The 57,671-nt window shown below is 52.4% G+C and carries 57 protein-coding genes (2 of these 57 cut by a window edge); all 57 read right to left on the reverse strand.

Features of this window, described 5'->3' with window-relative positions:
- Nucleotides 1-2,267, reverse strand: the 5' portion of a protein-coding gene (locus tag D3P09_RS01600; RefSeq protein WP_120106603.1) for a DNA translocase FtsK. It extends 427 nt beyond the left edge of the window; 2,267 of the gene's 2,694 nt are visible here — the first part of the coding sequence; the start codon lies at nt 2,265-2,267; the stop codon falls past the left edge of the window.
- An 81-nt stretch (nt 2,268-2,348) separates the two neighbouring features.
- Complete coding sequence (locus tag D3P09_RS01605; RefSeq protein WP_120106604.1) at nt 2,349-2,573, reverse strand: YlzJ-like family protein; 225 nt, start codon at nt 2,571-2,573, stop codon at nt 2,349-2,351.
- The gene (locus tag D3P09_RS01610; RefSeq protein ID WP_120106606.1) at nt 2,570-3,334 is read right to left on the reverse strand and encodes a ClpP family protease; all 765 of its coding nucleotides are present in this window, start codon (nt 3,332-3,334) and stop codon (nt 2,570-2,572) included. Before D3P09_RS01610 ends, D3P09_RS01605 begins: the two co-directional genes overlap by 4 nt.
- A 171-nt stretch (nt 3,335-3,505) precedes the next feature.
- On the reverse strand, nt 3,506-5,185 hold the full coding sequence (locus tag D3P09_RS01615; protein ID WP_120106607.1) for a ribonuclease J: 1,680 nt from the start codon (nt 5,183-5,185) through the stop codon (nt 3,506-3,508).
- A 272-nt stretch (nt 5,186-5,457) separates the two neighbouring features.
- Entirely contained in the window at nt 5,458-6,333 is an 876-nt protein-coding gene (gene dapA, locus D3P09_RS01620; protein ID WP_120106609.1) for a 4-hydroxy-tetrahydrodipicolinate synthase, read from the reverse strand.
- 161 nt (nt 6,334-6,494) lie between these two features.
- Nucleotides 6,495-7,709 (reverse strand): aspartate kinase, encoded by a 1,215-nt coding sequence (gene dapG / locus D3P09_RS01625; protein ID WP_120106611.1) that lies wholly within the window; start codon nt 7,707-7,709, stop codon nt 6,495-6,497.
- 304 nt (nt 7,710-8,013) lie between these two features.
- Complete coding sequence (locus D3P09_RS01630; RefSeq protein ID WP_120106613.1) at nt 8,014-8,604, reverse strand: dipicolinate synthase subunit B; 591 nt, start codon at nt 8,602-8,604, stop codon at nt 8,014-8,016.
- Nucleotides 8,601-9,500 carry a dipicolinate synthase subunit DpsA gene (gene dpsA, locus D3P09_RS01635; RefSeq protein WP_120106615.1) on the reverse strand — a complete coding sequence of 300 codons (900 nt, stop codon included), beginning with the start codon at nt 9,498-9,500 and terminating at the stop codon, nt 8,601-8,603. The genes D3P09_RS01630 and dpsA overlap by 4 nt, the downstream gene beginning before the upstream one ends.
- Nucleotides 9,501-9,623: 123 nt before the next feature.
- Nucleotides 9,624-10,070, reverse strand: a complete 447-nt coding sequence (gene dut, locus D3P09_RS01640) for a dUTP diphosphatase (RefSeq protein ID WP_120106617.1) — start codon at nt 10,068-10,070, stop codon at nt 9,624-9,626.
- Nucleotides 10,051-11,316 carry a M16 family metallopeptidase gene (locus D3P09_RS01645; RefSeq protein WP_120106619.1) on the reverse strand — a complete coding sequence of 422 codons (1,266 nt, stop codon included), beginning with the start codon at nt 11,314-11,316 and terminating at the stop codon, nt 10,051-10,053. Before D3P09_RS01645 ends, dut begins: the two co-directional genes overlap by 20 nt.
- A gap of 65 nt (nt 11,317-11,381) precedes the next feature.
- Nucleotides 11,382-12,386, reverse strand: a complete 1,005-nt coding sequence (locus tag D3P09_RS01650) for a polysaccharide deacetylase family protein (RefSeq protein ID WP_120108445.1) — start codon at nt 12,384-12,386, stop codon at nt 11,382-11,384.
- Between the two features lie 176 nt (nt 12,387-12,562).
- Nucleotides 12,563-14,665, reverse strand: a complete 2,103-nt coding sequence (pnp, locus tag D3P09_RS01655) for a polyribonucleotide nucleotidyltransferase (RefSeq protein WP_120106620.1) — start codon at nt 14,663-14,665, stop codon at nt 12,563-12,565.
- Between the two features lie 100 nt (nt 14,666-14,765).
- Nucleotides 14,766-15,035: a 30S ribosomal protein S15 gene (gene rpsO / locus D3P09_RS01660; RefSeq protein ID WP_120106622.1), complete on the reverse strand. Its 270-nt coding sequence runs from the start codon at nt 15,033-15,035 to the stop codon at nt 14,766-14,768.
- Between the two features lie 174 nt (nt 15,036-15,209).
- A complete protein-coding gene (locus tag D3P09_RS01665; protein WP_120106624.1) occupies nt 15,210-16,157 on the reverse strand; it encodes a bifunctional riboflavin kinase/FAD synthetase in 948 nt (315 codons plus the stop codon).
- Between the two features lie 114 nt (nt 16,158-16,271).
- Nucleotides 16,272-17,204 carry a tRNA pseudouridine(55) synthase TruB gene (truB, locus tag D3P09_RS01670; protein WP_120106626.1) on the reverse strand — a complete coding sequence of 311 codons (933 nt, stop codon included), beginning with the start codon at nt 17,202-17,204 and terminating at the stop codon, nt 16,272-16,274.
- A 3-nt stretch (nt 17,205-17,207) separates the two neighbouring features.
- Nucleotides 17,208-18,194 carry a DHH family phosphoesterase gene (locus D3P09_RS01675; protein ID WP_120106628.1) on the reverse strand — a complete coding sequence of 329 codons (987 nt, stop codon included), beginning with the start codon at nt 18,192-18,194 and terminating at the stop codon, nt 17,208-17,210.
- On the reverse strand, nt 18,194-18,550 hold the full coding sequence (rbfA, locus tag D3P09_RS01680; protein WP_120106630.1) for a 30S ribosome-binding factor RbfA: 357 nt from the start codon (nt 18,548-18,550) through the stop codon (nt 18,194-18,196). Before rbfA ends, D3P09_RS01675 begins: the two co-directional genes overlap by 1 nt.
- A gap of 7 nt (nt 18,551-18,557) precedes the next feature.
- Nucleotides 18,558-21,308, reverse strand: coding sequence for a translation initiation factor IF-2 (infB, locus tag D3P09_RS01685; RefSeq protein WP_120106631.1), 2,751 nt, complete (start codon nt 21,306-21,308; stop codon nt 18,558-18,560).
- Nucleotides 21,280-21,633 (reverse strand): L7Ae/L30e/S12e/Gadd45 family ribosomal protein, encoded by a 354-nt coding sequence (locus D3P09_RS01690; protein ID WP_120106633.1) that lies wholly within the window; start codon nt 21,631-21,633, stop codon nt 21,280-21,282. The genes infB and D3P09_RS01690 overlap by 29 nt, the downstream gene beginning before the upstream one ends.
- Nucleotides 21,617-21,934 (reverse strand): RNase P modulator RnpM, encoded by a 318-nt coding sequence (rnpM, locus tag D3P09_RS01695; RefSeq protein ID WP_120106635.1) that lies wholly within the window; start codon nt 21,932-21,934, stop codon nt 21,617-21,619. The genes D3P09_RS01690 and rnpM overlap by 17 nt, the downstream gene beginning before the upstream one ends.
- A 39-nt stretch (nt 21,935-21,973) precedes the next feature.
- Nucleotides 21,974-23,071 (reverse strand): transcription termination factor NusA, encoded by a 1,098-nt coding sequence (gene nusA / locus D3P09_RS01700; protein ID WP_120106636.1) that lies wholly within the window; start codon nt 23,069-23,071, stop codon nt 21,974-21,976.
- A gap of 35 nt (nt 23,072-23,106) precedes the next feature.
- The gene (gene rimP / locus D3P09_RS01705; protein ID WP_120106638.1) at nt 23,107-23,568 is read right to left on the reverse strand and encodes a ribosome maturation factor RimP; all 462 of its coding nucleotides are present in this window, start codon (nt 23,566-23,568) and stop codon (nt 23,107-23,109) included.
- A 194-nt stretch (nt 23,569-23,762) separates the two neighbouring features.
- On the reverse strand, nt 23,763-28,079 hold the full coding sequence (locus tag D3P09_RS01710; RefSeq protein ID WP_120106640.1) for a PolC-type DNA polymerase III: 4,317 nt from the start codon (nt 28,077-28,079) through the stop codon (nt 23,763-23,765).
- 45 nt (nt 28,080-28,124) lie between these two features.
- On the reverse strand, nt 28,125-29,573 hold the full coding sequence (gene proS / locus D3P09_RS01715; RefSeq protein WP_120106641.1) for a proline--tRNA ligase: 1,449 nt from the start codon (nt 29,571-29,573) through the stop codon (nt 28,125-28,127).
- A gap of 10 nt (nt 29,574-29,583) precedes the next feature.
- Nucleotides 29,584-30,858, reverse strand: coding sequence for an RIP metalloprotease RseP (gene rseP, locus D3P09_RS01720; RefSeq protein ID WP_120106643.1), 1,275 nt, complete (start codon nt 30,856-30,858; stop codon nt 29,584-29,586).
- 88 nt (nt 30,859-30,946) lie between these two features.
- The gene (locus D3P09_RS01725) at nt 30,947-32,086 is read right to left on the reverse strand and encodes a 1-deoxy-D-xylulose-5-phosphate reductoisomerase (protein WP_120106644.1); all 1,140 of its coding nucleotides are present in this window, start codon (nt 32,084-32,086) and stop codon (nt 30,947-30,949) included.
- 18 nt (nt 32,087-32,104) lie between these two features.
- Nucleotides 32,105-32,899, reverse strand: coding sequence for a phosphatidate cytidylyltransferase (locus D3P09_RS01730; RefSeq protein ID WP_120108447.1), 795 nt, complete (start codon nt 32,897-32,899; stop codon nt 32,105-32,107).
- A gap of 27 nt (nt 32,900-32,926) precedes the next feature.
- Nucleotides 32,927-33,691: an isoprenyl transferase gene (locus D3P09_RS01735; protein ID WP_120106646.1), complete on the reverse strand. Its 765-nt coding sequence runs from the start codon at nt 33,689-33,691 to the stop codon at nt 32,927-32,929.
- A 132-nt stretch (nt 33,692-33,823) separates the two neighbouring features.
- Nucleotides 33,824-34,378: a ribosome recycling factor gene (gene frr / locus D3P09_RS01740; protein ID WP_120106648.1), complete on the reverse strand. Its 555-nt coding sequence runs from the start codon at nt 34,376-34,378 to the stop codon at nt 33,824-33,826.
- A gap of 1 nt (nt 34,379) precedes the next feature.
- The gene (pyrH, locus tag D3P09_RS01745; protein WP_119801347.1) at nt 34,380-35,108 is read right to left on the reverse strand and encodes a UMP kinase; all 729 of its coding nucleotides are present in this window, start codon (nt 35,106-35,108) and stop codon (nt 34,380-34,382) included.
- Nucleotides 35,109-35,240: 132 nt separating this feature from the next.
- Entirely contained in the window at nt 35,241-35,891 is a 651-nt protein-coding gene (gene tsf / locus D3P09_RS01750) for a translation elongation factor Ts (RefSeq protein ID WP_120106650.1), read from the reverse strand.
- Between the two features lie 112 nt (nt 35,892-36,003).
- Nucleotides 36,004-36,702 carry a 30S ribosomal protein S2 gene (gene rpsB, locus D3P09_RS01755; RefSeq protein ID WP_120106652.1) on the reverse strand — a complete coding sequence of 233 codons (699 nt, stop codon included), beginning with the start codon at nt 36,700-36,702 and terminating at the stop codon, nt 36,004-36,006.
- A gap of 188 nt (nt 36,703-36,890) precedes the next feature.
- Nucleotides 36,891-37,457: a hypothetical protein gene (locus D3P09_RS01760; RefSeq protein WP_120106654.1), complete on the reverse strand. Its 567-nt coding sequence runs from the start codon at nt 37,455-37,457 to the stop codon at nt 36,891-36,893.
- Nucleotides 37,457-38,029: a DUF6115 domain-containing protein gene (locus tag D3P09_RS01765; protein WP_120106656.1), complete on the reverse strand. Its 573-nt coding sequence runs from the start codon at nt 38,027-38,029 to the stop codon at nt 37,457-37,459. Before D3P09_RS01765 ends, D3P09_RS01760 begins: the two co-directional genes overlap by 1 nt.
- Nucleotides 38,030-38,064: 35 nt before the next feature.
- The gene (locus D3P09_RS01770) at nt 38,065-38,391 is read right to left on the reverse strand and encodes a hypothetical protein (protein WP_120106658.1); all 327 of its coding nucleotides are present in this window, start codon (nt 38,389-38,391) and stop codon (nt 38,065-38,067) included.
- A gap of 39 nt (nt 38,392-38,430) precedes the next feature.
- Nucleotides 38,431-39,837: a DUF342 domain-containing protein gene (locus D3P09_RS01775; RefSeq protein WP_120106660.1), complete on the reverse strand. Its 1,407-nt coding sequence runs from the start codon at nt 39,835-39,837 to the stop codon at nt 38,431-38,433.
- Between the two features lie 15 nt (nt 39,838-39,852).
- Entirely contained in the window at nt 39,853-40,638 is a 786-nt protein-coding gene (locus D3P09_RS01780) for a FliA/WhiG family RNA polymerase sigma factor (protein WP_120106662.1), read from the reverse strand.
- 7 nt (nt 40,639-40,645) lie between these two features.
- Nucleotides 40,646-41,098 carry a hypothetical protein gene (locus D3P09_RS01785; RefSeq protein ID WP_120106664.1) on the reverse strand — a complete coding sequence of 151 codons (453 nt, stop codon included), beginning with the start codon at nt 41,096-41,098 and terminating at the stop codon, nt 40,646-40,648.
- A gap of 1 nt (nt 41,099) precedes the next feature.
- Complete coding sequence (locus D3P09_RS01790) at nt 41,100-41,591, reverse strand: chemotaxis protein CheD (RefSeq protein ID WP_120106666.1); 492 nt, start codon at nt 41,589-41,591, stop codon at nt 41,100-41,102.
- Nucleotides 41,588-42,175, reverse strand: coding sequence for a chemotaxis protein CheC (locus tag D3P09_RS01795; RefSeq protein ID WP_207892452.1), 588 nt, complete (start codon nt 42,173-42,175; stop codon nt 41,588-41,590). The genes D3P09_RS01790 and D3P09_RS01795 overlap by 4 nt, the downstream gene beginning before the upstream one ends.
- A 36-nt stretch (nt 42,176-42,211) precedes the next feature.
- Complete coding sequence (locus D3P09_RS01800) at nt 42,212-42,673, reverse strand: chemotaxis protein CheW (RefSeq protein ID WP_120106670.1); 462 nt, start codon at nt 42,671-42,673, stop codon at nt 42,212-42,214.
- 13 nt (nt 42,674-42,686) lie between these two features.
- Nucleotides 42,687-44,753, reverse strand: a complete 2,067-nt coding sequence (locus D3P09_RS01805) for a chemotaxis protein CheA (protein WP_120106671.1) — start codon at nt 44,751-44,753, stop codon at nt 42,687-42,689.
- A 43-nt stretch (nt 44,754-44,796) separates the two neighbouring features.
- Nucleotides 44,797-46,089, reverse strand: coding sequence for a protein-glutamate methylesterase/protein-glutamine glutaminase (locus tag D3P09_RS01810; protein ID WP_120106673.1), 1,293 nt, complete (start codon nt 46,087-46,089; stop codon nt 44,797-44,799).
- A 26-nt stretch (nt 46,090-46,115) separates the two neighbouring features.
- Entirely contained in the window at nt 46,116-46,985 is an 870-nt protein-coding gene (locus tag D3P09_RS01815) for a MinD/ParA family protein (protein WP_120106675.1), read from the reverse strand.
- Nucleotides 46,978-48,195 carry a flagellar biosynthesis GTPase FlhF gene (gene flhF, locus D3P09_RS01820; protein WP_120106677.1) on the reverse strand — a complete coding sequence of 406 codons (1,218 nt, stop codon included), beginning with the start codon at nt 48,193-48,195 and terminating at the stop codon, nt 46,978-46,980. The genes D3P09_RS01815 and flhF overlap by 8 nt, the downstream gene beginning before the upstream one ends.
- Nucleotides 48,192-50,222, reverse strand: a complete 2,031-nt coding sequence (gene flhA, locus D3P09_RS01825) for a flagellar biosynthesis protein FlhA (protein WP_243643870.1) — start codon at nt 50,220-50,222, stop codon at nt 48,192-48,194. Before flhA ends, flhF begins: the two co-directional genes overlap by 4 nt.
- Nucleotides 50,223-50,267: 45 nt before the next feature.
- The gene (gene flhB, locus D3P09_RS01830) at nt 50,268-51,353 is read right to left on the reverse strand and encodes a flagellar biosynthesis protein FlhB (protein WP_120106681.1); all 1,086 of its coding nucleotides are present in this window, start codon (nt 51,351-51,353) and stop codon (nt 50,268-50,270) included.
- 12 nt (nt 51,354-51,365) lie between these two features.
- A complete protein-coding gene (gene fliR / locus D3P09_RS01835) occupies nt 51,366-52,163 on the reverse strand; it encodes a flagellar biosynthetic protein FliR (protein WP_120106683.1) in 798 nt (265 codons plus the stop codon).
- A gap of 11 nt (nt 52,164-52,174) precedes the next feature.
- A complete protein-coding gene (gene fliQ, locus D3P09_RS01840; protein WP_120106685.1) occupies nt 52,175-52,444 on the reverse strand; it encodes a flagellar biosynthesis protein FliQ in 270 nt (89 codons plus the stop codon).
- A gap of 22 nt (nt 52,445-52,466) precedes the next feature.
- The gene (gene fliP, locus D3P09_RS01845) at nt 52,467-53,222 is read right to left on the reverse strand and encodes a flagellar type III secretion system pore protein FliP (protein WP_120106686.1); all 756 of its coding nucleotides are present in this window, start codon (nt 53,220-53,222) and stop codon (nt 52,467-52,469) included.
- On the reverse strand, nt 53,212-53,856 hold the full coding sequence (locus tag D3P09_RS01850; protein ID WP_120106688.1) for a flagellar biosynthetic protein FliO: 645 nt from the start codon (nt 53,854-53,856) through the stop codon (nt 53,212-53,214). The genes fliP and D3P09_RS01850 overlap by 11 nt, the downstream gene beginning before the upstream one ends.
- A gap of 11 nt (nt 53,857-53,867) precedes the next feature.
- Nucleotides 53,868-54,230, reverse strand: coding sequence for a response regulator (locus tag D3P09_RS01855; protein WP_087570964.1), 363 nt, complete (start codon nt 54,228-54,230; stop codon nt 53,868-53,870).
- 23 nt (nt 54,231-54,253) lie between these two features.
- The gene (gene fliY, locus D3P09_RS01860; RefSeq protein WP_120106689.1) at nt 54,254-55,483 is read right to left on the reverse strand and encodes a flagellar motor switch phosphatase FliY; all 1,230 of its coding nucleotides are present in this window, start codon (nt 55,481-55,483) and stop codon (nt 54,254-54,256) included.
- A complete protein-coding gene (gene fliM / locus D3P09_RS01865; protein WP_120106691.1) occupies nt 55,473-56,474 on the reverse strand; it encodes a flagellar motor switch protein FliM in 1,002 nt (333 codons plus the stop codon). The genes fliY and fliM overlap by 11 nt, the downstream gene beginning before the upstream one ends.
- Before the next feature lie 37 nt (nt 56,475-56,511).
- A complete protein-coding gene (locus tag D3P09_RS01870; protein WP_120106693.1) occupies nt 56,512-56,976 on the reverse strand; it encodes a flagellar basal body-associated FliL family protein in 465 nt (154 codons plus the stop codon).
- A 17-nt stretch (nt 56,977-56,993) separates the two neighbouring features.
- A complete protein-coding gene (locus D3P09_RS01875) occupies nt 56,994-57,200 on the reverse strand; it encodes a flagellar FlbD family protein (protein ID WP_116043501.1) in 207 nt (68 codons plus the stop codon).
- 60 nt (nt 57,201-57,260) lie between these two features.
- On the reverse strand, nt 57,261-57,671 hold the 3' portion of the coding sequence (gene flgG / locus D3P09_RS01880; protein ID WP_120106694.1) for a flagellar basal body rod protein FlgG. It continues 402 nt past the right edge of the window; the window shows 411 of its 813 coding nt (coding positions 403-813); its start codon lies off the right edge, out of view; the stop codon is at nt 57,261-57,263.

Here is a 57,671-nt window from a genome sequence, read left to right on the forward strand (position 1 = left end):
TCCAGGATGGTCCGCGAATCGACCTGAGAAGATACGCCGAATGCGATACGCGATGGAATGTTTGCTTTAATTACGCCGGTAATAACATCAACCGACGGCCGCTGTGTCGCGATAATCAGGTGGATGCCCGCCGCACGGGCCATTTGCGCCAGCCGCGCGATGGAATCCTCTACATCGTTCGCCGCGACCATCATCAAATCCGCAAGCTCGTCCACAATGACGACAATGTAAGGCAATACCGCAGCCGGGTTATCGGCCATTAGTGTATTATAGCCTTCAATATTGCGTGTAGAAGACTTCGAGAACAGCTCATAACGCTTCTCCATCTCTACTACGATCTTCTTCAGCGCTAACGATGCCCTGCGCGGGTCTGTAACAACCGGCGCCAGCAAATGCGGGATGCCGTTGTATACATTAAGCTCGACCATCTTGGGGTCGATCATGAGAAACTTGACTTCATCCGGATGAGCCTTGTACAGAATGCTCGTAATAATGCCGTTGATACATACCGATTTGCCTGAGCCCGTCGCTCCGGCTACAAGAAGATGGGGCATCTTCGCGAGATTGCCGACAATAGTCTGGCCGGATATATCTCTGCCGAATGCGATCGACAGCTTCGAAGCGGAGTTCTGGAACGCAGGCGTCTCCATGACTTCCCTCATCGTGACGACCGACACTTCCATATTCGGAACCTCGATGCCAATAGCCGACTTGCCCGGAATCGGAGCTTCCATGCGCACATCCTTGGCGGCAAGCGCCAGCGCGATATCATCAGTCAGTCCGACAATCCGGCTAACCTTCACCCCGGTTGCAGGCTGCACTTCGTATCGGGTAACCGCAGGACCGCGCACAACGTCAAGCACTTTCGCACGCACGCCAAAGCTCTCAAGCGTCGCTTCCAGCTTTCGTCTCGAATCGTACATATCCGTTGCGTCCGAGCCTTTTGCCAGTCCGCTTGGCTTGTGCAGCAGAGTGAACGGCGGAAGCTTATACGGCTTTGCCGCCGGAGCCTCCCCTTCTGCCGGGCTTCCCGGCACTGTGCCCTCTGCAACTTCGCCAGCGACCAAAGCCTCTGAATCAAGCAGCGGATTCGGCCCATCGTCCTGAACCGGGAAATCCTCGTCTTCGGCGTTCCACTCCGCATTCCCGGAGGAATCCTGCTGGGCTGCTGTAACGCCCTGCTCCTCTAGATCGGAACTGCCTCGCGGCCATACTTGCTGCTCTTCCCATGGAGGGGCATTGCTGCTGTCGTCTTCTTTCCATTCATTATGTATATCAGAGCCTTGTCCTTGATCACTGTCCGCCCACGGAGGTTCTTCTTCCCCTGGAACGGCTGCGGCAGCATTGGCCGAGCGCTCTCCCGAAGGCTCCCAGTCGCCTGCCAGCTCGCTCTCCCAGACCGGCTTCACGCCAGGCTCGTTCTCTTCATGCTGGGATAGCTGCCATTCATCATGCCCATCCTGCGCCTTGGACTCTTGCTGTTCTTCCTGCTTCCAGGCAAAAAACAGCGACTTGCGCTTCCTTGGCGGAGCGGGCTGGTAATTTTCATCATCGTCAATCGTACCATCGCTGCCGACATGCTGCACTTGTGACGCTGCAACGGCTACCTTCGCGGCTTTCCGCTTGCGCATTGCGCTTCGCTTGGCCATTAGCAGCTTGAACATACGGCCTGCCCGTTTGCGTATAACGCCGATCAGCTCTACATAGGATTTGCCGGTGATGAGCATGAGCGAGATGGCGAACATGACAATATTGATAATTAATGCGCCATAATAGCCGAACAGCATGAACAGCAGAGAATACTGTACGGCTCCGATATAGCCTCCGCTAATCGACTTGTCACGAATGGAGACATCATTCGCAGGCGATACCGATATCAGCTGATCTCTAAGATCAGAGCCAAGCGTGCTCATGATGACTCCGCCCGTCAGCGCGTCCCGTTCTACGCCTGCAAAGCGAAGATTGACTTCCGAAATGGAGCTGCTCAGCGTAAAGGCCAGCACAAGAATAAGCAAGCCCGTTCTTCTGCTGGACCAGCTTTTGGGCCAAGCCCGCTTCACCATGACGCTAAGACCGACATAGACTCCTACTAGAGCCAGCACAAAATAAAACTTGCCGAGCGCAAGCCCGAACAGCTTGGACAATGCGCGCCCGACAGCGGCTTCGCCGGATAAGGCGATGATTGATATCGTAATAAGCAATATGCCGTAAACTTCGTATTTTAGTTGAGCGCCAATGGATTTCTTTCGTCTCTTTTTCTTCGCCAATTCCGTCACCTCTGGTCTACCATTATAGCACAGATTTTGGGTAAGGGGCTACGTAAGAGACGATTAATGAGAACACTTATTCTAATTTTCGTTATGATAAGCGATCATAGTTCCCGGCATATAAGCCGGGTTCAAATAATCATGCAGGCCGCAATCCAGCAAGCGCACGATTCGCCCCATGCCAGGCGCTATCGGGGCAACTTGCATCTTGATGCCTTTTACCGTAATCTCGTGCAATGGAGTGCTCTGCTCATCTTGAATGCCCTGGAGCACCAGCTCAAGCGGCATGATCGTATGAAGCGTCATTGCGGTATCCCTCCCGGCGCCGGTATCGAGGCTCTGCGCATTTCGATCATGGCATTCAATTCGCGCAGCGCATCTCCGAGTCCCCCCACGGCATCGATCAAGCCATAGCGAACGGCATCCGTGCCGATTACCGTTGTGCCGATATCCCTCGTCAGCTCGCCCGTCTTGAACATCAGCTCCTTGAACGTATGCTCCATCACTCGGGAATGCGACGTCACAAAACGGACAACCCTCTCCTGCATTTTATCCAAATATTCGAACGTCTGCGGTACGCCGATTACAAGGCCGTTCATACGGATCGGGTGGATCGTCATTGTAGCTGTCTCGGCAATTAGTGATTTGTTGCCGGCAACAGCGATCGGCACGCCAATGGAATGCCCGCCTCCCAGCACCAGAGTTACGGTAGGCTTGGACAAGGTTGAGATCATCTCCGCAATCGCAAGTCCCGCTTCCACATCGCCTCCCACTGTATTCAGCACGATAAGCACGCCTTCAATTTTGGGACTTTGCTCTGCAGCGACGAGTTGTGGAATTATATGTTCATATTTGGTCGTCTTGTTTTGCGGCGGCAGAATCAGATGCCCTTCTACCTGTCCGATAATGGTCATGCAAAAGATATTGGATTCCGTCGGAGCTGGCGTAACTGCTGTCCCGAGCTGCTGGATGTTCTCCACGACACTTCCCATTTTCTTTTTGTCATCTGGCATCGCAGGCTCAGGCTGCTCGTTTCTATAGGCTGTCGGATCAAACGGATTTGTCATTGATCATGTCCCCTTTGCTGGCAATGAATAGCTCGTCATAGTATGGAATGAAGGAGCTATTTTATTCAGTGTTCGCATAGTATGAAATGATCGTGGGCTGCAAATATAAAAAAACGCTCTTTCATCCGCAAGGGACAAAAGAACGTTTTATCGGTGATGGGTTCACGTCGATTACACTTCCATAATAATCGGCAATATCATTGGACGGCGACGTGTTTGTTCATACAGGAATCTGCCAAGCGCATCCTTCACATTCGTCTTGAGGGATGCCCACTCGTTCACTTTGTCATTCATCAGCTTGTTCAGCGTCGAAGTGACAATGCGGTTCGCTTCATCAAGAAGGCCTTCCGACTCGCGCACATAGACGAAGCCGCGGGAGATGATGTCCGGTCCGGACATAATCGTGCCATCTTGCTTGCTGAGTGTAACGACAACTACAAGTATGCCGTCTTGGGACAGGAGCTTGCGGTCGCGGAGAACGATGTTGCCTACATCCCCTACGCCAAGTCCGTCAATCAGGACATTGCCAGCTTGAACCTTGGAGCCTTTGCGAGCGTTGCCGCCTTGGAATTCCACTGTGTCGCCGTTATCGACAACAAATATGTTCTCGCGTTCCATGCCGATCGCTTCGCCGAGCTTGGCGTGCTGGCGCAGCATGCGGTATTCGCCGTGAATTGGGATAAAGTACTTCGGTTTAATCAGGTTGAGCATAAGCTTAAGCTCTTCCTGGCTGCCGTGGCCGGATACGTGTACGCCGGATACGGAGCCTGGTCCGTAGATGACGTTCGCGCCAAGGCGGAACAGCTCGTCTACTGTACGTCCAACATAACGCTCGTTGCCCGGAATCGGCGTCGCGGCAATGATCACCGTATCCCCTGGCAAAATATCAACCTTGCGATGCGTGGAGCGGGCCATGCGTGTAAGCGCCGACATTGGCTCGCCTTGGCTGCCTGTGCATAGAATAACAACACGGTCTGCAGCCAGCTTGTTAACCTCTTCCGGCTCAATAATCATGCCTTCTGGAATATTGAGGTATCCCAGCTCGGAAGCAATGCTCACGACATTGACCATGCTGCGACCTACGACAGCAATCTTGCGGCGAGTTGCGATCGAGGCGTTAATAATTTGTTGAATACGGTGTACGTTGGAAGCGAACGTCGCTACGACTACGCGCTGTGTCGATTTGCGGAAGATGTCTTCCAGCTCTTCTCCGACATTGCTCTCCGATGGCGTATAGCCAGGACGCTCCGCATTGGTGCTGTCAGACAATAGTGCCAGCACGCCGCGGCTGCCGATCTCGGCAATGCGCTGCAAATCAGCGAATTGGTCATTGACCGGCGTGTGGTCGAATTTAAAGTCGCCCGTATGAACGACGATGCCTTCCGGCGTATCCAGGCAGACGCCTACGGAGTCAGGGATACTGTGGTTGGTTTTGAAGAAGCTCGCACGGATGGAGCCCATTTGAACTTCGGAATCGGCGTTGATGAGAATACGTTTTGTCTCTCCGAGCAAGCCGGCTTCCTTCAATTTTCCTTCAATAAGTCCAAGGGTAAGCTTCGTGCCGTATACTGGCACATTCAGATGCCTCAGGACATAAGGCAAACCGCCGATGTGGTCTTCGTGACCGTGTGTAATGAGAATGCCGCGAACCTTGTCGCGGTTCTCGGTCAGGTAAGAGATGTCCGGAATGACAATATCAATGCCGAGCATGTCCTCTTCTGGGAATTTCAGGCCGGAGTCAACAACGACGATATCGTTGTTGTACTGAATGACATACATATTTTTACCAATTTCGCCTACTCCGCCTAGTGCAAATATAAGCAGCTTATCCTGGTTGTTCTTTTTAGACAAGTGGATCTATACCTCCTACGGTAAATGTAATTTGAAAATAACAAAAAAACTTGCAATCTATGCGTATTACAATAAACGTCAGATGCCGCTCTGACGATCATTTCTTCACTGTTTAATTTTGCCGCACCCATTCACTTGATTTCATTATACATGATGAAAAAGCTGGAACACAAGTAATACAAGTGAAACGCTTCAAACTAATTGCGGAAGTCGGGACAGAACAAATAAAGCCGGTGCTGTCAGCACCGGCTTTGAGATGGAATAGCTAATAATTACAGGACCAGATCGCGCAGGAAATTGGCTTCGGCTTCGTTCGCGTCGACAAGCGGCAAGCGGACCGATCCGACCGGCAGACCTTTGAGGCCCAGCGCATATTTCACGGCAACCGGATTCGGAACCGGATGCGGGCAATGGAACAGCCCTTTGAAGACCGGGAACAGCTCGCCATTGAGACGTGCCGCTTCAGCGACATTGCCGCTTACATATGCTGCAATCATAGCTTTCATCTTTGCGCCTACTATATGGCCCGCCACGCTTACGATGCCGTATGCCCCTATGGACAAAGCTGGCAATGTCGCGCTGTCGTCGCCGCTGTATACAAGGAAGCCTTCCGGAGCGCCGCTGACGATCTGAGTCAGCTGATCAAGCGAAGCGCAATCCTTGGTTGCGACCACATTGTCCAATCGAGCAAGTCTAAGCGTCGTATCGACGGAGATATTCACGCCTGTGCGTCCCTCTACATTATAAAGGATAACCGGCAGCTTGGTTGCTTCGGCAATGGCTTTGAAATGCTGGTACAAGCCCTCTTGGGAAGGTTTGTTATAGTACGGGGCAACGAGCAGTATACCGTCTACGCCGCATGCCTCCGCCTCTTGCGTCAAGTGGATGGAATGAACCGTATTGTTGCTGCCCGTGCCTGCAATGATTTTGCAGCGTCCAGCCGCTTGCTTCACGACAAAGCGGAACAGCTCTATCTTCTCATCATCCGAAAGCGTCGGCGACTCGCCTGTCGTGCCCGCTACGACGAGGCTGTCGCTTTGCTGCTCCTCTATCAAATAATCGACTAGCTTCCCAGCTGTTTGCCAATCAATTTGTCCATTTGCGTCGAACGGTGTTACCATTGCCGTGATCAATCTTCCGAATTCCATCTGGGAACCTCCTAAAAAGTTTGTGAAGCAAACTTGCTTCGTAAGCAATTGCCTAAAGTTTGTAAAAATGACTTGCTTCATATGATAAAGTTTGTAAACAAACTTACCTCATTAGCACTGTATCGTATTATAGCATGAATGTACGCAATAACTCTATAAACCTATCGGTGAAGGTCGAATTTGGTATGCAAGGCGCGCAGCGCATTCGCCATATCAGCTTCTTGCACAAGCACCCAAATCGTCGTGTTGGAATCGGCGGACTGCATGATGGTAATGCCCTGCTCCGTTAAAGCCTCTACGATGCGAGCCATCACACCGGGCTGTCCATTCATCCCCCCGCCTATTACCGATATTTTGGCGCAGCCGCGCACGGAATGAGGCGTAAAGCCCCCTTCAGCGAGCAGCTTCAGCGCATTCGGCGCATCTTGATCGAATACGGTATACACCGCTCCGCTGGGTGTTACATTGATGAAATCGACACTAATGTGATGTCTCGCCATCGTCTGGAACACCTGCAGCTGCATGTCGGACTGGCCGTCCAGCGCCTTCACCGTAATCTGCGTAACGCCTGATACATGCGCAATGCCGGTTACCGCCCTATCCTTGAAGGCATGCTCGCCTCTTGCCGACTGCTGATCCGTGACGAGTGTGCCTGTTCCATCGGAGAACGTCGACCGCACACGGACTGGGATATGGGCTTGCTGCGCAATCTCAACGGCGCGGGGATGGATGACCTTGGCCCCTTGCCTTGCCATATTGCCGATCTCTGCGTATCCGACAACATCAAGCGGCCTTGCCTCGCTTACGATTCGGGGGTCAGCAGTCAATATCCCGTCTACGTCAGTATAAATATCGATCATCTCCGCCTGCAGCGCAGCGCCGAGCGCCGTAGCGGACGTGTCGCTCCCGCCACGTCCCAGCGTGGTCATATCGCCGCTAGCCGTGACGCCCTGAAAGCCTGTAACCACAACCACATTGCCTTCCTGAAGCAGCCCCAGCAACCGCTCCGTCCCAATGGATTTGATTCTTGCAGAGCCGAATTGCTCATCGGTCCGAATGCCCGCACTCCCTCCTGTCAAAGCGGCCGAAGGGATTCCATGAGCATTCAGCATGCTGCATAGGGCAGCTGCAGAGATAATCTCCCCGCATGCAAGCAGCATATCCATCTCACGAGGGGGCAATGAATTGCCATTGTCATGAATAAGCGAGAGCAGCGTATCCGTCGCATACGGCTCGCCTCTTCGGCCCATGGCCGAGACGACGACCACGACGGCATATCCGCTCTCCCGCTCTCTGGCAATATGTTGAATGACACGTTCTCTTGCATGATCAGTAGATAGAGAGGTTCCTCCAAATTTCTGAACCAAAATTCGCATTCCGTCATCCTCCGTCAACGACCGAAGACGAGAGCAGCGTTATACCCGTGTCTGATCCGATAACCAATGCAATGTATGAGATGAGTGAACGTTATTCCTTAATAAGCCTATCGCATCAGACGACGATACGTCAGATATCCCTCGCGTATCCGCCGCAAGCGGGTACTGCTAATGGCAAGATGGAAAGGCATGATTCATGCCCCGTGCAACCGCCAGACGCTGCTTGACATCTCCAGTTCATAGTTGTCAGTTCAATCCGAGCCGCTTCATTAGCCAGATCTTGATCCTATACGGCAGCGTTAGATCAGGAATGCCGCTCAATCAGCAGAGGCTGCAGCTGCTTGCCTTGCAGAGCCGCTTCGCATGCTTCCATAACAAGATCCATTCTAGCAACCAAGGAGTTCGGCTTCTGGATCGGATTGTCTTGACCGAAGGGTACAAAGTAAATATGTTTAGCCACTAGCAGCTTTGCTATGTTAGCGGCGTTAAGCCCAAGTCCGTCATTGGTCGAAATCGCGAGCACGACCGGCCGGCTGTTGCGCATTTGCGCCTTGGCCGCCATTAGCACCGCACTGTCGGTAATCGCATTCGCCAGCCTGCTTGTCGTATTGCCCGTACATGGAGCAATGACAAGCACATCCAGCAGCTTCGAAGGACCGAGCGGCTCTGCCTGCACGATTGTCGAAATAATCTCATTGCCTGTAATGCCGGTAAGCTGTTCCTGCCATTCCCTCGCTGTGCCGAATCTGGTGTCTGTCGTAATCAGCGTATTCGAGACGATCGGCACTACGTTCGCGCCCGCATCGACAAACCGCTTGATCTCCGGCATCACTTCGGCAAATGTGCAATGGGAACCCGAGAGAGCATAGCCGACCGTAATTCCATTCCAATTCATATCCCATTCCCCCGCTTAATCGTATCGTCCGTAATCAACTGACTGAGGCAATCCGCTATGATGCGTCCAGCTGTCTTAGGAGCCACGATACCGGGTAGTCCGGGTGCAAGCATCGCTTTAATTCCCCGCTTCTCCGCGAAACGAAAATCAGTTCCGCCGGGCTTCGACGCAAGGTCGATAATGACCGCACGGGATGGTAAATTTGCGATAATTTGCGCTGTGACTATCATAGTCGGAATTGTATTAAAAAGCAAGTCGATATTGCCCACATTTTGCAGCAAACTGCCCATGTAGAAAGGCTCGAAGCCCATCTCGGATGCCCGTGCAAAATGCTCCGAACGCCTGACGCCAACCTTCACCCTCGCCCCTAATCCTTGAAGCGTTCTGGCCATGGTGAATCCTGTCCGCCCGAAGCCGAGCACCATCGAATTCGACCCGTGTATCGTAATATCGGTATGCTGGATCGCCATCATCAAGGCGCCTTCCGCCGTAGGTATGGAATTATAGATCGCCACATCATCGCGGTCGAACAGCTCCACCAAGGCTAGGCCACGCGTCTCGCATAGTCCGCGCAAATAGGGCTTTGCCATACCTGTATAGACGGTGCAATGCTGCGGCAGTCTCGCAAAATGCGCATCCGTCAGCTTCATCTCGCGATCGCTGAATACGGCATGGATCAATCCCTGGTCGTCTGTCCCGACCGCTGGCAGCAGCAAAGCATCCACGCCCTCGAACAGAGTTTCATCGAACTCTGCATGCACGGCTCCGTCAAGCGGGGAATGCAATCCGTCAAATCCGCATACGGTGACGGAGGCATCCAGCTCGCTCAGCTTGCGGATCACTTCAAGCTGTCTCGCATCGCCGCCAAGCAGCAGCACTTGAACGCCAGTTAACATCGGGCTTCACTCCCTTCTGGCAAATAGATATAGACTATCGTATGCTTGCGCCCAAAAGGGGGTGAAAAAACATTAAAAAAAGATCGGAGCGTATCATCGCTCCGATCTTCATACCCTGTTATATTATTTCACGCCGGTATGCCCGAACCCGCCAGCGCCGCGCACTGTATCAGGCAATTCAGCCGCTTCTTCGATCACAACGGCAGGCACTTCCTGGAACACCATCTGCGCAATACGCTCGCCGCGCACAATGGTGAACGGCTCCTGGCCCAGATTGACGAGCAGCACCTTCACCTCGCCGCGATAATCCGCATCAATCGTTCCCGGCGAATTCAGGCATGTAATGCCATGCTTGTAAGCAAGTCCGCTTCTCGGGCGAATCTGCGCCTCAAGCTCCTTTGGCATTGCCATCGCGAATCCGGTCGGTACCAGCGTCCGCTCTCCAGGCCCCAGAACTAGCGGCTCTCCTACCGCTGCCTGCAGGTCAAAGCCCGCTGCCCACTCCGACATTTTGCGCGGTATAGCGATATCGTTATTGCCTTCCAATCGTTTAAACAGTACCTGATACATACTGGTCCCTCCTAAGCTTCGACGCATCCTTGTCATTCGTTCCGACCATCGCCACCGCGAACGGAACGGCAAGCATCTTCCTCGTGACGTCTTGTATATCTTCCATCGTTACATTATCGATTCGCTTCAGCAATTCGTCAAGCGTATAATGCTGCCCTAGCATCAGCTCGTTTTTGCCAATCCGGTTCATCCGGCTGCTTGTGCTCTCCAGGCTCAGAATGAGCGAGCCCTTCAGCTGCTCCTTCCCGCGGTGAAGCTCATCCTCGGCCAGTCCCTTGACGGACAGCTCATGAATTTGCTCCAGTGTCAAATCCAGCACATCCTTGGTCTGCTTTGGAGCCGTGCCCGCGTATACAGTGAACAAGCCGGAGTCCGCATAGCCCATATGATAGGAATAGACAGAGTAAGCGAGACCCCGCTTCTCTCTGATCTCCTGGAACAACCGCGAGCTCATACCTCCACCCAGCGCATTATTAAGCAAAATCATGGCGTATAGCTGTTTATCCTTGTTCGATAATCCAGGGAAGGTCATGCAAATATGGTTCTGCTCTGTCTTCTTCTTATAGAAGATGTATTCCCCCTGGAATGTCGCCGCCTCAGGAGCAGGCGCCTCTGCGTGGTTGGAGAAGCCCCCGAAGTGCAATTCCAGCAGCTCCAGCAGACCTGCCTCCTCGACATTGCCCGCTACGCTCACTACCGTGTTTTCTATCGTATAACGTTCCTTCATATAATTCTTAAGCGTATCCGATCCCATCGCTTCCAGACGATCCTTGATGCCCAAGATGGAATAAGCGAGCGGATGGTCGCCGTACGAAGCGCGGGAGGCCTCATCATGCACCTTGTCATCCGGTGTATCTTCGTACATCGCGATTTCTTCCAAAATCACGTTTTTCTCCTTCGCCAGCTCTCCCTCATCGAATTGGGAGTTGAAGAACATATCGGACAAAGCGTCCACCGCAAGCGGCAGATGCTCGTCAAGCACTTTTGCAAAATAACAGGTATATTCCTTCGCTGTAAAAGCATTCACATTGCCGCCGATACCGTCGAACAGATCGGCAATATCTTTGGCCGTGCGCTTCTCCGTCCCTTTGAACAGCATGTGCTCAATAAAATGAGAGATGCCGTTGTTGTCCTTCGTTTCATTGCGCGAGCCGGTCTTCACCCAGATGCCGAATGAAACTGAGCGCACCGTCGGTATGTATTCCACTACAACGCGCAGTCCGTTGCTAAGCGTATATTTGTTCACTGTTGCCCTCCTAAAAGTGACTTACTTCGCAAGCATGATCCTCCAACATGAATGATACCACTATATCAAAATACGTTCGCTCCCTCAACACGCGGAATGACCCGATCGGATGATAATGTCTCGCTAACCGTTCCAATCGCGTAGCCTTTGGCGAATGCGCTGTCGATCATGCCGGCGAGCGCATCGCGGGTGGTTGCCGTCGGATGCATCAGGATGAGCGCTCCCGGCTCCAGCTTCGACGCTATTTTTCGAATGACCGCATCCGCCGGAGGCTTCCGCCAATCTACCGTATCAATCGTCCACATCACGGTTCCAAGCCCTTGGTCTCTTGCAATCTGAACCGTAGCGGCATTGTAGGAACCCGAGGGGGGAGCGAACCATTTGTTTTCGACTTGCAGCAGCTCCTTCAGAAGCTGTTCCGTTTTTGCGATCTGATTGTATTGCTCCGACCGGCTTAACATCTTCATATCCGGATGGGAGTAGGCATGATTGGACATTTCATGTCCGGCCTCCTGAATCTTCCTCGCGATATCCACATTTTTCTTCAGCCAGCTGCCATCCAGGAAAAATGTCGCCTTCACGCCCTTATCCTGAAGCGTCTTCAGGATGGGATCAATATATTCATTGCCCCATGCCACATTGATCATGAGGGATATCATCTTTTTCTCCGGATTTCCCCGGTAGACCGGCTGCGGTCCTAGCTGGGCGAGCTGAATCTTCGGCTGGATCTCTTTGTATTGATAAGGGATCGGACTGTTGCGCGGCGCCTTGAGCGCTGCCTCGTACGTCTTCTCGATATCAATGTCCAGACCGTTATAACCTGGAATGGCATACCATATCCGGTCCAGCCTCGCATCGATCGGCGCGATCCTCTTCGTCTCTGCCTCCGCTACAATGGCTTGATAGAGCTCGCTCTTCTCTTCCTCCGAATAGCTTGGCTGCCCAATTGCCTGCACGGCATCGCCCGCCTTTACAGTGGCGATGAAGGACGCAATATCCCCGTTCATTTTTACGAAAACGAGTATCATCAGCATACTCGCCGCAATGGCGGCGGCTTTCTTCAGCTGCATATCCTCCACTCCATTTCCATCAGTCGCGCGCGGAAGGCTGACGCCAATGCGCTCATGAACCAATGTATGAGCGAGCGGACAAGATTATGCTCGTCTCCATAAAAACAAAAAAGAGACAGATGGCTCTGACTCTTTGGCTTATGCTATAGGCTTTGCCGGGGAATTGCCCGCTCGTCTTAAGACTGAGCAGGCGCCTCTGCCGTAAGGATCGCTTTGCGCGACAGGTTGATTCTGCCTTGCTGGTCGATTTCCGTCACCTTCACTGTAATTTGATCGCCAATCTTCACGACGTCCTCGCACTTCGCTACGCGCTCAGTGGACAGCTGCGAGATGTGGACAAGACCGTCTTTGTTAGGCAAAATTTCGACGAATACGCCGAATTTCTCGATACGTTTGACCGTTCCGAGATAGATCTCGCCAACGACGACTTCCTTCACGATGCCTTCGATAATCGCTTTGGCCTTTTGGTTCATCTCTTCGTTCGAAGAAGCAATGAATACCATGCCGTCTTGCTCGATATCGATTTTTACGCCGGTTTCTTCAATAATTTTGTTGATGATTTTGCCGCCTGCGCCGATAACGTCACGGATTTTGTCCGGGTTGATGCGAAGCGTCAAAATTTTAGGCGCATACTTGGACAGGTTTGTACGCGGCGCGGACATCACTTCAAGCATTTTGCCCAAAATGTGCATGCGTCCTTGGCGCGCCTGCTCCAAAGCTTGCTCCAGAATGCTGCGGTCGATGCCGTCGATCTTGATGTCCATCTGAATCGCCGTTACGCCTTCTGCTGTACCTGCAACCTTGAAGTCCATGTCTCCCAGATGATCTTCCATGCCTTGAATGTCAGACAGGATGGAGAAATGGTCGCCGTCCTTGATCAGACCCATCGCAATACCTGCAACCGGCGCTTTGATCGGTACGCCCGCATCCATCATAGCCAGTGTGCTTGCGCAGATACTAGCCTGCGAAGTGGAGCCGTTCGATTCCAGAACCTCGGATACGAGGCGGATGGTGTACGGGAATTCCGCTTCGGAAGGAATAACCTTCGACAATGCGCGTTCGCCTAGCGCGCCGTGACCGATCTCCCTGCGGCCTGGAGGGCGCAATGGACGAGCCTCGCCTACGCTGAACGGCGGGAAGTTGTAGTGATGCATGAAGCGCTTTGTTTCTTCCGGCGAGATGCCGTCAAGAATTTGCACGTCGCCCATAGCTCCAAGCGTACAAATGCTGAGCGCTTGCGTCTGGCCGCGCGTGAACAAGCCGGAGCCGTGTGTACGAGGCAGCAGCGCGACATCGCATTCGATTGGACGGATTTCATCCAATCCGCGGCCGTCTGGACGCACTTTGTCATGCGTGATCAAGCGGCGCACTTCTTCCTTCACGATATCGTAAAGCACTTCTTTCACATCAGCCAGCAGCTCTGGCGTCTCCGCATATTGCGCCTCGAAATGAGCAACCGTATCGGCGTTCACCGCATCGATCGCTTCCTGACGCGCATGCTTCTCGGCGATCTTGATCGCTTCAACCAGACGAGCGGACGCGAATGCGCGTACATCGCTGTTAACATCCCCGTTAACTGTATGTAGCTTCACTGCCATTTTCTCTTTGCCTGCAAGAGCATGCAGCTCTTCGATCTTCGAGACAATGGATTTGATTTCGTTATGGCCGAACATGATCGCCTCGAGCATAACTTCTTCCGATACCTCGTTCGCTTCCGCTTCTACCATCATAATGGCATCCTTGGTGCCTGCGACTACGACGAAAATATCTGTCTCCTGCTCTTGCGCCACAGTCGGGTTAATAACGTACTGGCCGTTAATGCGGCCAACGACTACACCGCCGATTGGTCCGTTGAACGGCACATCGGAAATCGACAGCGCTGCGGAAGTTCCGATCATCGCCGCGATTTCAGGCGAGCAATCTTGATCCACGCTCATTACGATATTCGCAATTTGCACGTCATTGCGGAAGCCATCAGGGAACAGCGGGCGAATCGGACGGTCCGTCAATCGGCTCGACAAAATCGCTTTTTCGCTTGGTCTTCCTTCGCGCTTAATAAATCCGCCTGGGATTTTGCCTACGGCATACAAGCGCTCCTCATAGTTCACCGTCAACGGGAAGAAATCCAAATCCTTCGGTTCCGTTGAAGCGGTGACCGTACACAGAATTACCGTCTCGCCATAGCGGACCGTAACTGCCGCATTGGCTTGCTTCGCCAGTCGTCCTGTTTCCAGAACGAGCGGCCTGCCGCCTAGCGTCATTTCAATACGTTGAAGCATCAAAGTCCCTCCTTTTTCCTATTACAAAAAGCAACCCGAACCCCCTGTTCCAGTGATCTGGAGGCTGGGATGAATCAGGTTGCTTTTCGTCACGCATGTTTTAACGGCGAAGGCCGAGTTTTTCGATCAATGCGCTGTAACGTCTTACGTCTTTGTTCTTCAAGTAAGCCAAAAGCTTACGGCGTTGACCGACCATCTTCAGCAAGCCGCGACGGGAATGATGATCCTTCTTGTGCTCGCGCAAGTGTGCAGTCAAGTTAACGATGTTTTCCGTAAGGATAGCGACTTGAACTTCAGGAGAACCCGTGTCGCTCGCGTGAGTTTTGTGAGTCTCGATCAGCTCTTGTTTACGTTCTTGAGTGATTGCCATCCTTGTTCACCTCCTTATTCGTAATCGCCATTAGCCTCGCCGCCGACGGTGAGATCGGACAACCAAGCTAAGGTTCAGTATGCGGCGGGCTGCTCGTCCATAGAACCAGCCATATGCCAGCCACAACATTCCCAAGTATAGCATACTTGTTCCTTGTTTGTCGAGAAAAGCGCCTTATAGTTCTGTAAGCAGCGCTCTGGCCCGATCGGAATCCGCCGCAATCTGAGCGATCAGCTCTGTAACGGAGCCAAACTTCTTCTCCGGCCGAATGAAATACTGGAATTGGACAGTCATCTCCATGCCGTAAATATCCTCGTCGAAGTCGAACAGATGCGCCTCCATTACCGGTACAATCTCCGATTTGTTGAAGGTTGGCTTCATGCCGTGATTCAGCACTCCGCCATACGACTTGCCGTCCACCCATGCCGTAATCGCGTATACGCCAAGGCTTGGAGAGACGTAAGGGGCCAACAAATCCAAATTAGCGGTCGGGAAGCCGATTGTCCGGCCGCGTCCGTCGCCATGGACGACCGTGCCGACAACCTCATACGGGCGCCCCAGCAAGGTGCGCGCCATCGCCAGATCGCCCTTCTCCAGCGATTCTCTCGTATACGTGCTGCTCACTTTCTTCCCGTTCTCGAAGAGCGGCTCCACGATATCGATCGTAAAGTCGCTGCCGCCCAGCTCGCGAAGCATCTCTGCATTGCCAGAGCCCTTGCTGCCGAATGTAAAGTCGAAGCCGACCACGGCATGCTTGACGCCAAGCGGAACGAGCACATCCGATACGAATTGGGCTGGCGTCAGAGCGGCAAACGTGTGGTCGAACTTCATGACGAACACCACGTCTACTCCAAGCTCTTCAAACCGTTTCATCTTGCTCTGCATCGGCGTAAGGCAGCGATAATACTGATCGCCATGACCCAGCACTTCCTTAGGATGAGGCGAGAAGGTTAGAACAGCCGACAGCAAGCCTGACTTGCGGGCATGCGCTACAGCTTGCTTTATGACATTCTGGTGACCGCGATGGACACCGTCAAAGTGGCCCATCGCAATCGCGATCCCTTTGCCTGCGAAGCTCTCGCCAGCTTGGCTCAGGGGATATGATAAAGGAATAATATCCATCGATGACACCTGCATTTCTACATAAACTTTAATGGCTCTTCAGCGGACGGCCATGGCCTTCGCGAAAAGTCCAACCTAAGCGCGGTGAATCCCGGGGTCAATGGTCGTGATGTGTTATGCGTTGCTGGAATCCGAAAAAACTTTGACTGGTCTCACCTGCGAGGTGTCGACATCGACTTGGAATATGCCTAGAAAGTTGCCATTAGCGGAAGTCTCGTACAGACGTACAAGCTCGCCATGCTTCCACTCGCCGGACTCTGGAGCAGCTTGCGACAGCTTCAGCTTCTGTCCTCGCAGCGCCAGCTGCGCATAGTGCGGCGCAACGGCGGCATACGGAAGATGTGCAATCGCCCGGTCTGCCGGAATGAGATGCTGCGCAAGCCCGCCGGTTTCCACAAGCTCTGCAATCTGCTCAAGTGTCAGGCATCCCTCTGCCGTTATCCCGCCGGACATGGTTCTGGTTAGCTTGGCCATCGTCGCGGGAAGCCCCAGCGCTTTTCCGATATCGACGCATAGCGTACGAATATAGGTCCCTTTGGAGCATACGACGGAAAAGGTAAACTCCGGCTCGTCGCCTGTAAGGTCGGCTTTCAGCAAAGAGATGTCGTGAATCGTCACTTCTCTTGACTTGCGCTCCACCGTCTTGCCTTCTCTGGCCAGCTCATAGAGTCGCTTGCCGTCTACTTTGACCGCCGAGAACATCGGAGGAACCTGGCTGATCGTCCCGCGAAACCGCCCCAGCACTTCCTCGATTTGTGATGGAACAAGCGTGCCCACAGGCTTGCGTTCAATAATCTCGCCCGTCAAGTCCTCTGTATCGGTCGCGATGCCCAGTCTTAGTACGGCTTCATAAGCTTTTGGCCTCTCCTGCACATATTCAACTACTCTTGTGGACCGGCCCAGGCATAGAGGCAATACGCCCGTTACCATAGGGTCCAGCGTGCCGGTATGCCCAACCCGCTTCAGCTTAAGGAGCCGTCTGACCTTGGCTACAACATCGTGTGATGTCCAGCCCTCCGGCTTCCATACGGCCAAAATGCCATCCATCCGTTATACCAACGCCTTTCTGACTGCTTCTACCAAACCGCTCATAGCACCCTCAAGCGGGCCTTCCAATCGGCAGCCGGAAGCGCGGACATGTCCGCCGCCGCCAAAGGATTGAGCGATTGCCGCCACATCGGCTTTGCCCGCCGACCTCATGCTGGCTTTGACGCCGCCATCGCTTGTCTCCTTGAAGAGAATGCCGACTTCTACGCCGTCTACGTTAAGCGCGTAGTTGACGATGCCCTCCAGGTCCTCAGGCACTGCTTCGCATTCGGCCAAATCTTCCTTGCCGATATAAAGCCAGCCAATCTTCAAATCCTCGCTGAAAGTCAATCGTGCCAGCGCAGTTTGAAGCAGCTTCAGCTTAGCGATCGTCATTTTCTCCAGCAGATGATCGGCCAGCTCGCTTCCGGATACGCCAAGCGCCAGCAAGCTGGCGGCGATCTCCATGACGCGAGGGGTTGTATTGGAATAGCGGAAGCCGCCCGTATCGGTAAGCAGGCCGGTATAGACAGCCTTGGCGCATTCCAGATCCGGCACGAGTCCCGCATGGATAATTAAATCGTACAATATTTCAACCGTAGCCGCAGCTTCGGGACGAATCACATTCACGGTGCCAAACCCGTTATTCGTGGGATGATGATCGATGTTGAGCAGACCGCAGTTCTCAGGGAACAGGGAAGCTACCTCTCCTATCCGCTTGTAGTCAGCACAATCGACAGCAATGACCGCATCGAAGGAAAGACCCTCCGGCTGCTCATGCTTAAGCGACAGGATCTCGTCAAAGCCGCGCAAGTATTGCAGACGGGCAGGCAGCTCGCTCTCATTGATCAGGGTCGACTTCTTGCCCAAGCGCTCAAGCAGCCAGCTCACAACCAGCGTCGAGCTGATCGCGTCCCCGTCAGGCTGAACATGCGACACGACAAGGAAGGAAGCATTGTCCTTCAAAAAGGCCAATGCTTCATCCAACTGTACCATTTGGTTGCCGCTCATCAATTCGATTCGTTCCCGCGGTTGATATCGTCAAGCAACGATTCAATACGGCTGCCGTATTCGATGCTGCTGTCGAACTTGAACAGCAGCTCCGGCGTATGGCGCAGCTTCATGCGCTTGCCCAGCTCCGAGCGAAGGAAGCCCGTTGCGCTTGCGAGCGCCTTAAGCGTCGCTTCCTTTTGCTCATCGCTGCCAAGCACGCTCAGATAGATGCGGGCTTGAGACAGATCGCTTGTCGTCTCGACGCCAGTAACCGTAATAAACCCGATACGAGGATCCTTGAGCTCCATCTGGATAATTTGGCTCAGCTCTTTCTTAATCTGCTCGCTGACCCGTCCTACGCGAATTTTTGCCATGCTGTATTCACCTCTCTACCGTTTCCATGACGAACGCTTCAATCATATCTCCCTCTTTAATATCGCTAAAGCGTTCAAGCGTTATACCGCACTCATAACCTTGAGCCACTTCTTTGGCATCATCTTTGTAACGTTTGAGGGAGTCGATTTTGCCTGTATAGACGACGATTCCGTCGCGGATGACTCTTGCTTCCGCCGCGCGTGTAATTTTGCCGTCGACGATCATCGAACCGGCAATGGCGCCGACCTTCGTTACTTTGAACACGTTCCGCACTTCGGCATGGCCGATAACAACTTCTTTGTAGATCGGGTCAAGCATGCCCTTCATCGCTTGCTCGATCTCGTCAATGACGTTGTAGATGACACGGTGCATGCGCACGTCAACCTTCTCTTGAGCGATTGTAGCTTCCGCTTGCGGATCCGGACGGACGTTAAAGCCGATAACAATTGCATTCGAAGCGGATGCCAGAATAATATCCGATTCTGTGATGGCGCCTACGCCATTATGAATAATCTTGACGCGAACGCCTTCGATATCGATTTTCGCCAAGGAACCTTTAAGCGCCTCCGCGGAACCTTGAACGTCTGCTTTGATAATAACGTTTAGATCCTTGATCTCTCCGTCTTTAATATGCGTATACAGATCATCCAGCGTAACGCGCGTGTTCGCGCCCATCTCGGATTGGCGGTGCTTGATGGAGCGGCGCTCTGCAATTGCGCGTGCTTTGCGCTCATCCTCGAATACCATGAACGGATCGCCAGCTTGCGGAACTTCTGTCAGACCTGTAATCTCGATCGGCGTCGAAGGACCCGCTTCTTTCAATCTGCGGCCGCGGTCGTTCACCATCGCTCTGACACGTCCGAAGCAGTTGCCCGCAACGAATGCGTCGCCGATCTTCAGGGTGCCATGCTGCACGAGAATACGCGCCACAGGGCCTTTGCCTTTGTCCAGCTCAGCCTCGATAACAGTCGCTCTGGCGCGCTTGTTCGGATTCGCCTTGAACTCGTTCACTTCTGCAACGAGCAAGATCATCTCAAGCAAGCCTTCCAGGTTGATGCGCTGCTTCGCGGATACTTCAACAAAGATGGTGTCGCCGCCCCACTCTTCAGGAACGAGCTCATACTCTGTCATTTCTTGCTTGATTTTATCTACGTTCGCTTCCGGCTTATCGATTTTGTTGACTGCAACAATAATCGGCACGCCAGCTGCCTTCGCATGGTTGATCGCCTCTACGGTTTGCGGCATGATGCCGTCATCCGCAGCTACGACGATAATCGTAATATCCGTTACCTGAGCGCCGCGTGCGCGCATAAGCGTGAACGCTTCGTGGCCCGGCGTATCCAGGAACGTAATTTTTTTGCCATTGATCTCGACTTGGTAAGCGCCGATATGCTGCGTAATGCCGCCGGCTTCTGCCCCTGTCACGTTCGTTTTGCGAATCGAATCGAGAAGCGTTGTTTTACCATGGTCGACGTGACCCATGATTGTCACAACTGGCGGACGTCCTACCAAAGCTTCTTCGTCATCGTTCTCTTCTACGTTCTCGAAGTCATCTTCCTCAACCGGAATCTTCACTTCTACTTCTACGCCGTATTCGCCGGCGATCAGAAGAATGGCATCCATATCGATTTCTTGGTTGATCGTCGCCATTACGCCGAGGAACAGAAGCTTCTTGATAACTTCCGAAGCGTCCTTATGAAGCAGCTTCGCCAGGTCGCCGACCGTCAGCGTGCCGCGGACAATAATTTTCTTCGGTGTGTTGTCAATTTTCTCGCGCGGAGGCTGTTGCGGGCCTCTATTGTTCCGGCCTTTGCCGCCACGGTTGTTGCCGCGGTTGCCGCCGAAGCCTGGACGTCCGTCCTCAAAGCGCTTCTGGCTGCCGTTGTTGCGGTTATTCTTATTGCCGCCTCTGTCTTCGCCGCCGCTGCGCGGTCTGCTTGCGCCGGAATCAAAGCCGCGGCTTTGTCCCTGCGGAGCCGGTGCCGGGCGGTTGCCGGACGATGCGCCGGAGCCCCCGCCTTGACCGAAACGGTTGCCGCCGCCTCCTTGGCCTTGGCCGGATGGACGGTTGCCTTGGTAGCCGCCTTGGCCGCCGGATGGGCGATTGCCGCCTCCCTGGCCTTGGCCGGACGGACGGTTGCCGCCGCCTTGGCCTTGACCAGACGGACGGTTGCCTTGGTAGCCTTGGCCGCCCGACGGACGATTGCCGCCTCCCTGGCCTTGGCCGGATGGACGGTTGCCTTGATAGCCGCCTTGGCCGCCCGACGGACGATTGCCGCCGCCTTGGCCTTGGCCGGATGGGCGGTTGCCTTGGTAGCCGCCTTGGCCTTGCTGGCCGGATGGACGGCTGCCTTGATTGTTTTGCTGAGGTCTTTGTTCACGTTGCTGCTCTGATGGTTGTTGTGTTTTCGTATTAATAGAGTTCATTGTCCCCTGTCTGTCTTGTGATGTTGTAGTTGCGGCTTGTTGGCCGCCTTGATTAGATTGCCCGCGGTTGGCAGGCGCAGGCGCTGCAGAAACGGCTGCGCCGTTCGATTCCTGAGCGCGCTTTGCCGCAGCATTCGCTTTGATATCCCGGAAGAATCCTTCCACTTTATGCACCATTTCGTTTTCCATGACACTCATGTGGTTGTTCACGGGAAGATTCAAGCGTTTTAGGATCGTAATAATTTCTTTGCTGCTCATATTTAGCGACTTCGCGTATTCATATACGCGCAGCTTGTCTTTATTATCCTTGCTGTCCTGTTTGTTGCTCAATAGGATCCACCTCCGTATTTTGGCTCAGATGACTTCCAATCATTTTCCCGAATTGCAAATCGGTGACCGCCAGCACGACGCGTTCAGGCTTGCCTATCGCCCTTCCCAGCTGCTCTCGATCGAATGCCTCGGCGAGTTGTATTCCGTAGGTGCCGCATTTATCTCGAAATTTCTTCTTCGTGTTGTCGGACGCATCCCCTGCGAGAATGACGAGATGGGCTTTGCCTGCTCTAACAGCTTTGAGCACAATTTCATCACCAGTGATGAGCTTTCCCGCTCTCATCGCCATTCCGAGCTGCGACAGCGCCTTATTCGTCTTCGTCATCCGGCGTATTCTCCTTCGTTGCGATGAATTGCTCCTCCACCGCAATAAAATCTTGTTCCAATTGATCGTATATATGTTCGCCGACAGGCTGCTTCAAGGCACGGTCGAGCGCTTTCGACTTCTTCGCAAGCTTGAAGCATGCGACTTTCCCGCATAGATAAGCTCCGCGGCCGGCTTTTTTGCCGGTCAGATCAATGCCAACCTCTCCATCCGGTGTGCGCACGACACGAATGAGCTCCTTCTTCGGCATCATTTCTTGACATGCGACGCATTTGCGAAGCGGTACTTTCCTCGGTCTCACGGTACACCCTCCCTTGTCAGCGCTATGGCCGCAGCCGGATTAGTCGATGGATACGGAATCCTGGTGCATCGTTCCAGTGGCCGATTTCGGACGTCCGTATTCCTGCTCCGCTTGCGTCTCGCTCTTAATATCAATCTTCCAGCCAGTGAGCTTGGCTGCAAGTCTAGCATTCTGGCCTTTGATGCCGATTGCCAGCGACAGCTGATAATCCGGCACGATAACTCTTGCCATCTTCTCTTGTTCGAAGACGATGACTTCAAGCACCTTGGAAGGGCTCAGCGCATTCGCCACATACTCCTCCACATTCTCCGACCAGCGCACGATGTCGATTTTCTCGCCCTTCAGCTCGCCGACAATCGTCTGTACGCGCATCCCCTTCTGGCCGACGCAGGAGCCGACCGGATCCACTTCGTCATTGCGGGAATGAACCGCGATTTTGGAACGGAACCCCGCTTCGCGCGCAACGGAACGGATTTCGACGACACCATCGTAAATCTCTGGAACTTCCAGTTCGAACAAACGTTTCAGAAGACCCGGATGCGTACGGGATAAAATGATTTGAGGACCTTTGGTCGTATTCTCAACCTTCGTAATAAACGATTTCACCCGGTCGCCGTGTTTGAACTTGTCCGTCGGCATCAGCTCGGTCAGCGGCAGCACAGCCTCCACTTTGCCCAGGTCAACGAACAGGTTGCGCACATCCTGGCGCTGCACGATACCGTTCACAATATCTTCTTCCTTGTCGATAAAAGCATTATAGATGAGGCCGCGCTCCGCTTCGCGAATGCGCTGCGTCACCACTTGCTTCGCCGTCTGCGCAGCAATTCGCCCGAAGTCGCGAGGCGTGACTTCGATCTCTGCGACATCATCCAGCTGGTAATGCGGGTTGATCTCGCGGGATGCCTCAACCGTGATTTCCAGGCGAGGGTCAAGCACCTCGTCAACAACGGTTTTGCGCGCATATACCTTAATAACGCCGGTATGACGGTTAATATCGACTCTTACGTTCTGCGCGGTGTTGAAATTGCGTTTGTAGCTGGATATCAGAGCGGCTTCGATCGCTTCAAGCAGCACATCCTTGGCGATACCTTTATCTCTCTCAATCTCCTGCAACGCTTCAATAAAATCCATACTCATTGGAACGATGTTCCCCCTTTCATAATAGAAGCAAATTAGAATTGGATGGCCAAGCGGGCGCTGGCGACCTTGCCGTAAGGAATGCTATGATCTTTTTTGCCTACGCGAATAACGACCGTTTCTCCATCGAACGAGAGCAGCGTGCCCTCGAACTCCTTGGAGCCGTCGATTGGCTCGTACGTAGTGACATAGACATATTTGCCGACCGCCTTGCGCACATCTTCAGGCTTCTTCAGCGGTCTCTCCGCTCCTGGCGAGGATACTTCAAGGAAATAGGCTCCGGAGATAGGATCGTTAGTATCTAGCTGCTCGCTGACGTATTCGCTGATGCGTCCGCATTCATCGATGTCAATTCCGCCTTCCTTGTCTACGAAAATGCGCAAAAACCAGTTGCTGCCTTCCTTGATATATTCAATGTCGACCAGTTCAAAGCCATTGTCATTGAGAAACGGTAGCACCATTGCCTCAATGGCGGATTTGATAGTGGATGTGCTCAAATTGGGTTAACCTCCTGTAATGGTTGCAATGTGATATTGCCGAATACAAAACGTAAAGAGTGGGTTTCCCCACTCTTCTGCATCAAGAATCTATCCTCATCATTGCCACAAAAATTATATCATAACCGCATAATCGTGACAAGAAATGATTTCTAGTCATCCCGAATGATAACAACTAGCATGAGACCGTCATTTTAGAACAAGGACAACTGGTTGGATTCCGGCAAGCCTCTGAAGCAGCCCATGCCGCTGAGCACCTCAATGATCGTTTTGGTCGCTTTCGATTTCATCTGGAAATCCTCGATCGAGAGGAACTCGCCGTCGTTGCGCGCGGCCGCAATATTGCGCGCGGCATTGTCGCCGATGCCCGCAATCGCAGCAAACGGCGGAATAAGCGATTCGCCGTCCACCTGGAATTTGATCGCATCAGAACGGTACAGATCAATCGGCTTGAAGGAGAAGCCCCTTGCTGTCATCTCCAGCGACATCTCCAGCTGCGACACCATGTTTTTCTCCTTCGGCGTCGCATTGAAGCCCTTCGCTTCAATCTCGATCAGCTTGCGGAGAATCGCGTCATAGCCTTGGCACAACAGCTCAAGATCGAAGTCGTCCGCCCGGACCGTAAAGTAAGTTGCATAATAATGAATCGGATAATAAAGCTTGAAGAAGGCGGTACGCACAGCGGAAATGACATAAGCGGCCGCATGCGCCTTCGGGAACATGTACTCAATGCGAAGACAGGAATCAATATACCACTGAGGCACCTTGCAGCGCTTCATCTCATCGATCCACTCTTGCGTAAGGCCTTTGCCCTTCCGCACGCTCTCCGTAATTTTGAACGCCAGTCCCGCATCCATGCCGGCCTTATAGATCAAATATAGCATAATATCGTCACGACAGCCGATAACGGTTTTAATGTTGCAGGTACCGTTTTTGATCAGCTCCTGCGCATTGCCCAGCCATACGCCCGTTCCGTGGGACAAGCCCGATATTTGCAGCAAATCCGCGAAGGACGACGGCTGCGTCTCCTGCAGCATCTGCCGCACGAACTTCGTGCCCATCTCCGGCACGCCGTAAGTCGCTACAGATGAGCGGATCTGCTCCGGCGAGACGCCAAGCGCTTCTGTGGAGTTGAACATGCTCATGACCTTGGGGTCGTTCATCGGAATCGTCGTCGGATCGACGCCGGTCAGATCCTGCAGCATTCTCATCATGGTCGGATCATCGTGTCCCAGTATATCGAGCTTGAGCAAGTTCTCGTCAAAGGCGTGATAATCGAAGTGGGTGGTCATCCACTCTGCGCTCGTATCGTCGGCCGGATACTGCACCGGTGTCACATCTTCCACTTCAATATAATCAGGAACAACGACAATGCCGCCTGGATGCTGGCCTGTGCTCCGCTTGACGCCGGTACAGCCGCTTGCAAGCCTTGCAAGCTCCGCTCCGCGCCATTTCTTTTGGTGCTCTTCCTCATATTTCTTGGCAAATCCGTATGCCGTCTTCTCCGCGACTGTGCCGATTGTACCTGCACGAAACACGCTTTTCTCGCCAAAGAGCACTTTCGTGTAGTTATGCGCAATGGGCTGATATTCGCCGGAGAAGTTCAAGTCAATATCGGGAACCTTGTCGCCTTTGAAGCCCAGGAACGTCTCGAACGGGATGTCCTGGCCCTCGCCTTTCATCGGCTTGCCGCAATTGGGACAAGGCTTGGACGGCAAGTCGAAACCGCTTGGCACGCTGCCGTCAAGGAACCACTCGCTATGCCTGCACTCCGAATTCAGGCACAAGTAATGCGCCGGGAGCGGATTAACCTCGGATATTCCAAGAAACGTAGCTACGACTGAAGAGCCTACCGAACCCCTGGAACCAACGAGATAGCCGTCTCTGTTGGACTTCTTCACCAGCTTCTCGGAGATCAGATAGTTGGCGGAGAACTTGTATTTAATAATCGGGACAAGCTCCTTCTCCAGCCGGTCGATTACAACCTGAGGGAGATCGTCGCCGTACATGGACTTAGCTGTCTCATAACAGGTATTGCGAATTTCTTCGTCGGCTCCATCGATATTCGGAGTGAATAGCTCCTTAGGGAACATATCATAGGTCTCGAAACGGTCTGCAAGCTCCGATGTATTCGTCACGACAACCTGCTTGGCCCTGGCTTCACCCAAGAAAGCAAACTCCTGCAGCATTTCGTCCGTAGTGCGGAAATGGGCATCCGGCTTGCGCTGGCCTTTAAGCGGACTGAAGCCTGTAATGCCATGGATCGTAATATCCCGGTACATCTTGTCCCGAGGGTTGAGGTAATGGACGTTGCCCGTCGCAATGACCGGCTTTCCAAGCTCGTCCGCAATCTCGCAAATGCGGCGCATTGCACCTTCGATCTCAGCGCGGCTGCCTACCAGTCCTTTCTCAACCAGATGCATATAGAAGTCGATCGGCTGAATCTCCAGTACATCGTAGAATTCCGCAACTTCCTTGGCTTCTTCCTGCGACTTATTAAGGACCGATTCAAAAAACTCGCCCTTCTCGCAACCGGATATAACGAGCAGACCTTCCCGCAGCGCCACTAGCTTGGTTCTCGGAATTGTGGCAACCCGTTTGAAATGTTCGGTATGAGATAATGAGATTAATTTGAATAAGTTCTTTTTGCCTACTGCGTTAAGCGCGTAGATGTTGCAATGGAACGGTCTCGCGTTGGACAAATCCAGCCCGACATAATCGTTCAATTGATGCAGGTCTTTAATATTGCGCTCTGCTGCGTCTCCAATCAGTCCAAACAACACACCGCCGAGCGCTACAGAGTCGTCAACAGCGCGGTGATGATTCTCAAGACTGATCTTGTATTTGTCAGACAGCGTGTTCAGACGATGATTCTTCATGGACGGATAGAGGAATCTGGCCAGTTCCAGCGTGTCCAGTACAGGATTCGTAACCTCTGGCAAGCCTAGTGACTTGCAATTGGCCTGAATGAAGCCGATATCGAATCTGGCATTATGCGCGACCAGAATATCGTCCCCGATAAACTCAATAAACTCGCGCAGCTTTGGCTCAAGCTCCGGTGCGTCTTTGACCATATCGTCATTAATATTCGTCAACTGCTGTATATGATAAGGAATCTTCTCATGCGGGTTGATGAAGGTGGAGAAGCGGTTGATTTCCTTGCCATCCTGCATCCTCACGCCTGCAAGCTCGATAATTTTGTTGTTCACGACAGACAAGCCCGTCGTCTCGATATCGAATACGATGTACGTGGATGTTGCTAGAGGGGCGGGACGCGAGTTCAATACCATCGGTACAGCGTCATTGACGACGTTCGCCTCCAGTCCGAACAGCACCTTCATCCCATGCTTCTTGGCAGCTTTCACGGCATCCGGGTAGCATTGGATATTGCTATGATCCGTTACAGCTATTGCCTTATGGCCCCATTTCGCCGCCATCTTCACGTATTCGCCTATTGGCGTCACGGCATCCATCGTGCTCATCGTCGTATGAAGATGGAACTCGACACGCTTCTCCACGGCCTTGTCCATACGCTTCGGGGGAGAGTTGATCTCATGCAGGTCATTCGGCATCATAACCAGTTCAGGCTCCTGCATGAACCGGTCGTATTCGATTCTGCCCCGCGCTTTGATCCATTTGCCGTTCGCAAGCTGCGAGAGAACTTTCACATCGTCCTTCGTCTTCGCGAACATCTTCATGGCAATGGAATCGGAGAAGTCGGTCACATTGAAGGTGAACAATGTGCTGCCGTTGCGCAGCTCCTTCATATCAAGGCCGAATACCGCGCCCTGCACGGTAATTTTCTTCTCTTCATCCTGAATGTTCATGAGCGGCACAGCTTCTTCGCGGATATCATAGCCGACCGCAAGGCGGACAACCTCTTCGCCATTGTCATCGCCAGCAGCAGATTCCACCATAGCGTCAGCCATTAGCTGCTGCACGGCATCGCGCTCTTCCTGCACGATCTTCTGCTGAAACTCCTCATAAACCTCTTGCCTCGACTCGCCCTGTACAAGCTTTACTTGGCAATCCCGGTCGAAGTACGTTTTGAAGAAGGAGGATACGGCCTCGTCGACCTTCTTCTTTCTTGCCAGCTCCAGCCCCGTCGAATCCAGCAGCGACACAGTTACGCCACTGCCTTGCGCTTCAATGGACGCCTTCTGAAGCCAGCCGTTCACCGACGCAATCTCGCGCTGAGCCCACTCGATGAAGAGCGGCCAATACTGCATGACGATATTTTCCGTCTCCACAACGGGATCGTATTGGAATACGAAGGTTATCGCTGCAATATGCTCGAATTTCATTTTGACCGCTTGACACAGTCCATTATAGGCTTGTAAAGGAACCATGGACGTCTTGCGGATGCAAAACGTCCATTCGCGGTTGCTGCTGCTCACAACAACCTGATCTATATAACCATCCTGAAAATAGGTATGAATAAGTTCTTGCGGCAGCCCCGCTTGCTGCAATAGCAGCTCGAAGCGCTGTCGCTTGTTACCGGTTAGGCTCATCACAATCAGCTCCTGTCGATCCGAACCGAAAACCCTATTCAGTTCTTAATAAGCGCGTGCGAATACGACTGTATGCTTCGCTTCATCGCCGCACACGAGGCAAGACGTCTTGTGGACGGAAGGCTCGAACGGAATATTGCGGCTCGTCGCCCCCGTCTCTTCCTTCACTTGCTTCTCACACGCTGCGGAACCGCACCATCCGGCTTCCACGAAGCCGCGCTGCTCTTCCACGAATGCCTTCATCTCATCCAGCGTGTCGACCGTACGCGAATTTTCCTCGCGGAACGCCTTCGCCCGGTTGAACATCTCTTGCTGAGTTTCCTCCAGCATCGCTTCCACTTCTGCGACCAGGTTGTCCTGCTTCACGATACGCTTCTCGCCTGTAATACGGGATACAAGCACTACTACGCCATTCTCCATGTCGCGAGGTCCAAGCTCCAGTCTGAGCGGGACGCCGCGCATCTCATACTCGTTAAACTTCCAGCCCGGACTTACATCGGAGCGGTCGTCCACGCGCACGCGCACGCCAGCCCTCTTCAGCTCGGCAAACAGCTCGTCCACGCGTCCTACAACCTGCTCGCGCGTCTTGGCCGGCCCGATCGGAATCATGATCACTTGCGTAGGCGCCACCTTCGGAGGAAGCGCCAAGCCGCGGTCGTCGCCGTGAACCATAATAAGCGCGCCGATCAAGCGGGTGCTCACGCCCCATGAGGTCGTATGCGCAAATTGCAGCGTATTCTCACGGTCGAGATATTTGATATCGAACGCGATAGCGAATTTGTTCCCGAGGTAATGGGAAGTGCCCGCTTGTACAGCCCGTCCGTCCTTCATCATCGCTTCGATCGAATACGTATCGACTGCTCCTGCAAAACGCTCGGAAGGCGTCTTCTCGCCTTTAATGACAGGAATGGCGAGGAATTCTTCTACAAAGCTTGTATATACCTCAAGCATTTGCATCGTTTCCTGACGCGCTTCTTCCTCTGTCTCATGAGCCGTATGGCCTTCCTGCCACAGAAACTCGCTTGTGCGAAGGAATGGCAGCGTGCGCTTCTCCCAGCGCACAACATTCGCCCATTGGTTGATGAGGACAGGCAGGTCGCGATAGGATTGAATCCATTTTGCATACATATGGCCGATCATCGTCTCGGACGTCGGACGAATCGCCAGACGCTCCTCCAGCTTCTCGCCGGCAGCTTCCGTTACCCACGGAAGCTCCGGATTGAAGCCCTCGACATGCTCCTTCTCTTTCTGGAAGAAGCTCTCGGGAATGAAAAGAGGGAAATAGGCGTTGCGATGTCCCGTTTCTTTAAAGCGGCGGTCCAGATCGCGCTGGATATTCTCCCACAGCTCATAGCCTTCCGGACGGAAGACGATACAGCCGCGCACTGGCGAATAATCCATCAGCTCCGCTTTTTTGATCACATCGATATACCATCTTGAGAAATCTTCGCTTTGCGGCGTAATTTCCGTTACAAAACCTTTATCCTTTGACATGAGCGACAGACTACTCCCCTCGAACTAATCGTAAAATATCATTATAGGTTACAACGAGCATCAGCAGCATCAGCATAGCGAAGCCGACAAAATGCACCATGCTCTCTTTGTTCGGATCAATCGGCTTTCTTCTTATAGCCTCAAGGCCAAGGAAGATCAATCTGCTTCCATCCAGCGCCGGTACAGGCAGCAGATTGAAGATGCCCAGATACAAGCTCAGCAGTGCTGTCCAGGACGTCAGCTGGACAATGCCCTTGCGCGCAATCTCCGCCGTCATGTCAGCCGTTCTGACCGGACCGCCCAGATCCTCAAGCTTGAACTGGCCCGTAACCAGCATTTTAAAGCTTTCAAATATGAACTCTGTAGAGCGCTTCATCAGCTCTGCAGCATTGGTGATTGTTTCGGTAAACGACGCTGCTCTCATAGGAAGAGTGGCGCTGATTCCGACTTTGCCAATGCCGGCCTCATTCTCTCTCGGCGTCACTTTGATCGTATGTATCTGGCCGTCCCTGTTGACGATCATTTCGACCGGAACGCCGGGCGACTTGCCAATGATATCGATCATTTGCTCCAAATCCGCGCCGATCTTAATGCCGTTGACGGATTCCACTACATCGCCTTTTCTCAGATCCACTCCGGCTGCGGGCATTTTCTCCTCGATGGAGTTAATGATCAGCTTATCCGGATTCTCCACCGGCACGCCCACCATTTGAGCATACACGGCATAGAGCACGAATGCCAGAATAAAATTCATCATCGGTCCGGCAAATATCGCCATCGCTTTCTTGCCGACCGACTTGCTGCCGAAATGCCTGTCAATCGGCGCGATCTGTGTGTCTCTGCCTTTCGAGATAACCAAAGCCTGCGGATGGACGTCGTATCTCTCCGACTCCCCTTCTACCAGCAAGGAGATGGAAAGCCTGCGCTCCAAATCGACGTCCTCCACCTCGCCTCGCACAGTTCCCGTCCGCTCATCCAAGCGGTCCAGGAAGATGCGGGTCACCTGATTGTCCTTAATCCGGACAGCGACAGTCTGGCCCGGCTGGACTTCCACGATCTCGGGATCTTCTCCCGCCATCCGGACAAATCCGCCGGCCGGTATGAGACGCAGTGTATATCTTGTTTCGCCGCGTTTGACGGAGAAGAGCTTCGGCCCGAAGCCGATAGCAAATTCCCTGACGAGAATTCCCGCCCGCTTGGCAAAAAAGTAATGTCCCCATTCATGTATCGTCACAATGACGAAAAATACGAGCACGGTCGATAGAACGACCTGTATCATCCCCATAGACGTGTTGCCTCCTGTTCGTTACGGCCTGTACATAGATTATCATTATTCTCCCGCCCGATACAAGAGAACCACTATTTCGGCAGGTTCAGACCGTCGCGGCTAACCCGCGAGCCCACTCGTCCACTTCCGTAATCGTTCTCAAATCATGGACATCACACACATCATGCCGTTCTACCACCGTCTCCAGCACCCGCTCAATATCAAGGAAGGATATCTCGCGATTCAGGAACCGGGCTACCGCCACCTCATTCGCGGCATTATAGACGGTCGGGGCAGATTGTCCCAGCCGTCCGCATTGGAATGCAAGTCTAAGGCATGGGAAACGCTCATAATCCATCTCTCTGAATTGCAGCTTCCCGATTTGCGCCAGGCTAAGGCGCTCGGTCGGAGTTGGCAGACGCTCCGGATAAGTGAGCGCATACTGAATCGGCACGCGCATATCCGGCATGCCCAGCTGGGCGATGATGCTGTTATCCGTAAATTCAACATACGAATGGATAATGCTTTCCGGATGGATAAGGACATTGACCTGGTCATAATCAAGGTCGAACAGCCATTTGGCCTCAATGACCTCCAGCCCTTTGTTCACCATGGTGGCGGAGTCAATGGTAATCTTCGCGCCCATAGACCAGTTCGGATGCTTAAGCGCATCCTCCACCGTGACGCCAGCCAGCTGTTCCCTCGTACGATCGCGGAACGATCCGCCGGAAGCGGTCAGCGTAATGCCAAGCACGTCGCTTCGTCTCTCGCCGTTCAGGCATTGATAGATGGCGGAATGCTCGGAATCGATAGGCAGCACCGCTACACCGCGCTCCTTGGCGCGCTGCATGACAATATGCCCCGCTGTTACCAGCGTTTCTTTGTTCGCGAGGCCAATCGTTTTGCCGGCATGGATCGCAGCAAGAGTAGCAGGTAGACCTCTGCTGCCGATAATAGCCGTTACAACCGTATCCGCATCCGTGCCAGCCGCCACTTCAATCAGGCCCTCTTCGCCATAAGTAACGCGCGTTCCCTCCGGCATATAAAGCCGCACCTGTTCCGCAAGCTCTTTGGTAGCTACACTGACCAGGGCTGGCTTGAACTCCTTTGCTTGCTCAATGACAAGCTCTGCATTATTGCCTGCCGACAACCCAACGATACGGAAGCGGTCCCGCTGATGCCTGACCACATCAAGCGTCTGAGTGCCGATTGAACCCGTGGAGCCTAATAACGCAATGTTCTTCAAGTAAAAGTACCTCCAAGCTTAAACCGGGATAAGCTCCGTCAACAGCAACAGCGGAAATACGATCAGCCAGCTGTCGCAGCGGTCGAGCACGCCTCCATGACCTGGAAGCAACTTGCCCGTGTCTTTAATGTTCCTCACACGCTTGTAAGCTGATTGAATCAAATCGCCGAATTGACCGGCAATCGCGGCAACTGCGCCAATGAGCAGCGCTCTGCCGATAGTGACTGTATCCGGTCCCAGTATAGCAAATACCACAGCCACCACTAAAGACAACACGATACCGCCAACAGCGCCTTCGATCGTCTTATTGGGACTAATGGAAGGCCAGAGCTTCGTCTTGCCGATCGCGCGACCGGTGAAATAGGCGCCGATATCCGATGCCCATATGCATCCAAAAGAAAGAAATGTCCAGAACAAGCCATATTCGCCCATGTCTCGCACAGCAATCATTGCCGCAAAGCCATAGCCGACGTATAAAGCGCCGAGGAGCATGAGCGAAGCTCCGTCTATTGTTGTTTTGTTTTTGGTCACTACCGTTACAGCAAGCAGAAGGAATGCCAGCATCCACAATATGGTGAGGGGCGAAGGCATGCTGACACCCCATGCTTCCCATGGAAGAACGAAGTACAGCACCCCGGCGAAGCCAAGCAACGCGGAAGGGTGAAACGGAGAAAAACCGTTCATACGGGTATATTCATAAAATCCGATAATAGCAAGCAGCACCAGCAAACCTGTATAATAGGCTCCGCCCAATACGGCCAGGCCGACAAACACTGCGCCTGCGATGACCCCTGTAATCAATCGTTGTTTCAATGCCAAGTCACACTCCGTTGTCTCATGCTATAATCCGCCATATCTTCGCGCCCGTTGTTGATAGGTTTGAATGGCTTCGTGGAAATGCTTCTCCGTAAATTCAGGCCAATACACATCTGTAAACCAAAACTCGCTGTATGCCAGCTGCCAGAGCATAAAGTTGCTTAGCCTAAGCTCGCCGCTTGTACGAATCAGCAGATCCGGATCAGGAATATCGCAGGTGAGCAGCCGGCTGGCCATGACGTCTTCGTCGATCGCTCCTACTTCCAGCTTGCCGTTTTTCACATCCTGCGCAATATGCTTAACTGCGTCTATCATTTCCATACGGCTGCCGTAATTGAGAGCAAAGTTAAGGACAAGTCCGGTATTGCTTGCTGTCTTGCTGACCGCTTCCTCCAAAGCGCTTATCGTATGAGGAGGCAAATTGTCTCTAGCCCCCATCATACGGACTTGCACATTGTTGGCGATTAACTCGTCCAGCTCAATCTCCAGAAACTGCTGCGGCAGCTTCATGAGAAAATCGACTTCCGCCTTGGGCCGTTTCCAATTCTCGGTAGAGAAGGCGTACATTGTTAAATATTTTATCCCGAGGCGGTCCGCCGCAATCGTGATGCGCTTGACCGTTTTCATTCCGGAGTGATGGCCAGCCATTCGCGGCAAGCCGCGCTTCTTGGCCCATCGACCGTTCCCGTCCATAATGATGGCGACATGCCTCGGCACATTGCTCGTCTCGATAGGAGCCGGCTTCGGCGCGAATGATTCGCTTAGTCTAGCCCAAAGTCGCTTGATCATCTAGCTTCCTCCCAACCGATAAGAACAATCGTCTATCGGAGTCCTTCGAGGACGGGCGAATGGGCCGCCCATCCCTCTTCGTATGTTCAATAAAAACGTAACCCCACCTGTCGGAGGGGCCCTGAGCTTGAATTAAACTTCCATTATTTCTTTTTCTTTGGCAGATAGAACTTTCTCAACCTCTGCGATGAACTTATCCGTAGTCTTCTGGATGTCATCTTGGTGACGGCGCGATTCGTCTTCGGAGATGTCCGTCTTCTCCAGCTTCTTCACATCATCGTTGGCATCCCGGCGAATGTTGCGGATGGCAACCTTAGCCTCTTCGCCGAATTTCTTGGAGTTCTTCACCAGCTCGGCGCGGCGCTCTTCCGTAAGAGGCGGCACAGAGATCCGGATAGCCAATCCGTCATTGGATGGCGTAAGCCCAAGATCCGATTTCAAGATCGCTTTCTCGATCGCGGCCAGCGACGATTTGTCCCAAGGCTGGATCATCAGTGTACGCGAGTCTGGCGTATTGATGTTCGCCAATTGGTTAAGCGGCGTTTGAGAACCATAATATTCAACTTGAACACGGTCAAGCAGCGCCGGGCTCGCTTTGCCCGCGCGAAGCGTTGCCAGATCGCGCTTCAACGCGCCAATCGCCTTCTCCATGCGCTCTTCTGCGCTTTTCTTAATCGCTTGTGGCATGTTATTTCGCACTTCCTTTCACAATCGTACCGATTTTTTCGCCCAGCACGACTCGTTTAATATTTCCATTCTCCGTTATGGAGAATACGATAAGAGGGATATTGTTATCCATGCAAAGCGACGAAGCTGTGGAGTCCATAACGCCCAGATTGCGGTTAAGCATGTCCAGATAGGTGAGCTCCTCGAATTTCTCGGCATTCTCGTCTTTGAACGGATCGGCGGAATACACGCCGTCTACTTTGTTCTTCGCCATCAAGATTACTTCGGCTTCGATCTCAGCTGCGCGCAGCGCTGCCGTCGTATCAGTCGAGAAGAACGGGTTGCCTGTGCCGGCTGCGAAGATAACGACGCGACCCTTCTCCAGATGGCGGATCGCACGGCGTCTGATATACGGCTCGGCGATTTGCTGCATGGCAATCGAAGTTTGGACGCGGGTTGGCACATCAATTTGCTCCAGTGCGTCTTGAAGAGCCAGCGAGTTCATAACGGTGGCGAGCATGCCCATGTAGTCCGCCGTTGCGCGGTCAATGCCTTTGGCAGTGCCTGCGATACCTCTCCATATGTTGCCGCCGCCTACTACGATAGCGACTTCTACGCCAAGATCGATTACTTCCTTCACTTGATTGGCAATGGAAGAGATAACGGAAGCTTCAATGCCGTAACCTTCTTGACCAGACAATGATTCGCCGCTCACTTTCAAGACGATGCGTTTAAATACAGGATGTTCCAACGTGATTACCTCCATCATGCACCTCGCAAGCGAGGACACTCTTTTATATTCCGGTAAAGCTCGAATGTTTGCGATATGCCATTTATAGAAAAGAAGGCGGGGCGGACGCCCCGCCCCGCCTGTGCGTTCGGATTACAGTTTCGCTTGAGCCATAACTTCTTCAACGAAGTTGTCGACTTTTTTCTCAAGGCCTTCGCCCAGCTCGTAACGAACAAAGCGACGGATCGAAATATTTTCACCGATTTTGCTGATTTTTTCGTTAAGCAGCTCAGAGATCGTTTTGTCCGGATCTTTGATGAAAGCTTGCTCAAGCAGGCAATACTCTTCATAGTACTTCGAAATGCGGCCTTCAACCATTTTTTCAACGATTTTTTCAGGCTTGCCTTCGTTCAGAGCTTGGTTTTTAAGAATTTCTTTTTCTTTTTCAAGCTCGTCAGCCGGAACTTCTTCACGACGAACGAATTTCGGATTTGCTGCAGCGATTTGCATCGCGATATCTCTAGCAAATTCACGGAATTGATCCGTTTTTGCAACGAAGTCCGTCTCACAGTTAATCTCAACCAGCACGCCGATACGGCCGCCTGCATGGATGTAGGATTCAACTACGCCCTCAGTCGCAACGCGTCCAGCTTTGTTTGCTGCCGCAGCAAGACCTTTCTCGCGAAGCAATGCGATCGCTTTTTCTACGTCGCCGCCTGTTTCATCCAGCGCTTTTTTGCAATCGAGCATGCCTGCTCCTGTTCTCTCACGAAGTTCCTTTACCGCGCTTGCGCTAACTGCCATGAAAAACCCTCCTAAAAGTTTACATCAGAATTTTGTTCAAAAAAAGGGTAGTGAGAGGTTTGCACCATCTGACCACCCTTTGTTGTTACGAAATGATGTTATACGTTTGCGATTAGGCTGTTGTTTGCTCGCCTTGGTTCGCTTCGATGATCGCGTCAGCCATTTTAGCTGTAAGAAGCTTAACTGCACGGATCGCATCGTCGTTACCAGGGATAACGTAGTCGATTTCGTCCGGATCGCAGTTTGTATCAACGATACCTACGATTGGGATACCCAATTTGCGAGCTTCAGCAACTGCAATACGCTCTTTGCGCGGGTCGATAACGAACAGCGCGCTTGGCAGGCCTTTCATGCCTTTGATGCCGCCCAAGAATTTCTCCAGACGTTCTTTCTCCTTGCGAAGAATGATAACTTCTTTCTTCGGAAGAACTTCGAAAGTGCCGTCCTCTTCCCATTTCTCAAGCTGCTTCAGACGGTCGATACGCTTTTGAATCGTTTGGAAATTCGTCAGCGTGCCGCCCAGCCAGCGCTGGTTGATGTAGAAGTTGCCGCAACGCTCTGCTTCTTCTTTCACCGAATCTTGAGCTTGCTTCTTCGTGCCGACGAACAGCATAGTGCCGCCCTCAGCCGCTACGGATTTAACAAAGTTGTACGCCTCGTCAACTTTCTTAACCGTTTTTTGCAAGTCGATAATGTAAATGCCGTTTCTTTCTGTGAAGATATAACGATCCATCTTAGGGTTCCAACGACGAGTCTGGTGACCGAAGTGTACCCCAGCTTCTAGAAGCTGCTTCATGGAGATAACCGCCATTCTTCAACACCTCCTGTTAATGGTTTTTGTGTGTCCCTCCGCCTGATCGCGTCTTCCGACAAAACTTCCGCCTGGCGAAAGCACCGTTGTCAGAATTGATCGGCGTGTGTTTTTAACACCGTCATTTAATATATCATAGATGAGTTCCCCATGCAAGAACACTTTGCCACTTCCGTATGAGAAAACCATTATTGTGCCGCAAGCCATGCCTCTGCTTCCGATTTGCTGATCGGCTGGCCGGTTACGCCTTTGATCGCCCCGTCAACTCCGGCTTTCTCCTGAATCAAAAAATAACCGGCTCTCACCTGTTTGTTCCTGGCTTTCATTTGTTTGATGAATTCGGAAGCATCATCGATAATTCCGCTGGCAAGCAGCAGCTCCGATGTCTCAGTGAGATTGGAGCCTGGCTCTATGCGCACAAGCTTCTGAAGAGGCTCCAGCGCCTCTTCCGTCTCTGAAGCGCCGGCATCCGCAACCGGAGTCTCGGAAGGCGCCTCGTCCAAGCCAGAGGCCTCAGGAGTCCCCTTGGGCGACGCTTCCGGCGATGCTTCAGGGCCTAAGCCAGTATCAGCGGAGGTATCGGGTGACGGCTCGCTGCCGGACGGCTCACCTTGCAAGCCGCCTTGCCTTATTTCCTGCTCCCTTTCGATCAGCCTGTTCTGGCTGTTCTCGCCAAGCGTGAACAAATGCAGCAGCAGCGCTCCTGCAATGATGCCTACGCCAAGCCCCAGCACAAAGGAACGTTTGTTGAACATTAGAGCGTTCCCTCCTGTTTGGACAAGCCGATGATGAGCTGAACTTCTCCTTTGTTCATGCCGAGCTTCTTCGCGATCGCTTCGATCGACTTCCCTTCCGCATAAAGCCGGAACAGCTCCGAATAGCGGTCATGAATCGAATTGGGCTTTGGGCTCTGATCCTGAGCTGCGCTCTCCACAACCCCGCTTTGTCCGGCTTGCGGAGCGGATAATGCATCCGCTTGACCCGTCATAGCACCAGAGGATGGCTGATCCTCCCGCAAGCGGGCAGCGGCAGGCTTCACAAGCGTCTCCTGAAGCAGCTTCTCCAGCTGCCCGCAGCGCTCTTCTAATGTAGCAATCCGTTTATCCTTGCTCTCGCCCTCCTGCTTCGCCGCTTGCTGCGACTCTGCAATGAGCTGGATCAGCTGCTCATTGTCCTTCTCCATGTTCTCCATGAACTGATCAAGCGCCGTCTCCATATTGCGGACCGACTGAGGAGCCTCAGCGCTCTCCGCTTTCTTTCTCGGCATGGCGAGGGCGCCTACGGCGACAACTGCTCCAACGAGCACGATATATTGCCATGAATCCATCTGTTGCATCCCGCCTCTTTGCTTATACTGCTGATCTACAGCTTGATATCCAGATGATGCCCTTTGTACGGATGCACTGGCGGCTCGTCAGAAGCCGTCTCCTCTTCTGTACCGTCCGTTTTTTTGCGCGCCCCCCGCTTATGTCCGGTATCATTCGCCCCATCCTGATCGGGGCGAACTTGAGGCTTCGAGGACTGCTCGATCGCTGTATTCTGGTTGCGCATTTCTTCCGTTTGCTTCGATGTCTGATTCGCCAAAATATTCTGCTCCGCTTGAGGCCTCTGAGCTGCCTGCTGCTGCATGCCGCTGAATTCCTGCGTACGCGGAACCGACATTTGAAGATCCAATGGCTTAAAGGTCATGCCAACCGCACCTCCCGCTCGTTAGACTTAACCGTCTTGTTATGGGTGAAAGGGAACCATTGCGATATCGCCTTCCATTAGGCGGAAGGAAACGCGCTGAGCGCTGTCTTTTACAAACTTGGTGTAACGGCCAATGACGATTTTGGTGCCGCCGTAAGCGGTTCCGCTTACATTTATTTTGGAACGATTCGTGTCCTCAAGCGTCTTCTCGATCTCCAGCATGCGCGCTTTCGACTCGTCAATCAATGCGCTCGTCTGCCGCTTGGTCGCATTAAGCTTGGCGCGAAGCTCCATCCGGTCAGCCGTCAGCTGGCCTGCAGCGGCCATCTGATCCAGGATAACCAGCGCCTTCTCCGTCTTTTCGTTGCTTTCAAAGGATTGCTTAATTGTGGCGCGAAGCTCAACCAGTTCCTCGCGCAGCTGCGGATTTACCCCAACCTCGATTGCTGTAGCCGTGGACATGGCGTTGCCGATTGTACGCGCGACAACTTGTTCCCCCGCCTGTATGATGCCTCCGACGATTAGCCCTTTTGCTCCGGAACAAATGACATTTTTGCCCGCCTTAACGGTTGAATGCATGATGCTCTGCGAGACGACAACATCTTCTCCAGCGTATACATGCCCGTCTTGTATGAAGGAGCTGCGAACATTCCGCCCTGCTTTGACATGTCCCTTGTTGCTTGCCATAATGCCGCTGGTGATCTCGATCGATCCGTCCGACTCCAGCTCCGCGCCTTCTACGCCGCCAACCACGCGGATGTCCCCCGACGCTCTTATCCGGAAACCTGTCAACACATTGCCGCGGATGACGACTGTTCCGACAAAGTCAATATTGCCGATGCTGTAATCCACATCGCCGTTGACTTCATATACGGGAAATACGTTGATTTTCCCTTTATCCGTAAGAGTAATGAGTCCGTCAATTGCTGCATAGAGCGCTTTCTCGCCATTCTGCACGACGTTTTTCCCGATTTTGAAGCGGGCTTTCTTGCCGAACTTGGGCGGAATGACTTCACCGGTCACCATTGTGCCCGAGGAACCGGACGTCGGCTCGACAAGCTCGGCTATCAATTGGCCGCGCGTGACATTTTTAAGCCTGTTCACTTCCTTGAAGTCCACTTTGCCGTCCTGGTCCTCGGCGGGCTTATGCTGATTTCTGTCTTCCATGTCATAGACGAACCGTACTGCTCCATCCTTCCCTTCGCCGGGAGCCTCACCTTGCGCAATCAAGGTCTGCTCTCTGCAATAGGCTAGCGGATTTCTGCATATTTGATCCAGCACATCGATTCGGAGTCCATGGACAACACCCTTGCTGCGCACATACTGCTCTAAATCTGATGACCCACATACAAAATCTTCCGTAATCCGACTAAATGTTAGGAAGGCAGACAGCTTGTCAGCTGATGTCTGGATGCGCAGGTATGAATCTAATTGAATATTGTCCACCTTGGTCCCTCCTCTCTAATGCTGCATAAGTTGATCTTTATGTTTAGCCAATGCTCCGCGCAATCTTAGAATAGCCTTGGAGTGGAGCTGGGAAATTCGCGATGGGGATAGCGACATCACTTCTGCGATTTCGCTTAACGACAATTCTTCGTAATAAAACAGCGATACTACCGTTCTTTCCTTCTCTGTCAATCTCTCAATGCCTTTGACCAGCGACTCTTTCAAATAAAACTCATGCACTTTGTAATCCGGATTTTTCGCTTTGTCATCGACTAGCAATGACATGCGAGTCTCTGATTCTTCTTCGCGAATCGGATCCTCTAGCGAGCAGATCGTAGCTACGGAAATGTCCTGGAGCATATTGGTGAACTCTTTTTCGGATACTTGCAAATACGTGCTGACCTCCAGATCCGTAACCGAGCGCATGTACTGCTGCTCCAGATGCTGATACGCCTCCTCGACCCGCTTCGCCTTCTCGCGGACGGAACGAGGCACCCAGTCGCCTTGGCGCAGGCCGTCAATAATCGCTCCTCTTATACGCCATGAAGCGTACGTCTCGAATTGCAGCCCGCGCAAATAATCGAACTTTTCGATTGCGTCAATAAGACCCATGACACCGTTGCTGGCAAGATCGTCCTTTATAACGTTCTTGGGCAAACCGATTGCCATGCGGTTCGTTACATATTCGACCAGCGGCAGATACGTTTCAATCAATGCCTTCTTCGCTTCAAGATCACCATGTTCTTTCCAAGCTTGCCACATCTGGATGTTAGTCAAATGAGGCGTCTTCAGCTCAGCCATCGTCGACTCACTCTCCTGTCAGGTGACGTAATGCCTTAGCCATCTCTTCTGGTTGTTTATTCGCAGCAGATACGAATTGCGGAGGCGTAAGCGGCTGGAATCCGGCTTCCGCACCTTCGGTTGCGGCTCCCTTCATCTCTGGCTGCTCCTCCGCAGAAGCTGCTCCTTGCATTTGCGCCTTAAGCAGTTCGTTCAGATCCTCGCCCTCATCCGGGGTTGTCACATCCAGCGAATGGCCTTTTGCTTCGTCGCTCTCCTGCGGCTCTCCAATCATCGCAGGAGGCTTTAATATAGCTGCAAACATATAACGGGCCGGATAAGCCAATACGAAAAATGTGACAAACGCATAAAGACTTCTAAGCATGATCACGGATAACGGATTGTTGCCGATGGAGAAGAGAACCGTCAGAACCACACCCGTTATGCCGAATACCACATTCCATCGCCAAGTACCTTGCATCTTAAATCTCCTTTACGCCATGCTGCACGCTTCTGATGACCAATATTCCTTTGTAGCTGTCAAATTCAACCGTTCGGCCGTAGTTGCCTCCCGTATCCGCAGACAGGATAGGAATGCGATAGCGCCCTAGAATAGCGGTGCAAGACTCCACGTTGCGCGGCCCGATACGAAGCGTGTCGGAGCCGCCAAGCGCAAACATCTGGGCTCCGCCCGCCATCTTGGCTTCAAGCCGGGTTAAGCGTGCTCCCGCAGCCTGCATTCTCTCCAGAAGCTCCGGTATAGCCGTATCCGCATATTTCGCCAGATTGATCTGCGATTCGCGGGCAATGTCCGAAGAAGGGAGCATTACATGCGCCATGCCGGCAACTCTGCACTGGGGATCGAACAGCGTCAGACCGACGCAGGAACCGAGTCCCGTTGTTTTAAGAACGGCACCTTCTATTGCAATATTCAGATCGGCCATGCCTACCTTCACCAACGTTTGCCCTGTCATCCCAAGTCGACTCCCAATGCCTTGAAAATTTTGTTGAACGATTCCGGATCAGGGATCAGGAAGAAATGCCCCTCCAGCGATTGCCGATCCTCCAGAAATGTGGTCTCGATCAATAAGGCGGAGTCACCCATCTCCCCGTACTGCATTAAGCCGTAGCTCAGGATTGCGCCTGCCATGTCATGTGCGATAGCAGGTACGGACGGCACCATCGGCAGCTGGGTGAAATCGGCTAGCGAGGATAAGTAGGATCCCGCCAGAATGTTGCCGATCTCGCATAAGGCGGACAGCTCCATCTCCGAGTAGCCGACCTCTTCCTGATGATTCATCGACAGCAGCTGGTTCAGCATGCGCTTCGCCGATTGTTCCTCAATGATAAAGAACATATTGCCGGGTGCTTCGCCCTCGACCCTTAAGAAAACAGCAAGCACGATCTGCTCGGCTCCGCCGACGCGCTCCGCCACTTCCTCGAACGGCAGCAGGCTGACCTTCGGCACCGCCATATCGACAGGTTTGTTGAGCAGCTTGGACAATGCGGTTGCCGCATTGCCCGCTCCGATATTGCCGACTTCCTTCAGCACATCCATTTCAAATGCTTTGAATGATTCGAATAACGGCACAGGTTATACCTCAAGCTGCTCTAGCTGAATAATTTCGTTTTTGTTGAGCACTTCCGAAAGGTTCAGCATAATAAGCAAGCGTCCTTCCCCCAGCTTGGCAATGCCGCGTAGATACTTCGCTTTAATGCCCCCGACAATTTCCGGCGGCGAATCGATTGTATCCGTGTCGATATCGATAACATCATTGGCCGAATCGACGATAAAGCCGACCTCCAGGTCGCCAACGGCAACAACAATGATACGGGAGTGCTCGGTGTGCTCCGTCTCGGACAGGTTGAATCTGCCTCTCAGATCGATAACGGGAACGACGACACCGCGCAGATTGATGACTCCTTTAATGAAGGTTGCAGTCTTCGGGACGCGAGTAATGGGCGACAATCTCTCGATTGTGCGTACTTTGTCTACTTCAATCCCATACTCCTCCTTGCCAAGCGCGAACACGATAACCTTTAATTCTTCTCCCATCGAAAACCCCTCCTTATTTAATCAGTGCATTCGGATCGATAATAAGCGCAACCTGACCGTCACCCAGAATTGTTGCTCCCGAAATCGCATGGATTTGTGTCAGGTACTGCCCCAATGTCTTCAATACGATTTCGCTTTGGCCAATGAATTCATCCACCATGACCGCTGCCCACTTATCGCCTTTGCGGATGACGATTATTTCGGTTTCAACCTCTGCCCCTTCGTCATAGTCCGGGGACTCCAGCACTTTGCTAAGCGATACAAGCGGAATGATAGAGTTGCGGAACTGAATCATCTGATTTCCGTGAACTTCAAGAATATCTGCGCGCTTCACAATACCTGTCTCGACAATCGAGGTGAGCGGAATCGCATACTTCTCCGAGCCCAGCTTGATAAGCATCGCGGATATGATGGACAGCGTGAGCGGCAATTGAACCGAGAACTTGGTGCCCTTGCCGAACACCGAATCGACAGATACATTGCCGCCCAGCGAAGTAATCTTCGTCTTCACGACATCAAGCCCGACACCGCGGCCAGAGATATCGGAGATTTTATCCGCTGTACTGAAGCCTGGGGCAAAGATCAGCATGTTGATCTCTTCCGGGGTCAGCTTCCGGCTTTCCTCTTCTGTGACAACGCCGTTCTTGATCGCAATCTTCAGCACCTTCTCCTGATTGATGCCGCTGCCGTCCTCTTCCACTTCGATAAAGACATGGTTGCCGCTATGATAAGCGCGGAGGTAAATCGTTCCCGTCTCCGGCTTGCCCGCTGCGATACGGTCGCCAATCGTCTCAATGCCATGGTCGACGGAGTTGCGCAGCAAGTGGACAAGCGGATCGCCGATCTCGTCGATAACGGTGCGGTCAAGCTCAGTATCCGCGCCCGTAATTACGAGTTCAATCTTCTTATCCAGCGACTTGGCCAGATCGCGGATCATCCGCGGGAAGCGGTTGAACACGGAATCTACTGGCACCATCCGCAGCTTGAGCACGATGTTTTGAAGATCAGAGCTGACTCTTGCCATATGCTCCACCGTCTCCGTCAAATCATTGCGTTTGACTTCGCTTGCAAGCTGCTCCAGCCGGACGCGGTCGATCAGCAATTCGCTGAACAGGTTCATTAATGTATCAAGCCGTTCGATATCAACGCGAATCGTTCTGGCTACGGCTCCCCCTGTTGCAGGAGTTGTCTTCTTAGCCGGTTCCGATGCTTGTTTTGCCGGGCTGCCTGCAGCCGGCGCTGCCGCTGCAGGCGGTTCAGCCGTCTCTGCCGCAGCTGCTGCAGGCGCTGTCGTCAGCGATGCCAGCGACTCGGCATCCAGCGGAGTAACTTGAACCGACGCAATTTCCGAGATGCTGTTGATCCCTTCAATCAGCTCGGCTTCTTTCAGTGTCGAGATCGTAAATATCGTGAAAGAGCGGTCGAACTTCTCTTGCTCCAGATCCTGTACAGCCGGGTCAGACTTGACGATCTCTCCACCCCGCTCCAGCAAGTCGAATACCATATAAGCGCGTGCAGCCTTTAAGACGCAAGTCTCTTCCAAGGAAACCTGGACAAAGAAAGCCTGAAGGCCGCTTTCGATCGATTGCATCAGAATAGATGCTTGGAATTGGTCGAGAAGCGCCGCGCTTGTTGAACTCGATGGCGCAGCTGCAGCTGAAGCTGCAGCCGGTGCCGGAGCAGCGGCTCCGCTCTTGTAGTCGCTTTTCATAATCGTTTGAAGCGATGCAACTATAGCTGTGACATCCGCTTTGCCCGTACCGCCGGCCACGATATCTTGAACCATAGCCTCAAGCGCATCGAGTCCCTTGAACAGCGTATCGAATATGAAGCTGTCCATCTTCAGCTTGCTGTTGCGCACCAGATCGAGCACGTTTTCCATTTCATGCGTCAAAGCTGCCAAATCCTCAAACCCCATCGTCGCCGACATTCCTTTCAGCGTATGGGCCGAGCGGAAAATCGATTGCACAATGCTTAGGTCTTCAGGGTCGCTTTCCAGTTGAAGCAGGTTTTCGTTCAAGGATTGAAGATGATCGTTGGATTCGTCGATAAACATGGACAAATACGCGTTCATATCCATTTCCAAGCACCTCCTGTTAGTGTGATCGTAATGGGATCTTCTTTTATGTCAAAATCGTGCTGGCCAGCTGGTTCGCAATACTGTGCAGAGGAAGAACATGCTGTGCTGCCCCGCATTCTACAGCCGCTCGAGGCATGCCGTAAACAATACATGTTTCTTCGGATTCTGCAATCGTCGAGGCTGCCCCGCCTTCCGCGAGCGCCTTCAGCCCTTTGGCGCCATCGCTGCCCATGCCCGTCATAATGACCGCATGCCGTTCAAGCTCTGAGAACGGCAGCAGCGATTCAAACATGACATCGACCGAAGGGCGGTGGCCGTTGCGCTGGGGCTGATCCGTCAAGCGGATGAAGTAGCCGGCAGCATCCTTGCCCAGCTCCATGTGCTTCCCTCCGGGAGCAACATGCACGACGCCGGCGCTTACCCGCATCCCTTGCTCCGCTTCAACGACAGTTAGCGCGCTGAAGGTGTCTAGCCGCTGAGCCAGCGATTTCGTAAACTTAGGCGGCATATGCTGCACCACGAGCACAGGTGCCGGAAAGCTGCCCGGAAGGGAAGATATCACCTCATGCAGCGCCCTTGGCCCGCCGGTCGAAGTGCCGATAGCGACAATATGCTTGAAGACGCCTGTCCCCTGCGGCTTGCGTACATTCGGCTGTTGTGCCGCAGACGCCGGTGCCGGTGCCGGCGACTGCTTGGACACCGCGCTGACTGTTGACGCTGACGGCGGCTTCGCTGGCTTGACCTGTTTTGGCGGTACGGGCTTCGGCTTCTCCTCTGGCAAAGGATCGATCTTGGCTTTATGTATAGGTGCTGCCAAAGGAGGCTTCGTACCTCCCTGCTTCTGCCGTTCTTCTACGCGAGACTCAGGTTTGGCAGTCGTCTGAATTTCCTGTTGGGGCTTCGCGCGTTCCGGCATGCTCCCCGTCTTGCTCCGCCTTGCGAATACCGCGATGCGAAGCTTCTCCAGCAGCTGCTCGCCAACTTGATGGATGTCGCCTGATCCCGAGGTCGAAGGCTTGCGGATAAAGTCGAGTGCGCCGAATTGAAGCGCCTTGATCGTATCCCGCGCGTTGTCTTCGCTAATGCCGGACAGCATAATGACTGGAGTCGGCGTCTGCTTCATAATGAGCTGGAGCGCCTCAATCCCGTTCATAACCGGCATCTCCAGATCCATCGTGATGACATCCGGCTTATGCTCTGCAGCTGCGGCCACAGCTTCTGCACCGTTGCAGGCAGTCGCCGCGATGACAAACTGCTCATCCCGCAAGATGAGATCGCTGATGATGGTCCGCATAAAGGCGGAATCGTCCACTACTAGAACCCGATAGGTTGCCAATCGTATCTCACCTCAATTCCAAAGGATTATCTAGAGAGTCTGAACAATTTTGTGAAAAATCCTTTGACGCCGCTTGCATCCTTGCGGGTTAACGGCATGTCCAAAAACATTTTTGCAATTCTCCCCACCGCGGCGGCTGATTCGCACTCCGGATATGCGATCATGAACGGCACTTGCCTCTTTACCGCCTTCGATACATGCGGATCGTCAGGTATAATCCCGAGCGAGGGAATATCGGATTGCAGGAACCGGCTCGCGACAAGACTGATTTTTTGCGCAGTCGCTTTGCCTTCCCGCTCATCGGTAGCGCGGTTGACTATAAGCTTGAAAGCGATACTCTGATCCATCGACTTCACCATCTTGATCAAAGCGTACGCATCCGTTAGCGATGTCGGTTCTGGCGTAGTTACGACAATCGTTTCCTGAGCTGCGGTAATGAACTTGACCGTTTCCTTGGAGAGCCCCGCTCCTGTATCGAATAGGATGACATCATATTCGCCGTGCAGCTTCTCTACCTCCGAAGCGAATCTGGCAAGCTGATCCTCTGTTAGTTCCAGCAGGTCCTTGAAGCCCGAACCCCCTGCGATATAATGCAGTCCCTCGGGTCCAGTACATACAATATCCCAGATCGTCTTCTCCTGTTTTAGGAGATGATAGAGACTACAGGCCGACGATTGTCCCATCAGAACGTCAATATTAGCCATTCCGATATCGGCGTCGAACAGAAGCACTTTCTTGCCCAGCCTTTGCAGCGCCAGGGCAAAGTTCAAGCTAAAGTTCGATTTGCCGACGCCGCCCTTGCCGCTTGTTACGGTAACGATACGTGTATCCTTCCGATCCATCCCTTGCTCTTGCTGTCTGACCATATGTCGCAATGCTTCGGCTTGATCATTCATGTTCAGCGTCTCCAAGCAGCAGTTCTACATATTTGCCAGCTTTGAACCGCTCGATGTCGTCCGGCACATTTTGTCCGCTGGCCAAATACGTCGGGTGCAAGCCATATTTCAGAATCAGGTTCATGATGGCTCCGTATACGGTCGTTTCGTCCAGCTTGGTGAACAATACTTTCTGGATGCCGTATTTGGAGAAGCGCTCCGCAATAATCGCCATATCCGCTGTTTTCCCCGTCAGGCTGAGCACCAGCACCGTCTCGTTCGGCTCATTCGATTGAAGCAGGCTTATCACTTCAGACACATGCAGCTCGCTTCTGAAATTGCGTCCCGCTGTATCCATCAAGATCAAGTCCCGATCGGACAGCCCCTTATATGCCTTGGGCAGGTCCATCGGGGAGAATACAACCTCAAGCGGCACATTCAATATGTTCGCATAGGTTCGAAGCTGATCGACCGCGGCAATCCTGTATGTATCGGAGGTAATAAATCCGACGTTGCGCCCCCGCTTAATGGTCTGCTCCGCCGCAAGCTTGGCGATCGTCGTTGTTTTGCCGACGCCTGTCGGGCCTACAAAATGGACGACGCGCGCATCGCGGCTAATCTCGGCATTGTTATAGGGCTGAAGCCATTCTTCGAGCATATGCTTAGCTTCGCCCCACAGCTCCACCCGGTCATAAACCCGATCAGCGCTTTTCTCAGATTCACTTAATGCTTCAATTAATTTATCAATCCACTCGCTGTCCAGCTCCTGTTCCTGAAGCCGTTCTTTGAGTGCAAGCATCGGTTCGGACAAGGCATGGAGATCGCTTTGCTGCCGGGACAGCTTGACCATGTATTCCCGCAAGTCGCGAATCTCGTTAATAATGAATTGCTCGCGCTCCATTCGCTTGTCCGATACCGGAGGATCCGGTTGGGCCGGAGGCTCCATGACCGCCGCTGCCGCACTGCTTCGCTGTGCGGTCTGCAGAATCTGCTCCACGACCGCATTCACTTCCGGAGACGGCTTGCGCTGCGGCAGCTCTGTCCCGCCTTGCTTCGAAGCGCCGGACTCTACCGCAGCGATGACTTCCATTCGTTTCTTGCGGAACATGCCCATAAAGCCGCCAACCTTGATTTCCTTGGTTTCCAGTATGACTGCGTCTTTGCCTAGATCCGTACGAATCATTGACACCGCTTCGGGGAGAGCATTCACGATGTATCGCTTCACTCTCATAGATTAACCACCCCTACACTTTGGATTTCAATATTCGGCTCTAGCTCGCTATAGGACAATACCGGCACTTCCTGCATCGTTCTTTCAATAATTTGTCTCAGATACATTCGAATGGTCGGCGAAGCCAATACAATTGGCTGCTGACCCGATTGAATCTGCCGGCTCACATGCTCGTTCAGCTTCTGATAGATTTGCTGGGTGGAAATAGGGTCAAGCGCGATATAGCTGCCCTGATCAGTCTGCTGCACCGATTCCGCTATTTTCTTCTCCAGCTGAGGACCTACCGTAATGACGCGCAAGGTATCCCCCCCTGGGGAGAACTGCTGCGTAATCTGGCGGGACAATGCTTGCCGCACATATTCGGTCAATATGTCGGGGTCCTTCGTATAATGTCCATGATCGGCCAGCGTCTCGAAGATAGTGACCAAATCCCGGATCGAAATTTTTTCCTTAAGCAGCTTTGCGAGTACCTTCTGGACATCGCCGACTGTAAGAATCGAAGGAATCAGCTCGTCGATAAGCGCCGGATACGACTCCTTGACGTTCTCCACCAGCATCTTCGCTTCCTGGCGGCCAATCAGCTCATGAGCGTGGCGCTTGATGATCTCCGTCAAATGTGTAGCTACAACAGACGGCGGATCTACAACCGTATAGCCCGACAGCTCGGCTCGCTCCTTCATCGCTTCATCGATCCAGATCGCTGGAAGACCGAAAGCCGGCTCCATCGTCTCGATGCCTACGACGGAATCATCCTCAAAGCCCGGGCTCATTGCCAGATAATGATTCAGTAGAAGATCACCGCGAGCAACTGTGTTGCCTTTGATCTTGATCACATATTCATTGGGCTTCAGCTGAATGTTGTCCCGTATCCTTATGACCGGAACGACAAGTCCAAGCTCCAGCGCGCATTGTCTGCGGATCATGATGATCCGGTCAAGCAAGTCCCCGCCCTGCTGCGTATCAGCCAGCGGGATCAAGCCGTAACCGAATTCGAATTCGATCGGATCCACTTGCAGCAAGCTGATAACACTTTCGGGACTGCGTACTTCTTCGATCTGCTGCTCTTCGACCAGCATCTCGTCCTGCTCCAGCTGCTTGGCCTGCTTCTTCTGCATATAGTAGGCACCGACAGCCAATATGATTGCGAACGGCCATGTGCTTAAAACTCCGATTGGCGTCAAGCCAAGAACTGCAATGGTTCCGGCTGCAATATAGAGCATTTTCGGATATTTGAACAGCTGGGATGTCAGATCCTCGGACAAATTGCCCTCGGATGCGGCACGCGTTACAATCAAACCTGCTGCAGTCGAGATCAGCAGCGCAGGTATTTGCGCAACCAGACCGTCACCGATCGTCAGGATGGAGAACGTCTCGAGCGCCTCGCCGAATGCCATGCCGTGCATGGCCATACCGACGATAAAGCCGCCAATCAGGTTGATAATCAAAATAATGATTGTCGCAATCGCATCGCCTTTGACGAATTTACTTGCGCCGTCCATCGCTCCGTAGAAGTCCGCTTCTCTCTCAATCTTCGAGCGGCGCTCGCGCGCTTGCTGCTCGTTGATCAGGCCGGAGTTGAGGTCCGCATCAATACTCATCTGCTTGCCGGGCATCGCATCGAGCGTAAATCTCGCCGCAACCTCGGCTACGCGCTCGGAGCCTTTGGTAATAACGATGAACTGTACGACGACGAGGATCAAGAAGACGATAAAGCCGATGACGACCTCACCGCCGCCTACCCATCGGCCGAAGGTGGCAATAACTTCGCCCGCCTCGGCATTTTGGAGAATGCTTCGGGTTGTCGAGACGCTAAGTGCCAGGCGGAAGAGCGTGGTGATCAGCAGGATAGCCGGGAATATGGAGAAGTCCAAAGCTTCTCTTGTGTTCATGGCAACAAGCAAAATCATCAGCGCAACCGATATATTCAAGATTAAGAGCAAGTCGATGAGGAAGATCGGGATCGGGATAATCATCATGAGTACGATTCCGATAATTCCGAGAATAATGAACAAATCCTTAGCTTTCATGATGTCTTCCTCCTCCCTGGCATTTGTGAGATCAGATACCGCTGATTAGCGTCCTTTCATCTTATATACGTAAGCCAGTACCTCAGCCACAGCTTGGAACAGGTCTGCCGGAATGACATCCCCGATCTCGGCCCGCTCATAGAGCGCTCTGGCCAGCGGCTTGTTTTCCATCGTGATGACGCCGTTCTCCTTGGCGATCTCCTTGATGCGCAAGGCCACGTGATCCATCCCTTTGGCCAATACGGTCGGCGCTTCCATCTTGGAGGCGTCATACTTCAAAGCGATGGCAAAGTGTGTCGGGTTCGTAATGACGACGTCGGCTTTGGGAACATCCTGCATCATCCGCTGCAGCGCCATCCTGCGCTGCCTCTCGCGAATGCGCCCTTTGATGAGGGGGTCGCCCTCTGATTTTTTGTATTCGTCCTTAATATCCTGTTTGGACATCTTAATGCTTTTTTCATGCTCATACCGTTGGTATAAAAAATCGAGAAACGCAAGCACCGCGAGTACGGCGCCAATCTGGATGCCCAGATTAATCGTAAGCCCTGCAGTGAAGGCGAAAATCCGTTCCAGCGGCTGCATCGATAACGACAGCAGCTTATCCCACTCTCTCGAGATAGTCGTATAGACCATTATGCCGATTATGGTCACTTTCAAAATGCTTTTGAGAAACTCAACCAAGCTGCGCATCGAGAAAATCCGCTTGAAGCCTTCAATCGGATTCAGCTTGTTCAGCTTCATCTTGAGCGGTTCCCCTGTAAGCAGGAAGCCAAATTGAATGACGTTGCCCACAATGCCGATAACCATAACGATTGCGAATATGGGAAGCAGCATGACTAGCAGTTGCTTCGTAATACTTAGGAACAAATCCATCACGTTCGCCGTCGTCACTTCCATCGTCAGCCAATTTTCGAATAAGCCGCCGAACAATTCGTTAATATGCGACTTGTAGTAATTGCCTAGCATAAGGAATGAAGAGAACGCGAACAGGAGAATGAATGCGCCCGGCAGGTCGGAGGATTTCGCGACCTGGCCTTTCTTCCTGCTATCCTGGCGCTTCTTTGGCGTCGCTTTTTCTGTTTTCTCTTGGTTGAATAGCTGCAGATCCAGCTTCAAGCGATAGTGTCGCACGCATACAGCCTCCTATTGCCCTGCAGGCGGTCCTTGTACGATTCCGAACAGCCCTTCGATCGAGTCGAACATGATGGTGAACAGCTTGTCGAATAACATGGCAAGTCCAGGCATCAGCAAAATGAGAAGAAACAAGCCAAGCAATATCTTCAGCGGAATGCCGATTACGAATACGTTGAATTGCGGGGCTGTCTTCGTAAGGAATCCTAGTCCCACATCCGCCAGGAACATCGCCACTACAAGCGGAGCGGCAATCTGCAGCGCAAGCAGGAAGGTATTGCCGAATACCCGAATCAGATATTCGCTCAAGCTTCCGTCCAGCAATCTGCCGAATAGCTCATTGTCCAGCGGCATCCATTGATAGCTGTTCATGAGTCCCGACAACAAGTAATGATGTCCATTCATCATCAGGAACACGACCAGCATCAGCATATACTTGAAGTTGCCAAGGAGCGGCGCGGACACTCCTGTATGGGGATCGACCACGTTCGCCATAGCGAAGCCAACCTGCATATCCATAAAGGCGCCGGCAGTCTGCACAACCGCAAAAAACAGGTAGACAACAAAACCTATCATAAGACCTATCAAAATTTCTTTTAAAATAAGCAGTACATACTCAGCTGTGTCCGGTACGATCGTCTGGCTCATGCCATAAGACAGAAACACCAGAAAAGATATAAAAAAACCGAGGCCCAGCTTAAAGGTATTGGGTACGCCGCGCGACGAAAAAATCGGAGCTACGACGAAAAACGCAGTAATTCGACAAAAGATTAGCAAAAAAATAGGAAAGCCTTGTACGATTGCATTCATTCACTCACAACCTAACCGATATAGTGATGAAGATTGTTCAGTATCCGGTAAGTGAAATCGACAACCGTATTCAGAATCCACGGTCCAAATACGATAATAGAAATAAATACAGCTACAATCTTCGGAACAAAAGCAAGCGTCTGCTCCTGAATTTGCGTTGTCGCTTGGAATACGCTGATCATCAATCCGACCACTAGCGCAAGAACAAGCATCGGAGCGCTGGCTTTCAAGACCGTATAGACCGCTTCGCCCGCCAATCCGATGACAAAGTCAGCACTCATTTACGTTCCCCTCCAGCGTTCATCATGTATTGAAACTAAGCAGCAGTGACTTCACGATCAAATACCATCCATCCACCAGCACGAACAACAGCAGCTTAAACGGCAGCGATATCATAATCGGCGGAAGCATCATCATCCCCATCGCCATGAGCGTACTTGCTACGATCATATCGATGACGAGGAACGGGATAAAGATCATAAAGCCCATCTGGAACGCCGTCTTCAATTCACTGATGGCATATGCGGGTATGAGTACCGTTAGCGGGATATCCTCGAAGGATTCTGGCTTTTCCGTTTTCGTATAATTCATGAATAATAGCAGGTCCTTCTCTCTTGTATGAGAGAACATAAACTTCTTCATAGGAACGGCAGCCTTGTCGAATGCCTCGGTCTGAGAGATTTCCCCTTTCAGATAAGGCTGCAGGGCAACTTCATTCACTTGCCCGAAGGTCGGAGCCATGATGAAAAGTGTCAGAAAGAGCGACAATCCTATGATGACTTGGTTAGGCGGCATCATCTGCGTACCTAATGAGGTACGGACAAAGCCAAGCACAACCACGATTCGAGTAAAGCTTGTCATCAGCACCATAATGGCCGGTGCAAGACTTAGTACGGTAATGAGCAGCAGAAGCGACAAAGCGCTTGTTCCTGGCTGATCCCCTTGGCTGCCTCCAATATTGATTGAAATATCGGGCAGCGGCTCCGCAAAGGCTTGATTATGTATGAGGAGGGACAGCAGCAGAACCGCCGCAAAGGAAAGCCACCTCTTATTTCTCATGATCCATCAACCGTTCATTCTTGTTTTGGTCTTGCAGCATGTTCTCAAGCTGCTGCTTGCGGTCAGCCTGCTTGCTCAGCTTGCTCTGCAGCATCTGCTCGAAGGACGAAGCGGAATTCCACTGCTCTTTCCCCGGCTCAGCTTGATTTGAACGCTTGTTCCGCCATTGCTTGACCATGTCCGTCAAATCCTTGGGCGACCAGTCAGAGTTCGTCTGGTTCTCCAAAGCCGCGATAAGCTCGGCTGCTTCATCAGGATCTGCAAGCTTGTCCAGCAGCGTAATCTGCTGGCCTACACCGACAATGTAGATCCGGCCGCCGATTTCCACGACCTGGACTGAACTGTTCTGGCCAAGCGCAATGCCGCCCAGAGAACGCATTGAGCGATTGGCTCCCCAAAGCTGGTTGCGCCTCGACAGCCATTTGATCACGAGAATGATCAAGGTAATGACGATCGCAAGCGCCACCATAACCCAAACCATGTTGCCCAGCAGCTCTCCTGGGCTTGTATTCGCAATATCAAGCGGCTGCTCAATATCGGAGTTGCTGCCGCTGGAACCAGCAGCAGCGATTGTTGGCAAAGTCGCAAGCCCGATGATGGTAAGGATCGCCGCGCGCATTCTTGATTTTTTCATTGGAAAAACCGTTAGCCGAGCGTTTTCTTGATAGCTTCGATTACGCGATCAGCTTGGAAAGGCTTGACGATAAAATCTTTGGCGCCAGCTTGAATGGCGTCGATAACCATAGCTTGTTGTCCCATCGCGGAGCACATAATGACTTTGGCATTGCCATCCATCTTCTTGATTTCCTTCAAGGCGGAAATTCCGTCCATCTCAGGCATAGTAATATCCATTGTAATCAGGTCAGGCTTCAGTTCCTTATATTTCTCGACTGCTTGCGCGCCGTCTTGAGCTTCGCCCACTACTTCGTATCCGTTTTTTGACAAGATATCGCGAATCATCATGCGCATGAATGCAGCATCATCTACGATAAGAATGCGGTTTGCCATCTTCATTTCCTCCTAGGATGTTGTTATTGTAATTTTTGGATGCGGTCCCATTGGCTAACGATATCCGTAACGCGAACGCCGAAGTTCTCATCGATAACGACGACTTCTCCTTTGGCGATGAGCTTGTTGTTGACCAGAATGTCAACCGGCTCGCCTGCCAGCTTGTCCAATTCGATGATAGAGCCTTGCGACAGCTCGAGAATATCCTTAATTTGCTTCTGGGTCCTTCCTAATTCTACAGTGACCTTCAACGGAATGTCGAGCAATAAATTCAAATTCGTTCCGTCAGTCGGCGCATATGCCGGCTGGCTGAAATTCGCGAATTGTACAGGCTGGACATTGACATTGCGGCTCGCGCTTTGCGCGTATCCGGCAGGCGGAGCGCCATACGGATCATAAGCTCCCGCAGGCTGTGCGACAGGCTGCGAAGGCGCTTGCTGCGTCATCGGCTGCGGCGGAGGCGCTACACTTGCTGCAGCCGTCTGCTGCACCGCCGCTTGTTGCTCTGCCGCTGCGATCTGCTGGGTGGCAGGCGCATCGGATTGAGCGATTGGCTCTTCTGCCGTTCCCATCAAAGTCGAAACCATCTGCTTGGCGAAGGAGACCGGAAGGAGCTGCATAATCGTAGAGTCGATCAGGTCCCCAATCGTCAGATGGAACGAGATTTTGATAAATACATCGACCGGCGGCAGGTGATTCATGCCGTCGCCATTATTCACATCCAGAATATCAATTCCTGGCGGCGAGATATTGACAAATCGGTTGAAGATCGTCGACATCGATGTAGCGGATGAGCCCATCATCTGGTTCATCGCTTCCTGCACGGCGCTGATATGAATCTCATTCAGATCCTCTGCAGTCACTTCGCCTTCGCCGCCAAGCATGAGGTCGGCGATGACCTGAGCGTCCTTCGTACGGATCACCAAGGAGTTGATTCCTTCAAAGCCGTCTACATATTGCACGCTTACCGCTACATGCGGCTTCGGAAAAATATCGCCGAGCTCTTCACGTCTGACCAGCGTCACTTGCGGCGTCGTAATATCTACTTTTTTCCCAAGCAAGGTCGACAGTGCGGTAGCAGCGCTGCCGAAGGTAATGTTGCCGATTTCGCCCAAGGCGTCCTGCTCGATCGAGGACAGGTAATCGGAAAGCTGCACTTCGTTCGACGGCGCCATCACTTCATCTGGTTCATTAGAGGATTGACGAAGCAATGCGTCGATTTCCTCTTGTGACAAATAATCTTTACTCGTCATAATCTTCTTCCGCTCCTTCGCTCACAATCTCTTCCACTTGGACAGCCATCTTATCCCGAATTGAGCCAGGGCTGCCGATAAATTTCAATTTTTCACCAACTTTTATTTTCAGACCTTCATCGACCGGTTTATTAAGCGTAAGCACATCGCCGAGACCAAGATTCAGGAACTCATGGACGGTAATCGATGTCTCGCCCAGCTCCGCAACGATCGGAAGCTTGGCTTTGTGGACGCGCTGCTCCAGAATTTCAACCTCTTCCGGTATGCGCTCCTTCTTCTGCGACACAAACCAATGATGCACGGACAGTCTTGGCATAATCGGTTCCAGCACGACATGCGGGATACAAAGGTTAATCATGCCGGTTGTATCGCCGATCTTCGTACTGAAGGATATAAGGGCAATTGTCTCGTTCGGAGATACGATCTGCATGAATTGCGGATTCGTCTCCAGCGCTTCCAGCCTAGGCGAAATATCGATAACGGTCTTCCACGCTTCCTGAAGGCTGTCGAACGTCCTTGCGAAGATCCGCTCCATCACCGTAGTTTCGATCTCGGTCAAGTTGTTGATCTTCGACGGCGCGATCCCTTGTCCGCCAAGCATTCGATCCAGCATCGCATAAGCGACGTTCGGATGAACCTCCAGCACCATGCGTCCCTCGAGCGGCTCAGCTTCAAAAATGTTCAATATCGTCATCTTCGGAATGGAACGGATAAATTCGTCATAAGGCAACTGTTCAACGTCAACGACGTTAATCTGAACAAAAGTGCGAAGCTGCGCCGAGAAATAGGTTGTCAAATATCGCGCGAAGTTTTCGTGAATGCGTGTCAAGCTTCGGATATGATCCTTCGAGAAACGAACGGCACGCTTAAAGTCATATACACTTACCTTGCGCGAAATCTCTTCCTTCTTTAAGTCCTCGGCGTCCATCTCTCCAGAGGACAGCGCAGCGAGCAGCGCGTCAATTTCGTTCTGCGATAATACATCAACCAATTCTCTCACCCCCTTCGAGGAATATCGCTGCGGCTAATTACATGCCCGCAACCATAATGTTTGTAATTTCCACCTTCACCAGCTTGCCTTTCGGCAGAGCAGGATTTATCAGGTTGAGCAGCTTGGCTTCCAGCGCATCTTCGCCTGCGGAACCGCTAAGGTCCTCTGCCGTCATATCCGCAAGCGTGCGGCTAATGATCGGCTTTACCTCGATTTCAAGAATCTTGTCGAAGTCTTCCTTTGCTTTCTTGGAATCCAGTTGAAACGCAAAACTTACAATAACAACATTTTTGGAGTCCGCCAGATTGCGGCGGAAATCCTTAAGCTCCGATGTTACCTCCACGCGTTCTTTCGCCGATAGCACTTCAATTTTTACAGGCTTTTTCGCCGCCTCTGCATCTGACGGATCTTTAAACAGCGAGTTGAACAAAAATATGGCCACGATTGCGATTAGCGTAATGGATAGCAAAATGGTTATTAACCAAGGCAACATTTTTTTCATGTCGAGAGACCCTCCTGTTATTCACTCTTTTGGGCCGCTGCAACGAGGCCAATTGTTTGAAGAAACTGCTGATTCAGCTCAATGAGCTCGCTAGTCTTCTCTTTTACCACCAGCTTATTGCCGGTCGTAAGCGTTATAACCGTATCAGCAGCCTCTTCAATCAATTCAATAAAAAGTGCATTTATTGTTACTTTCGTTCCGTTCAAACGCGTTACGGTAATCATCAGCTACCCCCCTCGTATGTAGGGGAGGCTGGGTAGCCTCCCGCTTAGTTCAATCTGTTATTATCGTTTCAGGTTGACAACCTCTTGCAGAATTTCGTCCGAAGTCGTAATAATTCTGGAGTTGGCCTGGAAGCCGCGCTGCGCGACGATCATCTCTGTAAATTCGGCCGTCAAGTCAACGTTCGACATCTCCAGCTGTCCGGAGATAATTGCGCCCGTGCCGAACTCAGGGTCATTGGCAGCCAGCAATTCGAACTCGCCGTCCGGATTCGCGTTGACTGTCATGCGGTACAAGTTGCCGCCAAGCTTCTCAAGGCCGCTCGGGTTTACAACCTTCGCGATGCCAAGCTGCGCAACCTCTACTTGACCATCAGGCGTAACGCCCAGAATCGTGCCGTCCTGGCTAATGCTGAATGCAGTGATTTCCTCATCCAGAACAATCGGGGCGCCGTCAATTCCAAGTACGAATAA

The sequence above is a fragment of the Paenibacillus pinisoli genome (genome assembly GCF_003605435.1).
GTDB lineage: Bacteria > Bacillota > Bacilli > Paenibacillales > Paenibacillaceae > Pristimantibacillus > Pristimantibacillus pinisoli.

What these genes read in the sequence shown, in the direction of transcription:
- D3P09_RS01605 (WP_120106604.1), bottom strand. Translation starts at nt 2,573, where the DNA reads ATGACGCTTCATACGATCATGCCGCTTGAGCTGGTGCTCCAGGGCATT.
- D3P09_RS01610 (WP_120106606.1), bottom strand. Translation starts at nt 3,334, where the DNA reads ATGACAAATCCGTTTGATCCGACAGCCTATAGAAACGAGCAGCCTGAG.
- dapA (WP_120106609.1), bottom strand. Translation starts at nt 6,333, where the DNA reads ATGGAATTCGGAAGATTGATCACGGCAATGGTAACACCGTTCGACGCA.
- dapG (WP_120106611.1), bottom strand. Translation starts at nt 7,709, where the DNA reads ATGCGAATTTTGGTTCAGAAATTTGGAGGAACCTCTCTATCTACTGAT.
- D3P09_RS01630 (WP_120106613.1), bottom strand. Translation starts at nt 8,604, where the DNA reads ATGAATTGGAATGGAATTACGGTCGGCTATGCTCTCTCGGGTTCCCAT.
- dpsA (WP_120106615.1), bottom strand. Translation starts at nt 9,500, where the DNA reads ATGTTAACTGGCGTTCAAGTGCTGCTGCTTGGCGGCGATGCGAGACAG.
- dut (WP_120106617.1), bottom strand. Translation starts at nt 10,070, where the DNA reads ATGTATCAGGTACTGTTTAAACGATTGGAAGGCAATAACGATATCGCT.
- D3P09_RS01650 (WP_120108445.1), bottom strand. Translation starts at nt 12,386, where the DNA reads ATGCAGCTGAAGAAAGCCGCCGCCATTGCGGCGAGTATGCTGATGATA.
- pnp (WP_120106620.1), bottom strand. Translation starts at nt 14,665, where the DNA reads ATGCTTCAACGTATTGAAATGACGCTAGGCGGCAGGCCGCTCGTTCTG.
- rpsO (WP_120106622.1), bottom strand. Translation starts at nt 15,035, where the DNA reads ATGGCAATCACTCAAGAACGTAAACAAGAGCTGATCGAGACTCACAAA.
- D3P09_RS01665 (WP_120106624.1), bottom strand. Translation starts at nt 16,157, where the DNA reads ATGGATATTATTCCTTTATCATATCCCCTGAGCCAAGCTGGCGAGAGC.
- truB (WP_120106626.1), bottom strand. Translation starts at nt 17,204, where the DNA reads ATGGATGGCATTTTGGCCGTATGGAAGCCGGAGGGCTGGACATCACAC.
- D3P09_RS01675 (WP_120106628.1), bottom strand. Translation starts at nt 18,194, where the DNA reads ATGAGCGGCAACCAAATGGTACAGTTGGATGAAGCATTGGCCTTTTTG.
- rbfA (WP_120106630.1), bottom strand. Translation starts at nt 18,550, where the DNA reads ATGGCAAAAATTCGCGTAGGACGGGTCAGCGAGCAGATTAAGAAAGAG.
- D3P09_RS01690 (WP_120106633.1), bottom strand. Translation starts at nt 21,633, where the DNA reads ATGACGAAGACGAATAAGGCGCTGTCGCAGCTCGGAATGGCGATGAGA.
- nusA (WP_120106636.1), bottom strand. Translation starts at nt 23,071, where the DNA reads ATGAGTATGGATTTTATTGAAGCGTTGCAGGAGATTGAGAGAGATAAA.
- D3P09_RS01710 (WP_120106640.1), bottom strand. Translation starts at nt 28,079, where the DNA reads ATGAGCCTAACCGGTAACAAGCGACAGCGCTTCGAGCTGCTATTGCAG.
- proS (WP_120106641.1), bottom strand. Translation starts at nt 29,573, where the DNA reads ATGTCAAAGGATAAAGGTTTTGTAACGGAAATTACGCCGCAAAGCGAA.
- rseP (WP_120106643.1), bottom strand. Translation starts at nt 30,858, where the DNA reads ATGGGGATGATACAGGTCGTTCTATCGACCGTGCTCGTATTTTTCGTC.
- D3P09_RS01735 (WP_120106646.1), bottom strand. Translation starts at nt 33,691, where the DNA reads ATGATCAAGCGACTTTGGGCTAGACTAAGCGAATCATTCGCGCCGAAG.
- frr (WP_120106648.1), bottom strand. Translation starts at nt 34,378, where the DNA reads ATGCCACAAGCGATTAAGAAAAGCGCAGAAGAGCGCATGGAGAAGGCG.
- tsf (WP_120106650.1), bottom strand. Translation starts at nt 35,891, where the DNA reads ATGGCAGTTAGCGCAAGCGCGGTAAAGGAACTTCGTGAGAGAACAGGA.
- rpsB (WP_120106652.1), bottom strand. Translation starts at nt 36,702, where the DNA reads ATGGCGGTTATCTCCATGAAGCAGCTTCTAGAAGCTGGGGTACACTTC.
- D3P09_RS01760 (WP_120106654.1), bottom strand. Translation starts at nt 37,457, where the DNA reads ATGTTCAACAAACGTTCCTTTGTGCTGGGGCTTGGCGTAGGCATCATT.
- D3P09_RS01765 (WP_120106656.1), bottom strand. Translation starts at nt 38,029, where the DNA reads ATGGATTCATGGCAATATATCGTGCTCGTTGGAGCAGTTGTCGCCGTA.
- D3P09_RS01770 (WP_120106658.1), bottom strand. Translation starts at nt 38,391, where the DNA reads ATGACCTTTAAGCCATTGGATCTTCAAATGTCGGTTCCGCGTACGCAG.
- D3P09_RS01780 (WP_120106662.1), bottom strand. Translation starts at nt 40,638, where the DNA reads ATGGCTGAGCTGAAGACGCCTCATTTGACTAACATCCAGATGTGGCAA.
- D3P09_RS01785 (WP_120106664.1), bottom strand. Translation starts at nt 41,098, where the DNA reads ATGCAAGGTACTTGGCGATGGAATGTGGTATTCGGCATAACGGGTGTG.
- D3P09_RS01790 (WP_120106666.1), bottom strand. Translation starts at nt 41,591, where the DNA reads ATGACAGGGCAAACGTTGGTGAAGGTAGGCATGGCCGATCTGAATATT.
- D3P09_RS01795 (WP_207892452.1), bottom strand. Translation starts at nt 42,175, where the DNA reads ATGGATGTGCTGAAGGAAGTCGGCAATATCGGAGCGGGCAATGCGGCA.
- D3P09_RS01800 (WP_120106670.1), bottom strand. Translation starts at nt 42,673, where the DNA reads ATGGGAGAAGAATTAAAGGTTATCGTGTTCGCGCTTGGCAAGGAGGAG.
- D3P09_RS01805 (WP_120106671.1), bottom strand. Translation starts at nt 44,753, where the DNA reads ATGGATATGAACGCGTATTTGTCCATGTTTATCGACGAATCCAACGAT.
- D3P09_RS01815 (WP_120106675.1), bottom strand. Translation starts at nt 46,985, where the DNA reads ATGAATGATCAAGCCGAAGCATTGCGACATATGGTCAGACAGCAAGAG.
- flhF (WP_120106677.1), bottom strand. Translation starts at nt 48,195, where the DNA reads ATGAGAGTGAAGCGATACATCGTGAATGCTCTCCCCGAAGCGGTGTCA.
- flhA (WP_243643870.1), bottom strand. Translation starts at nt 50,222, where the DNA reads ATGAAAGCTAAGGATTTGTTCATTATTCTCGGAATTATCGGAATCGTA.
- fliR (WP_120106683.1), bottom strand. Translation starts at nt 52,163, where the DNA reads ATGAATGCAATCGTACAAGGCTTTCCTATTTTTTTGCTAATCTTTTGT.
- fliQ (WP_120106685.1), bottom strand. Translation starts at nt 52,444, where the DNA reads ATGAGTGCTGACTTTGTCATCGGATTGGCGGGCGAAGCGGTCTATACG.
- fliP (WP_120106686.1), bottom strand. Translation starts at nt 53,222, where the DNA reads ATGAGAAATAAGAGGTGGCTTTCCTTTGCGGCGGTTCTGCTGCTGTCC.
- D3P09_RS01850 (WP_120106688.1), bottom strand. Translation starts at nt 53,856, where the DNA reads ATGAAAAAATCAAGAATGCGCGCGGCGATCCTTACCATCATCGGGCTT.
- D3P09_RS01855 (WP_087570964.1), bottom strand. Translation starts at nt 54,230, where the DNA reads ATGGCAAACCGCATTCTTATCGTAGATGATGCTGCATTCATGCGCATG.
- fliY (WP_120106689.1), bottom strand. Translation starts at nt 55,483, where the DNA reads ATGACGAGTAAAGATTATTTGTCACAAGAGGAAATCGACGCATTGCTT.
- D3P09_RS01870 (WP_120106693.1), bottom strand. Translation starts at nt 56,976, where the DNA reads ATGAAAAAAATGTTGCCTTGGTTAATAACCATTTTGCTATCCATTACG.
- D3P09_RS01875 (WP_116043501.1), bottom strand. Translation starts at nt 57,200, where the DNA reads ATGATTACCGTAACGCGTTTGAACGGAACGAAAGTAACAATAAATGCA.